Source organism: Paenibacillus taihuensis, from assembly GCF_003386535.1.
In the GTDB taxonomy this organism is placed as follows: domain Bacteria; phylum Bacillota; class Bacilli; order Paenibacillales; family Paenibacillaceae; genus Paenibacillus_Z; species Paenibacillus_Z taihuensis.
Window position 1 is genome coordinate 115344 of sequence record NZ_QTTN01000002.1, and the last position, 57671, is coordinate 173014.

The window sequence follows — 57671 nt, forward strand, 5'->3', positions numbered from 1 at the left end:
TTCGTCAGCCTTACCCGTTCGGCGCTTGGATAGCGGTCCTGATTGGGATAGAAGGTGTTGACGGAACGCGGTACAGCAATCTCGGCAGCATACTCTTCGTTATACGCATTCATGTCTGGATGGTACAAAGGATTCGTTGAAGTGTCATCATGCGGACTGTGCAAATTATGCCCTTCCGTTTCACGCTCCACCTGCAATCACTCCTTCGCTTTAAACGTATGACAGCATGTCGAAGCACTCGACTTAGCTGTATCTTGATGCTCGCCGCCAAACCCTTCCTCGGCAAACTCAGCACCAAAATGAGCATTGGCATGGCTATCGATGTCGACTTCGATTTTGTCAGCGCCACAGTTGTTTCCTTCTTTCCAGAAAGAACAGTTCGCAACGCTGCAGCTTACGCCCTTCGGCATAAAAATCACCCCCGGTAACAAGTTGCCCGCACCGAGGGTGTAGTATGCTTTCCTTATTTTTGACCCTGCATACGACGCTGGGTCATATAGTCGCTTTCGTAGTAAGAAAGATCATCGCGAAGCTCTTCGAAAATTTTGGATACCGTCAACACGATATCACGCGCTGCACGAATCGGTTTTTTACGGAAACGGATGGCATCTTGTCCGGTATAAGCATAACGGCCATCCTCGGAGTAGCATTCGTTCTTCGGATAAAAGAATGCATTAACGCATTGATGATACACGTCATATAGTCCACGTTCTGCAAAATCAGTATCGAAATTAGGACGACGCAGCGCTACACCCAGCTTCTCGTATGCAACTTCAGAAAACACAAGCATATGGCGTAGATCAGCCAACAAACCTTTATAGAAAAGCTCGGAATCGCTTCCTTGATCTTCTGAAGTTAGCTGTGGAAGCGCGTACTGGTTAAGAAACGTCTCCAAATGGCCGACCGCAAGTTTTAATTTTTCTCTCGTTGATTCGCTAATCGCTTTTACGTTAGTCGAAGGCATTATGGTAGATCCCCTTTCATCATCGCAACAAATCTGAATATCTGAAATCATGAACATCGTACCACAAAATGAGAACAGATGGTACTGCCTTATGTCGCACGACAGTCGTATATTTTCCCCCAAGCTTCGTTACTCTAAGACAAACAGAGTGCTGCAAGCTCTTCGAGGAGGAATTACGATGACACGACGGAAGTGGATCGGCTGGTTCGCCGTATTGGCGGCTCTTGCCCTGCTCATTCCGCTAACCCCTTGGTTCAGCGGACCGAGAGCGCCGAATAATGGGACGACGTCCGAGCTGCGAACGATGTCCGTGCATAAAGAAAAACAGATGAAGCTCCAAACCGTCCAGCGGGACATGGAAGCGACCGCGCTGCTGTGCAGATCGGAATGTGCCAAAAATTTTCAAAAGCTGATTCAGCATGAGGCGTCCCATCCGACGAACCAAGCGCATTTGAAGCATATGATGAGCATGCATAAACAGATGATTTATGTCTGGTGGCACCATAAAGGGAAGTCCATTACGGAAGGCACGAAGCCGAAGCAAGCGGCAGAGCTCGATACTCCACTGGCACAAGCTCGCGAGCATGTGCTTCGCGGACAAGCTTATGCTTCCGCACCGATTCAAACGGGCGGTCACCGCTACATGGTCATTGGCGAACCGGACGCACGCGATAAAGGCGATGGAATCGTCGGTATTTTGCTGCAAGATATTGTGACTCATATTGAAAGCCATCAACGGCGCAATATGCGTCTTGTTCCTTATCCTGCTGAGGGTAAATATAAGATTGAATCCGTGAAGCCGAATTCCACGCAGGATATAACGGTGAAGACGGGCGAAGATAACGGCAATGCCAGTCACTATCATCAGAACGAGGTTGTCGTACGTTTCCGTCAAGAGCCGTCGGCAGATGACATCGCTCGGATTAAACTGGACATCACCGCGCTCACGGTGAAGAAACTGGGATACACGTATGTGTTCCGTTCGAGCGTGATGGAAGCAGAAGACATGATTCGGTATTTCAACAATACATGGCATGTTATGTATGCGGAACCTCACTATTTATATATGACGAATGATGTAAAGACCTCGGCTAGTTCCGGTTCCGGCATCATCCCGAACGATGCGCTCTACTCGGAATATCAATGGAATTTGCCAGTCATCGAGACGGAAAAAGGCTGGAATGTATCCAAAGGCAGCAACAACGTGCTCATCGGCGTGCTCGATACAGGCGTGCAGCTGGATCATCCAGACCTGAAGGGTAAGATCGCGGATGGCACCAATCTGGTTGCCTCGGATTCTCCGCCGGACGACGATGTCGGTCACGGCACGCATGTCTCCGGCATTATCGCGGCTGCCGTCAACAACGGCGAAGGCGTCGCAGGATTGACATGGTATAACAAGGTACTGCCCGTTAAAGTACTCGACAGCAGCGGTGCCGGCTCGACCTATACGGTTGCGGAAGGCGTCATCTGGGCGACCGATCACGGTGCCAAAGTCATCAACATGAGCCTCGGCAACTATGCGGAAGCGGCATTCCTGCACGATGCCATTAAATACGCGTACGATCACGATGTCGTGCTCATCGCAGCAAGCGGCAATGACAATACGGAGCGGCCCGGCTATCCCGCAGCCTATCCGGAAGTGTTCGCCGTCGCGTCGACGAACTCCGACGGCACAAGATCGCCGTTCTCGAATTACGGCGACTATATCGACGTCGCAGCGCCCGGCATGAGCATTGCGAGCACCTATCCTGGCAGCCAATATGCGGCGCTCTCTGGCACGTCTATGGCCAGCCCGCATGTCGCTGCGCTCGCGGGGCTGATCCGCTCGATTAACCCGGACCTCACCAACGTCGAGGTCATGGACATTATGCGCAAAACGGCCAAGGACCTTGGCAACAAAGGCAAAGACAATTATTTTGGCTACGGACAGATTGATATTGTCCGTGCGCTGCAAGCCGCGCAGCAATCCAAGCTGTCGCTGCAGCAGTTCCCCGCTCTCGTCGAGCGCAGACTGGCCCAGATCGCAAGCGAGTACGAATAGGCAGCGAATCAAGCGCAGCCGTTCTAATCGAAATAACCCGCAAGGCATAATGCCTTGCGGGTTATTTGAGCTTGTGGAAAGCTTGCCGTAAGCCGGGTTCTGTACTTCGCGTGGTCAAACGGGGGCTACCCTCCCACTTATGAAGCGACAATCATCTATCTAGGCCGATCATTGCTAACCGGCTCAAGCGACACACCCGAACGCACCCCGGGCAAGGGCAACTGCGTTCTCTCGGTCTTGCTCCAGATGGGGTTTACCAGCACCATTGTCACCAATGGTCCTCGTGGTCTCTTACACCACGGTTCCACCCTTGCCTGTGCTAGCTAAAGCAGCTAGCCATCGGCGGTCCATTTCTGTGGCACTATCCTTCGGCTCGCGCCGACTGGACGTTATCCAGCATCTTCGCCCTACGGAGCCCGGACTTTCCTCTCGCGGCAACAAGGCCGCCAGCGATTGTCTGTCAAACTTTCCGTGTACAACACAGTATACTAAGATCTACGCAAAAGCTCAAGCTTAGAAACATTTCCTCTACAGGAATTGAAAAGGTTCGGTATCGAGCATCGACGGAATTGCTTCTGTCGAATACTTGCGCTGCTTCAGTTCGCCCTGCAGCCATTCTGCGAGACGCGGCTTCATCAGCTTCTCAATGTTGTGCCCTGGATCGATAATAGCCAGACCAGCCTGAGTTGCATCATGTGCCGTGTGGTAGTCGATATCGCCGGTCACGAGCACATCCGCGCCTGCAAATAACGCATGGCGTACGTATCTGCTGCCCGAACCGCCCAGCACCGCAACCTTGCGCACATCGCGGTTCAAATCGCCCACGACGCGAAGCGCAGGCACCTCGAACGCTTCCTTCGCCCGCGCTGCGAGCTCACTGAGCTTCACAGGCGCTGGAAGCTTGCCGACGCGGCCAAGACCGAATACACGGCCCTTCAACTCCACCGGATACAGGTCAAAAGCAACCTCTTCATACGGGTGTGCCTTCAGCATCGCCTGCACGACTCTCCGCTGTACGCTCTGCGGTACAACTGTTTCGATTCGCACTTCCTCCACCCGCTCCAGCTTGCCCTGCTCGCCGATGAACGGCTGCGCGCTGTCTCCAGGCTTGAACGTACCGATACCATCGATATTGAAGCTGCACTGGCTGTAGCCGCCGATTTGGCCCGCTCCTGAGTTCCAGATCGCTTGCAGTACCTGCTCGTGGTGGCTCTTCGGCACGAAGACGACAAGCTTATACAGCTTGTCGGTATGCACATCCTCAAGCGATGCGCGACCTTCTGACGGAATGCCCAGCATATCCGCCATCCAGTCGTTGATACCGCCGTCTGCAACGTCCAGGTTCGTATGCGCGATATAGACGGCTATGTCGTTCTTGATTAGCTTCTCATACAGCTTGCCGGCAGGTGTCGACGTGTCGAGCTTCGCCAGCGGACGATAGATGATGGCGTGATGCGCGATAATGAGTTCAGCTCCAAGCGCAATGGCTTCATCGACAACCTCATCCGTTACATCCAGTGCAACGAGCAGCCTGCTAACTTCCTTCTGCAAAGTGCCGAGCTGCAAGCCGATCTTGTCATTCTCCATTGCGATATGCTTCGGAGCTAGCTGCTCTAGGAGCTGGACAACGGTTTGGCCGTTCGCAAACATGACAGCACCTCCTGAATCGTATCCATCTCGGCTTTCAGCTGCGCCTGCTTGTCGCGGGATTCCGATAGGTCGGATTTCTCCATCTGCTTGGAAATCCGCGCAAGTTTCCCATGTTCATGCTGCCACTTGTTATGAAGCAGCTCCTCGCCGCGCCGCAGCAAGTACGGGCCCATGCGGTACAGCCACTCGTGCTTCGTCTCATTGTCCAGGTTAGCCGCTAAGAAGCCAGCGTCATAAACCTGCTCAATTGACTTCCCATCTTGATTCGCAGAGCCGTGCAGCGCATGGAGCACTTCGTAGATACGGCCGTCTTCTTCGAGTATCGACTCGTTCTGCAGCACGTAGCCGTGTGCAGTCAGCCACTTTCGTACAATCTCTTCCCCAACGTTCGGCTGCAATACGAGCTCTTTAACTCCTTCGAGCTTGCCTGCCTTGCGGCCAGTCTCAAGAATTTCAGCCATTAATGCGCCGCCCATACCGGCAATCGTCACCGTATCGGCTTCGCCTGGTGCCAGCACGGCGAGACCGTCGCCTTGACGGACATCGATCGCTTGACTAAGCCCTGCTACCGCCGTCTGGCGCTTAGCCGCTTGAAACGGCCCTGTATTCAGCTCGCCTGCGATGGCAGATGGGCATTTTCCACTTTGGAGCAAATAGACCGGAAGCAAAGCATGATCCGAGCCGATGTCGGCTGCACGCGAACCTGCTGTTACATAATCCGCAATTTGCTGCAATCGTTTTGACAATTTAATCATATTACGCAACCCACGCAATCCATTGTTTTCGAAGCGAGAACAGTGTAGCTCCACCCGCTATAATTTTGACCATTAGTTGAAGTTGTAACCCGACCTGCTCCTTCATGAATACGGCCGAATAGAGCTCCGGCATGGACCATGCGATCGCAGCAGCGACGAATAGAATCGATGCGACAGGCCGTGACCATCTGTGGAAGAACCAGCTGCACCATCCGAATACGAAGGAAGCCGGCAGCCAGTACAATTGAATTTCGAACCAGCGAGGCGAATCAGCATTATTCTTCAGCAGCCACGAGTAGACGAGGAAAGACGCCATCCAGCCGCACAAATGCAGCAGCGGTATACGCGCGGCTATGCCGAATGCGACCCAGGAGATCGAGCATAAACCAAGCAGTCCCGCTTTCCATCCCCATGCAGCAAGCTCATGCAGTTCCAGCATATACAGGCCCGCACCTACCATGAGAAGCATCCCTGCACCGATTAATCCGAGGCCGACAGACTCATTGCGCTCGCGGTATTTCTGACCGATCGAGAGCAGTACGAGTACGCCAGTAATCGACAGTGCAATTTGCAATAGCGGATGAAATTCGTTAAAATAAAGAACAACAAAACAAATTAAGGAAAAAATTCCAAATGTAATCAGCCATTGTTTTACAGTTGCCGCTTTCACGACAACAGCCGCTCTGCCCGCGAATGTAGCCGGTGTTCGGGCCTGTCCTTCTTCCATATACAAGTTGAGCAGAAAGTCACAATATTGATCCGGAAGCAGTTTGTTACGCTGCCAATGCTCAATCTCTTTTACGATTGTTTTGCGGCGGTCTTGATCCATATCGTCCTGTTAATCCTCTCTCATGATGGATTGTGAAGAAGGTGGGAAACCGATCAAGCAAATTTGCCCTGATGGAAAAAAGACCTTGCTGCCTTAGCAGAAAGGTCCCTTCATTTATTCAAGAAAATCTTTCAAACGTTTGCTTCTGGACGGGTGACGAAGCTTACGAAGCGCCTTCGCTTCGATTTGACGAATCCGTTCACGGGTTACGCCAAACACCTTGCCGACTTCCTCCAGCGTGCGAGTACGACCATCATCAAGTCCGAAGCGAAGCCGCAGCACGTTCTCTTCACGCTCAGTGAGCGTATCCAGTACGTCCTCCAACTGCTCCTTCAAGAGCTCATATGCAGCAGCGTCTGCTGGTGCAAGCGCCTCTTGATCCTCAATGAAATCACCCAAATGCGAATCGTCTTCCTCACCGATTGGTGTTTCCAGCGATACCGGCTCTTGTGCGATCTTCATAATCTCGCGTACTTTCTCGGTACTCAAATCCATTTCAGCCGCAATTTCTTCCGGGCTTGGCTCGCGACCCAGCTCTTGCAGCAATTGACGGGAAACACGGACGAGCTTATTAATCGTCTCCACCATATGAACAGGGATCCGGATTGTACGAGCTTGGTCAGCAATTGCGCGCGTAATCGCTTGTCTGATCCACCAAGTGGCATACGTACTGAACTTGTAGCCCTTGGTATGATCGAACTTCTCAACTGCTTTAATAAGACCCATGTTGCCTTCTTGGATAAGATCGAGAAACAGCATTCCTCGTCCAACATAACGTTTCGCGATACTAACAACGAGCCGTAGGTTTGCTTCAGCGAGTCTGCGCTTCGCTTCTTCATCCCCATTCTCGATCCGCTTGGCAAGCTCCACCTCATCATCAGCCGACAACAGCGGCACACGTCCGATTTCTTTCAAGTACATGCGAACCGGATCGTTAATTTTGATACCAGGCGGTAGTGCCAAGTCATCATCGAAATTGAAGTCGTCTTGTTCGCGCTCCTGTTCATCCCGATTACCCATCGGATGATCATCGTCGTTCTCATTTACCACTTCAATGCCGATATCATCGAGCTGCTCGAAGAACTCATCGATTTGTTCCGGATCCTGATCGAACGGGGAAAGCTTCTCCATGATCTCTTTATAAGTTAAGGAGGATCTTTTCTTCCCATGTTCAATCAGCTGTTCTTTGACGAGTTCCAGCTTCTGTTCAGTATCCAGTTCAGTATGTTGATCATTCGCCATATTCCGACTCCCTCCTCCCTAGAAACGATCATCCTGCCGACCTTTAAGCTGTCTCTCTAGGGCGATAATCTCACTTGCAATTTGTGCCGCTTTCAACATGTCACCGGAACGTTCCGCTCGTACCATAGATTCCTTCAACTGTTCAATATTCCGGAACTTTGGCACCTTCAAAATTTCATTCACATAATCGGCGAGCAAATGCTCATCGAATGGAATGTCGTCATCCATCATCATGATGGAAGCGGCTGTCCGTTCAAGGCGGTCATCCTGGAGCGATGCGATAAACCGGCTTACATCCGGATCATGTCCTTGCGCGTAGTAAGCATATAAGTAAGCAGCAAGCGCTGCGTGATCCTCTACATTAAAAGCTTCTCCAAGCTTCTGATGTACCGTATTTGCGATATCCGAATCCTGCAGCATCTGTGCGAGCAGCTTGCGCTCAGCGACTTGATACGCAGGCAAAACGGGCGGCGCCGAGGACGTACGACGGTTCTCACGGTTTTCATTCCTACCATTATTCCACGAATTATCGTTATTATCCCTTGGGGGTTTCATTTTTTGCAGCTGCTGCCGCCTTTCGAAGGCATCCTGCTTCAATGAATCCAAAGACATATCGAACTCTCGGGACAGCTCCTTTAAATAAAACTCCCGCTCGGTAGGAGAATCGAGAGCAGCAATGATGCCAACAGCCTCGAGCAAGTAGTCTTTCTGTCCTTCTTCTTCTAGGAGTATATGGTTTTTCTTTGCATATAGTAGTCTAAATTTTGTAGCAGATACGGGATGTTCAATCGTTTCACGCATGAACGCCTGCGGCCCATTCTGCTCGATAAATTCATCCGGGTCCATGCCTTTTGGCAGCATCGCCACTTGAACACGCATTCCGGCTCGCTCCAAGATCGGAATCGTCTTCAGCGCTGCTGCTTGTCCGGCATTGTCACCGTCATAACAAAGCACGGCTTCTTCAACATTGCGCCCCAAAATCGCAGCATGCTCATCCGTCAGCGCCGTACCCATGGAAGCAACACCGTTCTCGACCCCGGCACTCCATGCTTTGATGACATCCATGTAGCCTTCGAACAATACGACACGCCTGCTTTTGCGCATCGACACTCTGGCATGATGGAAGTTATACAGGTTACGGCTCTTGTTGAACAGCATCGTCTCTGGAGAGTTCAAATATTTGGGCTGGCCTTCGCCGAGCATCCTGCCGGCCATCGCGATAACTTTGCCGTCCCGATTCCAGATCGGAAACATAACCCGGTCTCGAAAACGGTCAATGTAGCCGCTTCTGTCCTGCTTCGCAATCAGCAAGCCGCCCTTCTCCATGAGCGCGAGATTATACTCCCGCTTCTCCAGAAACCGAGCCAGCGTGTCCCATTCAGGCGGAGCATAACCGATCATATAATGATCAATTTGCTTGTCCGTTACACCGCGTGAGCGTAAATATTGCAGCGCAGGCTGTCCGTGCGTCGTGTTCATAAGCAAATAATGATATAACTTCGCCGCCAGCTCATGCGCTCCAATCAGCGTGTCGCGTTCAATGTCGCCTTCCGTATTCGTACGTTCAGCAGCGCCTGTCCACGTGATCGGAATTCCCGCTTCTTCCGCCAAAACGCGAACCGCCTCAGGAAATGAATATTCTTCGATTTCCTCGATAAACTTGATCGCGTTGCCGCCTTTACCGCAACCATAGCAGTAGAAGATGCCTTTCTCCGGAGTTACAGTAAATGACGGGGATTTCTCTGAATGAAACGGGCAAAGCCCTTTCATGTATTTCCCGTGCTTCGATAGGTGAACGTACTTTCCGACCGTTTCTACAATATCGTGGTGCTTAAGCACCGCCTCAATGACAGAATCCGGTATTTTCCCGTAAGCCATACACCTTCACCTTCATCCTAATTGACAAGTAATACTATTCGCTACGGCTTGTCATTTTCCTTCCGGCTTTGCAAAACTTTTGTCAGCTTTTGCTGAAAACGGGCGCGGTCTTCTCCGCTCATCGCTTTCGGACCTTTCGTTCGCATACCGCCGCGGCGCGCTTTGGCTAATTCATGCCTGCGCTCCATCAAGTAATCAATGTTGCTGTCATCATACTGTTGGCCGCGCGGCGACAATGCAATCGCACCCTTAGCTAGTACAATCGTTGCAAGCCCAAAATCCTGCGTGACAACGATATCGCCTCGCGAGATATGGTTAGCAATATACAGGTCAACCGATTGATCGCTTCGATCAACCTGCATGATCGCAACGCCATCTTCCTGCTGAAGCCGATGATCATAGGATGCAACCATCAATACCGGGACGGCGAAGTTTCGAGCCGTTTTGACAATTTCACGTTTTACTGGACATGCATCCGCATCGACTACAATTGTAGGTAAGGCTTTCATTTTCGCTGCATCACCGCATCTTATTGGAACTACCGTACTATTATATACGATAAATAAATAAAAAATCCTGCTTGTCAAGCACACATCAGTTCGATTCAATGTACTCCAAAATAAGACTCGCCGTCTCTTCGACCGCCCGGTGCGAAACGTCTATGACTAGACAGCCGATGCGATCCGTAATTTGCTTGGCGTACTCGATTTCGCGTTCGATTCGCGACGCTGTTGCGTAGGCCGCGCTGTCCGGCAGCCCAAGCGCCTTCAGACGTTCCTTCCGGATGCCGTTCAAATAACCCACATCGATCGTCAAGCCGACGACCTTTTCTTTGGGAATTTGGAACAGCTCGTCAGGCGGCTGAAGCTCGGGCATGAGCGGTACGTTCGCAACTTTGAACTGCTTGTGCGCGAGGTACATGGACAGCGGGGTCTTCGACGTCCGCGAGACGCCGACAAGCACGATGTCTGCTTTCAGGATACCTGTCGTATCCCGCATATCATCGTATTTGACGGCAAACTCAACCGCTTCAACTTTGCGAAAATAATTCTCGTCCAGCACATGGTTGAGCCCCGGCTCCTGCCGTGCTTTGCGATCTGTCTTCTCTTCCAAGCTCGTAATGAGCGAGCCGAGCAGGTCGATCGCGGATACTTGATGCTGTGCGGCTAACTCGACCATCCGATCCCGCAAGCCGGGAAGCACGAGCGTATACAGCATAATCGCATCGTGCTCCTTCGCAAGCAGGACGAACTTCTCAAGCGATACTTCGTCATGGACGAACGGCGCTCTTCGGATATCCGCATTAATGGGGTGAAATTGGGCAACCGCTGCCTTGACAACTAACTCACCCGTATCGCCAGCAGAGTCGGAAACGACGTAAATAATGACATCAGGCTGTGTTTCGGCTGCCATCTCAAGCCACCATCCTTCATTTTGCCTCTTTTCCTGACGGAAAAAGGCTTTTGCCTCTTTTCTTGGGAAGGAATCCACTTCCCAAGAAAAAGGCTACCATACAAGCTTAGTCAAATCCGCCACTTTCAACACACTGCCCGCAATTGCCGCCAACGTCGCCAGACGGTTCGCCCGAACGGCTGCGTCCTCAGCCATAACCATAACTTTGTCAAAATAGTTATTGATCGGCGTTTTGAGGCTTGCCAGCTTCTCAATCGCTTCTGCAGCGCGGCCTTCAGCTACGAATGCCGCAATGTCAGCATGCACCGCTTGCCATGCGCTGTACAATGCGCCTTCAACGTCTTCCGCGAACAGGTTCGTGTTCACTTCTGTACGAGTCGCTTTGGACGCCAGGTTGCATACGCGGTTCAGCGCATCGACAACACCTTTGAACTCGTCGCGGCGGTCGCCCGCTGCACGTGCTGTTACTGCTGCCGCACGATCAACGGTTTGGCTCAGATCGTTGTAGCCGACAGCCATAACCGCATCAACAACGTCGTAACGTACGTTTTGCTCGCCGAGAACGTTCTTCACACGAAGCGCGAAGAACTCGTACAAGTCTTTACGCACCTCGGCGCGATCACGTTTCATCGTACCTTCCGCATGAACGTCCAGCGCCAAATCAAACAACGTTTCAAGCGGTAGCTTGAGACCGTGCGCCAATACGATTTGAACGATACCCGCTGCTTGGCGACGCAGAGCATAAGGGTCCTGCGAGCCAGTCGGGATGATGCCGATCGAGAAGCAGCCCACGATTGTATCTATCTTGTCCGCGAGGCTGACTACTGCGCCAACAACCGAAGCCGGAGCGCGGTCGCCTGCGAAACGCGGCTGATAGTGCTCGTTAATTGCGCGAGCTACTGTCTCTCTCTCGCCTGCTTTACGCGCATAATCTTCACCCATAATGCCTTGCAGCTCAGGGAATTCATAGACCATTTGCGTAACAAGGTCGAATTTGCAAATTGCTGCCGTGCGAGCGACATCGTCCGATGTTTGTACATCTAACTGCAGCGCACTTGCGAGCTTGCCTGCCGTGTTCACGATGCGGCGAACTTTGTCCGCTACCGTACCGAGCTCTTCATGGTAAACGATGGTCTCGAGCTTCTTCAGCGCATCGTTGATCGCGAGCTTCTGATCTTCCGCGTAGAAGAACTTCGCGTCGGACAGACGTGCACGAAGCACTTTCTCGTTACCTTTCGCCACCGATTCGATCGAAGTGCGATCGCCGTTGCGAACCGTTACGAAGAACGGCAGCAGCTTGCCTTCTTGATCAAGCACCGGGAAGTAGCGCTGGTGTTCGCGCATCGACGTGATCAGCACTTCCTGCGGAATGTTCAAGAACGCCGGATCGAACGTGCCGAACAATACATTCGGATATTCAACGAGGAATACAACTTCCTCGAGCAAATCTTCTTTAATGTCGATATGCCAGCCCTTCTCGGCTGCGAGCGACTTGATCTGTTCCACGATCAGCGCCTCACGCTCAGCCGCATCGACGATAACTTGCTGTTCTCTCAAACGTTCCACGTACGCAGATGGCTCAGAAACAACCGTCTCGCTGCCAAGGAAACGATGGCCGCGCGTTGTCTTGCCGCTCTGTACCGCTGTGATGTCGAGAGGAACTACGTCTTCGCCGAACAACGCAACGAGCCAGCGGATTGGACGGACGAAACGCAGATCGTAGGCGCCCCAACGCATGTTCTTCGGGAAGGACATCGCTGTAATCAGCGCAGTCAAACCTTCCGGCAGCACATCGCTGGTTACTGTACCGATGCTGCTCTTGTTAGCATACACATACTCAACGCCGCCAAGCTCTTTGAAGAAGAAGTCCGCAGGGTCAACGCCTTGGCTGCGCGCGAAGCCGAGTGCCGCTTTGCTCCACTCACCTTGCCCGCCCTGCGCGATTTTGCGTGAAGGACCTTTCACTTCTTCGTTCACGTCCGCTTGCTTCTCTTCCACATCACGTACCAATACCGCGATACGACGAGGTGTTGCATAAGCTTCAACCGCTCCGTGACCGATTCGCGCGGAGTCCAGCCACTTGACGGTCTTTTCTTTCAATTGGTTCATTGCACCGCGCACGAAACGTGCCGGCACCTCTTCAAGTCCGATTTCCAGCAGCAAATCTTTAGCCATTGACGTTCACTCCTTTCTTCAGCAGCGGGAAGCCAAGACGCTCGCGCTCTTCCAAATACGTCGCCGCGCAAGCACGTGCCAGGTTACGAACGCGCATGATGTATCCTGTACGCTCCGTTACGCTGATTGCGCCGCGCGCATCCAGCAGGTTGAAGGTGTGGGAGCATTTCAGGACGTAATCGTACGCCGGGAACACAAGCTTGTGCTCCATCGTTTTCTTCGCTTCTTCTTCGTACATGTTGAACAGCGAGAACAGCATCGCAGTGTCCGACGTTTCAAACGTATATTTCGAGTGTTCAAACTCAGGCTGCAGGAACACGTCGCCATACGTTACGCCGTCTACCCACTCCAGGTCGAACACATTTTCCTTCTCTTGAATGTACGAAGCGAGACGCTCCATACCGTACGTAATCTCAACCGCTACCGGGTTGGCGTCAATGCCGCCGACTTGTTGGAAGTACGTGAACTGCGTAATTTCCATACCGTTCAGCCACACTTCCCAGCCAAGGCCCCATGCGCCGAGTGTCGGCGACTCCCAGTTATCTTCGACGAAACGGATGTCGTGGTGAAGCGGATCGACGCCAAGACGCTTCAAGCTCTCCAAGTACAGCTCTTGGATGTTGTCCGGGGACGGCTTCAGAATGACTTGGAATTGGTGATGCTGGTACAGACGGTTCGGGTTCTCCCCGTAACGGCCGTCAGCCGGACGTCTGGACGGTTCAACATAAGCTACGTTCCATGGCTCAGGACCGATCGAGCGCAGGAAAGTCATCGGGTTCATCGTACCCGCGCCTTTCTCCGTATCATACGGCTGAACGAGGATACAATTTTGCTCTGCCCAGAACTGCTGCAGCGTCAAAATCATGTTTTGAAAATTCATTTCCGTCATCTCCTTTAAAATTGTTGTACCGGCCATTCCACGTGCGTTGGCATATAAAAAAGCCCCCGCCCACTATGTCCGGAAAATCAGACATAGGGACGAGAGCTGTTATCTCCCGCGGTTCCACCCTACTTGGTTCTCGAAAGTAAAAAGCCCCATTTCGACAACCCGCTTTTGAAAAGTGAAGCTAGAACTCCAGAGCGCCCTTCACTGTATACGTCCGTCCGGGCTTCCACTATCCCCGGCTCGCTTAAACTGACGACTGTAACAGTTACTTTCTCCTTCAACGTTCCTGTTTCATAATAACATATCATAACATTGCCAATTTGGTGTGTCAATTATTCGGTAGATCCGCGCAGATCTCATTACGAGCACGAACTACAAAGGAACGACTTTGCCGCCGTCACGCTGCGTGCTGCCCCGCTCTTCGCTGAAAGCTGCCACGAAAATCAGCTTCTTCCGATGTTTCCGCCAGCGCATGAGACAGGGCGCTCCACGTAAGTACTCATCGGTAATCATGCCGATGTATATGCCGTAAAGTCCCATATGCAACGGAATCGCAAGGACGTACGATAGACCGACTGCAATAATCCACATGCTCGGCAATGAATATGTCATTACCGTTCGGCTGTCCCCAATCGCAGAGAGCGATTGTCCGAGCGCCATATTGAGCATTTTGCCCGGTTGGAGCGCCAGATTGAGCCATAGCAGCGATATCGCCATATCAATAATCCACGTGTTGCTTGTGAAGGCTGATATGATCTGTGCTCGGAATATAAGCAGCAATGCCGTGTTAGCCAGCACGACGGTGACTCCAAATCCAAGTGCACGGTACGCGGCGTAGTATGCGTCCTTCAGCTTCCTCGCGCCGAACAGATGCGCGATTTGAATTTGAGCTGCTAGCGCAAGTGACCAGCCAAATGTGAAAGCGAATGACTCCATCGAGTTCATATACGTCCTTGTCGCAAGCGGCTGTTCGCCCATAGAGGCGATCATGCTGAAGATGACGAGCTGCGAGAATGTCCACGAAGCTCCATTCACGCTGATTGGCCAGCCGATCTTGGCGACTTCCTTCAACAATCGCATGTGAATGTTCTTGAACTCGCGAAGCGCCACGGGTACGCCGAACGCATGACGGAACAATCTAAGCTGGAAGAAAAATGCGATGGAACGACTGACCACGGTCGAAATCGCGACTCCGAGCAAGCCCCACTTCGGAAAGCCGAATGCACCGAAAATAAACGCATAGTTCAGCGCAATGTGCAGCACATTCATGCCGAGCGAGATATACATGGGCGAACGCGTATTGCCCGTATTCCGAACTGCAGTGCTCATCGATAGATTGAGCGCCGTAATGGCCATGCCCCCGCCGACAATGGACATATACGTATGAGATAGCCCTTTCAAATTATCGGGCACCTGCATCAAAGAAGCGAATAGATCAGTCCCATAGATCAGCGAAATACTGACAATGATACCCATCATGACTGTTAGCGAGACGGACATGATCCCGATTTTGCGGGCGTCTGCATGCTTGCCAGCTCCGAGCTTCTGGGCAATCAAGATGCCAGAGCCGCCAGTCACAAGCGTGAACAAGACGATTACGGCATTGAAGAATACATTCGAGATGCCGACTACGGCAACTGCATCGTCAGAGATCCGGCTAACCATCAGCGAGTCAGCCGTACCAAGCAGAAATTGCAGCATCATCTCGATCGTGATCGGCCAGGTCAACGACCAGATGGAAGGTGTTTTGTGCGCTGTCATGTCAAATGCCTTTTCCCTTCTGAGCTAAGCTAGTGAGCTAGTGAGCTAGTGAGCTTATTGTAAATCATAACGATCCATCTGATCGAGGAAGGACCGAGATTTCAAATGCAGCCCCAGATGCGTATCCATAAGCGCACGCATGATGAGCTTCAGCTGTTTCTTCGTCTCATCCCGCACTTGAATGTTGCCGAGGCGGCGAAGATCGAGCTGACGGTAGAACCTGAGCAATTTGAGCGCGCCATCGCTTAACTCGATTGCGCCGGGATCCTTGTACCGGCATCGGCTGCACAGAATTCCTCCGGCTCTAGCACTGAGTGCCATGCGGCCCTCGTGGTTACCGCAAGACATGCAAGCGGTGAAGTCCGGCGCATAGCCGGCCGCTTCAAGAATTTTCATCTCGAACAGCTGGATTGTAATTGCGACGTCCTTGCCTCCTGCAAACGCAGTTAGACAAGCTTTCAACTGCTCGTAGATGTAGTTGCTCACATCCTCTTCCTGCAGCGCCTTGTCTACTAATTCAGCCGCATAAGAAGAGTAGGCGGTTAACTCCAATTGTTCACGCAAAATATGGTGAGATTCAATAATCTCACCATGGGTTAACGTACCTAAACCGCTATTTCGAAAAAATAAATACTCGCCATACGTGAACAGCTGGGCAAGCGATCCATGACGGCTCTTCACTTTCTTAGCGCCACGCACGACAATACCAATCTTGCCGTGCGTACTTGTGAGGAGCGTTATGATCTTATTGCCTTCCCCGTAATCCGTACTGCGGATGACAATGCCTTCGACGCGGTATTGCATCGTCTCTCCCCCAACCTGCGCCTGCAGCGACTTCGGTTTATAACGCGCTGTCAGTCTCGACTGCAGCCTCGCCATCTTCCTCGCTGCCGGCAGCGTCAGCTAGCGACGCCTGCTCCTGCATTTCCTTGTAAAGCATAAAAGCTTCCACATCCCCGGTCAGCGTAAAATACTTCCACGAAAAATCTCGCATTCGTATTCCATCCTTTCCGCGTGAGAATGTTGCTCACGAATTAGGATGCGATGAAGGGCGAAAGCCTATGCTTAACAATTTTTACAAGGCTTAGCGTCGAATTGATCTTAGTCGTTGCGGAAACCGAGATCCTTCAGCACGCGATCTTGATTGCGCCAATCCTTCTTCACTTTGACCCACAGCTCCAGGAACACGCGCGAGCCAAGCAGCGTCTCGATATCGCGGCGCGCCTCTTTACCAACCTGCTTCAGCAAAGCGCCTTGCTTGCCGATGACAATGCCTTTCTGCGAATCGCGCTCTACATAGATGACGGCGCCGATGTAGACGACTCCGTTCTCCTGCACGCGCATATCCTCAATCGCAACGGCGATGGAGTGCGGCACCTCTTCACGGGTCAGGTGCAGAATCTTCTCGCGGACAAGCTCCGCGCAGACGAACTGCTCCGGATGGTCCGTCACTTGGTCCGCCGGATAATATTGCGGCCCTTCCGGCAAGTAGCTGCTCAGCACGCTCAGCAGCGTGTTGATATTGTTGCCTTTCAGCGCGGAGATCGGAATGACTTCCGCGAAGTCATACAGGTTCTTATATTGGACGATGAGCGGCAGCAGCGCTTCCGGCTCGATCTTGTCGATCTTGTTCATGATCAGGAATACCGGCGTTTTTACTTTCTTGAGCGCTTCAATGATGAAGCGGTCGCCTCCCCCGAGCCCTTCGGATACGTCAATGAGAAACAGCGCGGCATCCACTTCGCCAAGAGTGCTGACCGCCGACTTCACCATGATGTCGCCGAGCTTGGACGTCGGCTTGTGAATGCCCGGCGTATCCAGAAACACAATTTGCGAATTATCGGTTGTGTAGACACCGTGTATTTTGTTACGCGTTGTTTGCGGCTTGTCCGACATAATCGCAATCTTCTGGCCAATGACCTCATTGATTAGTGTCGATTTGCCTACGTTCGGTCTTCCGACAATAGCGACAAAGCCGGAGTGAAACTTCTGTTTGGATCCCTTAGATCCAGATCCTGTTGTTGATGAGCTCATAAGTTGTCCGTTAATCCCCTTCCAAGTGCGGCGGTTATACTTCCTTCGTTAGCGAATCTGACGAGAACGCGCCCGGCAGCAGCTCCGCAACGGTGGAAACCCGCCAGTCACCGTTTACATTCCCCATAATGACCGGCATGTCGGGCGGACATAGCTCTACAAGCACCTGCCTGCATACACCGCAAGGTGTGATAGGCGCTTCAGTGTCGCCGACAACCGCGATCGCTTCGAACGAACGCGCTTGATGACCATCCGCAATAGCACGGTGCAATGCAGTACGCTCAGCGCAGTTCGTCGGGCTGTAAGCTGCATTTTCGACGTTGCAGCCTAAGTGTACGCCGCCTTCGGAATCAAGCAGCGCTGCGCCAACTTGAAAATTCGAATAAGGCACGTACGCACGTTTGCGTGCCTCGAAGGCTTGCTCTAGCAATTGCTTCCACTCTGCAGATAACTCGTTTATCTGATTCGTCATAGCGTATCGATTTACTCCTTCTCCCTAAGGCCATAGATGCGGTACAAATACGAATAAACCAATAATTACAGCTGCAATCGCCAAAATCAACACTGCGCCGGCCGCCGTATCCTTCGCCGCCTTCGCAAGCGGATGCTTCTCGGGACTGGCCAGATCGACGACATGCTCAATTGCAGTGTTCACAAGCTCGGCTGACATCACCGCAGCTTGCATGATTATAATGACGATCCACTCGATTCTCGTCAAATGTACGAGGAGCCCCGCTAAATTCACGAGGACGGCTGCAGCAACATGAATTTGCATATTCGCCTGGGTGCGAATGCCTGCTCCAATTCCTGTGAAGGCATAAGAAAAACTGCGGAGCAGCCTGCGCATTAGCGAGTCAAGCCAACCTGGCGCAATGCCGCTTCTTGCTTCTCTGTCATGACAGCTTCGCTCGCCTCATCCTGATGGTCGTAGCCAATTAGATGCAGGAAACCGTGCACGAACAGGAAGCCTAGCTCACGCTCCAATGAATGTCCGTATTCTTCACTTTGTAGTTTAGCCCGTTCAGCCGAAATAATAATGTCGCCGAGCATCCCTTCGAACGGGATATTCTCGTTCTCGTCTTCCACTTCATAAATAATTTCCAGCTCTTCGTCTGTCTCTTCCTGCATCGCGAACGACAATACATCTGTCGGACGATCGATGTTCCGGTACTCGCGGTTCAGTTGGTGAATTTCCTCATCATCGACGAAAGTCAGCGTAACCTCGCCGTCAGTCAGCCCTTCCGCTTCTGCAGCAATCTGAAGCACCTTCTCCAGTACGCCGATAAAGTCTTCGGAAATTTCGATTTTGTCCTGATCGTTCGTCCATCCTAATTGCAAGCTCATGCTAGCCGCTCCTTTTGTTTAACGTCTTCCGGATATTCAATGCGCGAATGGAAAATGCCAATGACGGTTTCTTTCAGCGTCTGCGCGATCTTCTCGAGTTCCTTCAGCGTAAGGTCGCATTCGTTAAACTGATCGTCATCGAGGCGGCTCTTGATGATTTTGTGAATCATCGACTCCACCTGCTCCACTGTTGGGCTGCGCAAGCTTCGTACTGCCGCTTCGACACAGTCGGCAATGCCGACAATCGCCGCTTCCTTCGACTGTGCCTTCGGTCCTGGATATCGGAAATCATCTTCGGTGAAATCCGGCGCGGTGCCCGCTTCCTCCGCCAACTTATACGCTTTGTGATAAAAATACTTCAAGAATGTCGTCCCGTGATGCTGCTCCGCAATATCGCGAATCGGCTTCGGCAGCTTATGCGCGCGAAGCATCTCGACTCCGTCTCTAGCATGCGCAATAATGATCGATTTGCTCAGCTTCGGCTCAATCGAATCATGCGGGTTCTCGATATTCGTCTGATTTTCGATAAAATAGCTCGGCCGTTTCGTCTTCCCGATATCGTGGTAGAACGAGCCGACGCGGCATAACAAGCCGTTCGCTCCGATTGCCTCTGCCGCAGCCTCGGACAAATTGCCGACCATCACGCTGTGGTGATAGGTTCCCGGCGTCTCCGTCAGCAGCTTGCGCAGCAGGGGGTGGTTCGGACTCGACAGCTCGACTAGCTTCAGCGCGGACAATATGCCAAAAGTCACTTCGAAGAATGGCATCAATCCGACAACAAGAATCGCCGTAAGCAGGCCGCTCGCGAAAGCAAACGCTACCGTCATGATGATCTCGTTCTTGTCCGGCAGCTCTCCTAGCAGCAGTATCGCCAACACAGAGGCCGAACCAAACAAGCTGACCATAATGCCTGCCTTGAGGATCGTCGAGCGCTGGCTCGCACGGTGTATCGCAAAAATCGCCGCAAATGAAATAACCGCAGTCGTAAATCCAAAGTTAAAATCGAATAAACGGCCGGATTCCATATTAAAAATAACGCTGCCCATGATGGCAAACAAGAAAGAGCTTACGACAGCGAGCTGAATATCGAGCAGCAGCACGATTAGCATTGCCCCCATCGCGGTAGGCGCCAAATAGCCGACATACGGCATCGTCTGCGTCTGGGTTAAGTCGATAATTTGCATCGCAACGATGTTGAGGACATAAATCAACAGCAGCATCACGAGCTGCGTATTGCTATACTTCGTCCGCGTTCCGCCGCTCAAGCCTGCCGCCTTCTCCAGATAGCTGTAGATGACGATTGTGAACAGGATCGATAACAGCAGCAAACCAAGCTGCGGCCAGTACGTTTTCTTCGTCTGGAGCAGCCCGATCGAGGATAGGCGGTCGTACATTTCCTTGGATACGATTTCGCCTTTATGAACAATAATATCGCCTTGTTTGATGACAACAGGCGTCGTATTTTCCTTCGCAGCGACTCTTGCATCATTCGTCGCTTGAGTATCCAAGAACTTGTTCGGCATAATCGCGTACCGGGCAAGCTCCTGTACAATCTCTCTCGTCTTGCGCTCGCTAAGAGAGCTGGCATTGACGAGCTCTGCGACTTTCGTGCGAGCCGTCTCCGCCTCGCGCAGCGAATCGCCCATCAGCTTATGCACGATCGATACCGCAACCTGCTGCATATCGCCTAATTGAATAGCCGATAGCGACGGCAGCTTATAGTATGTCTCTTCCGGAATCCGGTAGGCTTGCGCTTTGACGGCGACTGCCATTTCATCCAGCAGCGTGTCGTTATACGTGCCGTTGCCTCGGTTGTTGCGAACAAATTGATCCACATAATCGCTGTACAGCTGCGGAATTTCGGTGCGATAAATCGACACCTTGTTCTCCAGCGTCACTTGATCGTCCTGGTTCAATTGCTCCATCCGGGCAAAAATTTGCTCCAGCAGCACCTCGCTCCGAAGCGCAACGATGGAATAGATCGGCTCCACCTGCTCAGCAGCTTTCTCCTGCGCCTGCAGCGTCGCCTTCTCGTCCTTGATCTCCATCGGCGCTTCGATATCACGGTCGCTTGGCTTGCCAAGCTCAATGTTATATGTCTCCGGGAGCACATGAGGTGCCAAAGAAAAATAAAACAACAAAACAAACAGAAGCAAGAGCACCCACCTTACGGCGATGCTGTGCTTCCATCCATTCCATCCTGATGACTTGGACTCATCCAGGCTGGTTCCTTGATTCACCATCGTAGTTATCCTCCCAAACCAAGAGCAAATCCCCCAACCTTCTCGAAGGACACTTACGCATCCCCCTAAATCCCCCTTATCTCTAAGGGGGACCCCAGGGACTACCGTCCCTGGACCCGGAAATACCGATCCTTCGACTGGGCCGTCTTCGACCATACTTCGACGCAGAATCGTTTACGTCCGCTGGCGCGGACACACTTTCATGCGGCGTTCTTTCGCCACTTGATGCCTAGAAGAAAGGAGGAGGACTGCCGCTTTTTGTCGATAATAGTAACATTCGCGGGAGGGAACGCTTTTGTGACCTTCGGCCACAAGGCTAACGTTTACACAAGCGACCTGCGGTCGTTTATTAAGCCTGATGCTTCTCAGCGTCCACATTGTACGCCGTGATGATCTTCTGGACTAACGAGTGTCGGACGACATCCTGTTCGCTGAACACGATGAAGCCGATCTCAGGAATATTAACGAGAATACGCTGCGCTTCAATCAGACCCGACTTCTTGCCGCGCGGCAGGTCGATCTGGGTGACGTCGCCTGTGATAACCATCTTCGAGCCGAAGCCGAGACGCGTCAGGAACATTTTCATCTGCTCCGGTGTCGTGTTCTGAGCTTCGTCCAAAATAATAAATGAATCTTCGAGCGTCCGACCCCGCATATACGCGAGCGGCGCTACTTCGATAAGTCCGCGTTCAAATGCTTTGGTCGTCTGATCCGGGCCGAGCACGTCATGCAGCGCATCGTACAGCGGGCGCAAATACGGATCGACCTTCTCTTGCAAATCGCCTGGCAGGAAGCCCAGGTTCTCTCCAGCTTCAACTGCAGGGCGCGTCAGTACAATGCGCTTCACGGAGCCTTCCTTCAAGGCAGCCACGGCAAGTACAACTGCGAGGTACGTCTTACCTGTTCCGGCAGGACCGATACCGAACACGATATCCATCCGCTTGATCGTCTTGACATAATGCCGCTGACCTATCGTTTTTACCCGAATCGGTTTTCCACGAAACGTTGTCGTAATTTCGGCTTTGAACAAATCTAGCAGCTGGTCTGCCTGCAGCGACCGCGACAGATCAAGCGCATACATAATATCGCGCTCCGACGGGGTATATCCGCCTCGCACGAGCTGCTGCAGCACCGTGTACAGCTGTTCAATAGAGTCGACCTCGGCGCTAGCACCCGAAATCGAAATTTCCGCTTCGCGGGAAGAAATGTCTGCTGAGGTTTGCTGCTGGACTAAACGTAGATACTTATCCTGTGGGCCGAACAGCGCCAAGCCCTCCGCCGCGTTAGCAAGTGGAATCTTGACTACTTTGAATTCATTTTGCAAAAATACTCAATCCCCTTGCATCTGAACTAGCGGTCTCTCTTTCACGATCGATTGATCCACCTCGAAAAGCACTTTCATATAAACTTTACCATTGTCCGTCTTTTCATGCAAAATGTTTTCGCCAAGCACCTGCGCATCAGGTCCGACTTTGGCCAGCACATCCGCCTTCGCCTGCTCAAGACCCTCTGCTTTCGCCTCTTCGACACTAACCGTTTGCGACTGAATCTTGACCTCATAGATCGTCTCTTTTATTCGTCCGAAAGGAAGCTTCATCGTCCGCCACGCCGCCTGCTCCTCTTGCTTCACACTCTCGTACATCCCAAACGGACTGCCTCCGAACCCGCTGACCTTCATCGCTCTGCCCGCTACAATCGCATACCATACCGTTTTCTTCTCGCCCGTATATACTTTCGACTGCCGTGTCAGCGGCGCAACAATATCATACTCATGCCATACAATCCCTTTCACAACGCCCTTCGCAACGACCGCCTTGGCGTTGTTCTCATCGCCGAGCATGCCTGAGATAAGCACATCGCCCTGCTTCACGCGCATATTGCGTTTGACGACCGGTCTGCCGGTCTCGGCAAGCACCTTCGTCACGACTGCATCGCTCGAGGCAACGAGATGGCGCGGATTCATTGGCGTCTTCTTATCCGGAATCGCGGACTCTACGACCTGGATCGTTATTCGCGTACCATGCTTCTCAACGCCGACCCACGCAGCACCCGGAAGCTTCTGCGCCATTTTCTTCGATAGCACTGTCACATCGTCAAGACGGAACGACCATTGGAAGGGGTACAGCCCCTCCTGCTTGGCCACCTGCAAAATCTGCTCTTCCGACAGCTGGGCGTTGCCCTTCACATCGATCGACCATACGAGCGAAGAGAGCAAGTACATCCCGATGAAGAACAGAATAAGCCCTGCCGCGAAGAAGACACGCTTCTGAGCTCTGCGTACCCAAAACGGCAGCCCTTGGCGCGACGTCACATGGATGCGGCAGCCTGTCTCTTTCAAGATCGGGCGAAGCCGGAAGAAATCCGTCACAAGCAAGTAGCAGTCCAGCTCCCCCTTGCTTGTCCGGCGAATGGACCATAACGACAGCCCTCTCGCTAGTGCGGTATTAACTAAACTCTCAATGGCCTCACCGCGTACCCGGACAGTAATAAATCCGCGCAGCCATTGCATCCACGTCGCGTTCATCGTTTACGCCTCCTTACAGTTGTTCTCGCGCAGCTGCTCGTCCAGCCGCAAGCCTCGGAAGCATGGCTCCACTCCATCTGAAGCGCTGCTCCCGGCTATGTCTATTTACTCGCGCACTTCAATATTTTTAATTAAGCCCTCGATGACGACTTCTTCCGTCCATATCGTACGAATGACGAGATCGCTGCCCGTCACCTCGATTTCGCCTTTGCTTAGCGCGAGGCGCAGCTTATCGCTCGAGAAATGCAGCACGCCGCGATGATTCTCGATGTAAAGTTGGCGGTCGCCGATCATTGTGAGCCGGGGCAAATCCATGACGACATCCTGCGGCAAATCGAGCAGATCGGCAGCCATTTTACGAAGTTTGCGATTTAAACGGCTCATGCCGGCAGAGGCCCCCTTCCCGTACTGTACCAAAATATGCGCGAGGCACTGGAAATATGAAACATGGGCAGCACTAGCGGCTGTACGATTTTGTGTTTTAGATACATTTTGTATATAATGAAACAAAACGTATCATTTAGAGGTGAGAAAAATGCTGCGCGTAACCTTACTCTCATTCATTCTGATAGCAAGTTTAGTCGATGCTTTCTTAACGGATATCGGGATTCGCAGCGGAATGATCATAGAAGCCAACCCCTTCATGAGCTGGCTGTATCATCAAAGCATCCTAGCCTTTTTCCTCTTCAAAGTAACTTTGCCACTCTTACTGCTGTTTCTGATCAGGCCGAAAATTTCAAAGCTTTTGAAAGGCTTGATCTACATCACTTCTGGTCTCTATGTCTTCGCTCTAGCGATGCACTTCGTTTGGATTGTCACAGCTTATAAATACTTTTGAACGTCAAAAAAGCACCATGCTCATGAGCTCATGAGCATGGTGCTTTCTTCAGTATGCTATTTCTTACATACGCCTTAACGAGCGCTTCGAACGCGGCGGACCGAGCACCTCCGCCATGACGAAGGCGCGGCGCAGTTCTTCACCTTGCGGAGTACGGAACGCGGCGCTGGCCTGCTGCGCCCGCTGTGGCGACTGTGCCTCAGTCTGACGTGCGGCGCCAGCCCCGATGGCTGATCTGCTGCTTCGCGGAGCAGAGGAACGCTCAGCTTCAAACGTCCGCTGCAACTCATCCGTCTCATCTACTAGCGACTGCGATGGGATCATTTCTCCACGCGGCTTCATCTGCGTCGTATACATCGGCGCAGGAACGGGCGCTGGTGCCGGTGCAGGCGTCGTCATACGCTGCTCTGGGCGGCGCACTGGCTGCTCCATACGTGTCTCCGCTGGTTGGTGCGCTGGCTGCCGCTTGGTCGGCTCACCGCCGAAGGACGGCATCCGGTTCGTCGGATTTTGCTTCCCTCTCGCCTTGTTAATCATCGTGAACAGAAACCCGATGACGATGATAACGACATAAATGTTCGAGAATAGTAATTGAATGAAGTCTTTCACTCGCACACCTCCGCACCACAACGCCGTAGAAGGCTATTCATTCTTCTCCGGACTCGTGCCGCCACCGATTGAATTGCGCATCGTCGTGTCCGCTTCAATGTTCTTGAAATTCATATAATCGAGCACGCCGATCTTGCCGGACTTCAGCGCCTCCGCCATTGCGAGCGGCACTTGCGACTCCGATTCAACGACTCGCGCACGCATCTCGACAACGCGCGCTTTCATCTCTTGCTCCTGAGCGACCGCCATTGCGCGGCGCTCCTCCGCCTTCGCTTGCGCGATGCGCTTATCCGCTTCCGCCTGCTCTGTCTGCAGATGCGCGCCGATGTTCTTGCCTACGTCAACGTCGGCAATATCGATCGACAGAATCTCGAACGCCGTACCTGCATCGAGTCCTTTGCCGAGCACCGTACGAGAGATCAGGTCCGGATTCTCAAGTACGTCCTTATGCGATTCCGAAGAACCGACCGTCGTTACGATGCCTTCGCCGACGCGGGCAATAATCGTCTCTTCACCCGCACCGCCGACGAGGCGGTCGATGTTCGCGCGAACCGTGACGCGCGCTTTAACCTTCACTTCAATTCCGTTCTTCGCTACAGCAGCTACGATCGGCGTCTCGATGACGCGCGGGTTAACGCTCATCTGTACCGCCTGCAATACATCACGGCCTGCGAGGTCAATCGCTGCCGCTCTTTCAAATTCCAAATCAATGTTCGCGCGCTGAGCCGCGATCAATGAATTGACGACGCGGTCAACGTTACCGCCCGCGAGAAAATGGCTCTCCAGCTGGTTGATCGTCAGCCCAAGACCAGCCTTCGTTGCCTTGATCAGCGGATTGACGATCCGGCTAGGTACAACGCGACGCAATCGCATCGCAACGAGCGTAATAATGCCGACGCGAACGCCGGATGCAAGTGCCGAAATCCATAGCATAATCGGGAAGAAGCTTAAGAACACTGATACTGCGATTACGGCTAGCACCGCAATAATAATAATCGTTACTGTTGGATCCATTTCCATAACTTTTTAACCCCTCCACCTGAATTATTGAGCAGCAGTATTATCCAGTTCAACGACGACGCGAGTGCCTTCAACCTTAATGACAACGACACCGACGCCAGTCGGGATAAACTCGCCTGATGTGACGACATCGACGCGCGTATCGCCGATCCGGACAGTCCCGGCCGGACGCAGTGGCGTTATTGTCGTCCCTTTCATGCCGAGATACGATGACTTATTGGCCGTAGATACATAGCCTTCCGCAGTCGTCAGCGCGTCCTTAAGAATGAACTTGTTCCACACGCCTCGGTGCGCGAACCGCTTGGCGACCACAAATACGATAATTGCCGCCACGACGAGTGCGATGAGCAGCGACAACCCGGCTGACTTCGGATTCGGTGCTGCCATGAGCACACCAGCCACCAGCGAAGCCGCTCCGAGAATACCGAGAATGCCGAAGCTCGGAACGAACAACTCCGAGACGAGCAGCAATATCCCGATGATGAACAGAACGACATCTTCAAAGCCTGCGAAACCAGCAACGTAATGGCCGAAGAAGTAGATCGCGAACGAGATGAGGCCAACAATGCCGGGAAGGCCGAAACCTGGCACCATTAGCTCAATCGCTATGCCTGCAATGCCTAGAATAAGCAGCAGCGTCATGACTGCCGGCGTCGTCAGAAACTGTGCAATGCGTTCCATGACGCTCGATTCAAACTTCACGATGTTCGGCTGTGATAGCTTCAATCCGTCGATCGCATCCTGTTCGGTTGCTGCCGTATATTCAGCATAGCCAACCTTCACTGCATCCGAAGCAGACAACGTAAGCACATCGCCCTTCTCCTTCGTTCTTCCGAGATCCTTGAGCTCCAGCGTCAAACTCGTGTTGACCATTGCTGCTGCAATATTCGGATCGCGGCCATGCAGCAGCGCCGCCGATTTCATCTCCTCCGTCCAGAAGGAGACGGTCTTCGGATTCGTAATGAGCGTGCCGCTCTCATCCACAACAGCGGCTGCCCCTATCGTACTGCCTGGCTGCATGACGATCTGCTCCGCATTCAGCGCGATATAGGTGCCTGCCGATACCGCCTTGCCCTGAACGTAAGCGGTCGTCGGCACTTTGCTCGTGCGAATGAGCTCGCCAATGTTGATCGCACTGTCCAGACGCCCTCCGAGCGTGTTCAGAACGAGCAGCACACGCGATGCTTTGGCATCCTCCGCTTCCTTGTACGCCCGCTCCAGGAAGTGCTCCAGGCTCGGCTCAACCGTATCCTCAGCCTCCACCACATAAACCGTGGAGCCAACCGTTCCGCTTGCCTCCTCAGCCGAGACAGCCGCAGGAGCGGCCGCAAACAGCGAACTGAGCAGTGCCGCAGCCATCGAGAGCAGGACGAACATACGCATTCGATTCAATATTCGCATGAATAGCCCCCTTATTGATTAACAAACGACTAACGTCTATGTTACATCTACGTCCCAGGGTGGTGAAGCGTTTCGTTTTATTAGTGAGCAGCTTCCTTGAGCCGTACCGCAGTCCAATCCGTCCGGTAGAACCGGACCATGACGGCCGTTCCGAATATGGTCAGGAACGTATACAACGCGAGCCATGCCCCCATGCTGCCCCAGTCAAATACGAAAATAAACAAATAAGCGAGCGGAACAAAGACGAACCAGCTGCATAAAAACGAGACACGAAGCAGGAAGGTCGTATCCCCAATACCGCGTAAGCCTCCAGCGAAGAAATTGAGTAAGCCATCAAACAGCTGCAGGTAGGCAGATACTTTGATTAAGTAAGCCGCGAGCTCATACACTTCTTTGTCATTCGTGTAGAGATGAGTAATTTCAGATGCGAAGATAAGTTCAACCGTACCAAGCAGAATTAGAAAAATAGAGCCGAGAATCGCTGTGTCCGTACCGGCGCGACGGCCAAGCAGCGGCGTTCCTTTACCCACGAACTGGCCGACCAGAATCGTTGCGGTCGAGCCGAACGCGAATGCCGGCATGAAGCCGAACGACATAATGCTGAGCCCTACTTCATTCGCCGCAAGCGCCTTGTCGCTAAGCCGAGCAACGAAAGCAGTGAAGATATACATCGATAAGCTGAGGGAGAACTCTTGAACGCCAAGCTTGCCGCTTTCAATCGAGATCAGCTTCATTTCAAGCCACTTCAGCGAGAACGCAATCCGGCTGCGCGTCTGATACTTCTTGTGCAGCACGAAGAAGAAAATGAATGCACAGATCAATGTCTGCAGTCCTTCACCGAAGATCACCGCTATACCTGCGCCGGTCAATCCAAGCTCAGGGAAGCCCCATTCGCCGAACGTAAGCGTGTACGTGAGCAATATGATGGGCACATTCGTAATGAGTGAGACGATCATCGACATCTTCGTTGCGCCGATGCCCCGCAGGAAGCCGTGGAAGGCGAAGTTGATAATGCCGAACGCCATCGCGTAGAACCGCAGCTCCAGATAGAAGCTTCCGGTATCGACAAGCTCCTTCGAGCCTCCGGTCCATCTTAAAATATCGCCAGCGCCGAACCAGCCGACAACTGCAATCAAGACGGCAAACACGACGCACATGTACAAGGAAATGTACGTACGCTGTATGCCTTTGCGCATATCGCCTGCACCGTGATTTTGCGCGACAAGGTAATTAACCGTATGCCCGATGCCAGAGAAGAGAGCGAATGCGTTGTACATGATGATGTTGGAAACGCCTACAATTGCAATAATAAGTGCACCAAGCTGACCGAGAACAATGAGATTGATCGTACCTGTCACCGTCTGGCTGGCAAAGGAAACGAGCGACGGGATGGCAAGTACTAAGATTTCTTTCCAGTTACGTAGCATTTGTGCATAAAGCCTCGTTTCATTAGGTTAGCATTAATTGTGGGCTAATATGCGCACCTCGTCAATACGACAAAACGAAAAAACACCCCCCGCAAGCAGGGAGTGTTTGGCTGTCAGCCTATGTTATTGCAGAAATTGCTGCACAAATGTGTTTACTAGTTTACCGTCAGCCCGCCCTTTTGTTTTAGGCAAAAGTGCACTCATGACTTTCCCCATGTCGGCTTTGGAAGAAGCACCGGTTTCCTGGATGGTCTGCTGAACAATCAACTTGATCTCTTCTTCGGTCAGCTGCTGAGGCAGGTATACACTAATAATTTCAATTTCTGCTGCGACGTCTTTCGCAAGATCATCGCGGCCGGCTTTCTGAAATTCTTGGAGGGAATCTTTACGTTGTTTGATCTCCCGACTTAAGATATCAAGCACTTCAGCGTCTTCAAGCGGTCGTTTCAGATCAATCTCCTGATTCTTGATGGATGAACGAATCATCCGGATTGTCTGGAGCTTGAACTTCTCTTGGCTCTTCATCGCTTGCTTCATATCGTCGTTCAATCGTTCGCTAAGGTTCATTGTGGAAGGATCCTCCTAAAACTTTCTCTTACGCGCAGCCTCGGACTTCAACTTACGCTTCACGCTAGGCTTTTCATAATGCTTGCGTTTCTTCACCTCGGCCAATACGCCATCCTTTGCGATGGTACGTTTGAAGCGGCGGAGTGCAGCATCGATCGTCTCGTTTTTGCGAACTTTTGTTTCAGACACCAGTTTTCCCTCCCTCCGAATCAGACCGTCCAGTAAAAGTTAACACGGTTCATCAAATTTAATTATATGTTATTAAGAAAGGCAGTGTCAACTTATTAGGACATGCTATTTTTATACATGCGCCAAATCAGCTTGACCAAAGGTTCCCAGCAAGGGTTCAGAGCCATCAAAACCTTAGCCGAGTCCTTTTAATTTCTCCCCGCCGAGCAGGTGAATATGCAAGTGGTAAACAACTTGTCCACCGTCTGAGTTGCAGTTGTTCACGAGGCGATAGCCGGATTCCGCAACGCCAAGCTCATTGGCTACGTGGCGCGCTGCACGAAGCAGCTCAGCCATCAGCGCATCGTCCTCATCCGTCACGTCATTCATCGTTGCGATATGTTTCTTCGGAATGAGAAGAATATGTACTGGCGCTGCAGGTTGAATGTCGTGGAAAGCAAGCACGTGCTCATTCTCAAACACTTTTTTGGATGGAATGCTGCCTTCGATGATTTTGCAAAAAATACAATCCATTACCTTCTCCTCCTTTCGCCTTACTGAAACGAAAAACATCTACTCCTCATCATATCGAAAAAAAGCGGACAAGTCCAACCGAGCATTCGAGCAAAATATGCTACACCTGTTCACTTTTCAGCGGCACGAGCACCTTACCGCTGAGGAACATCGCTTCCATATCGGTCGCGGACAGCGGTTTGCTGTAATAATAGCCTTGAATTTCGCTGCAATGGTTGTCCACCAAGATATCGAGCTGTTCCTTCGTCTCAATCCCTTCGGCGATGACATCCATGTTCAAATGCTTCGCCATGGAAATAATCGTCGCCACGATCGCCTTGTCATTCACGTTCTCCGTAATGTCGCGAATAAAGGAGCGGTCGATCTTCAGCTTATGAATCGGCAGCAGCTTGAGATAGCTGAGCGAGCTGTAGCCTGTGCCGAAGTCATCCAAGCTGATCCGAATGCCCGATTCCGACAATTCATTCAAGATGCCGCTGGACACATTAGGATCCATCATCATGCTTTCTGTAATCTCGAGCTCCAGATATCGGGATTCCAGCCCTGTTTCCTCCAGAATATCCTTGATATACTTCGTCAGATTCGCTTGATGGAATTGCTGCGAGGACAAATTGACCGACACCGTAATGAGCGGTCCGCCTCCGTCATGCCATTCCTTCATCTGCCGGCAGGCTTCACGCAGCACCCAAGTGCCTAGCTCGTAAATCATTCCTGTCTCTTCCGCAATCGGGATGAATACACCTGGCGACAGTACGCCTTTCTTCGGATGCAGCCAGCGGACAAGCGCCTCGACACCGATAATCTGATTGGTCTCCGCATCCGCTTGCGGCTGATAATCGAGGAACAGCTGGCCGTGCGCAAGCGCCTGCCTCAGATCGCCCTCCAGCTCGATCTTCTCCTGCAATTGGGCATGTAATTCTCGCGTATAGAACTGATAGCCGTTCTTGCCGTTCTTCTTCACCTCGTACATCGCGGTGTCAGCATTTTTCAACAATTGAACGGGATCTTCCCCGTCCTCCGGATAAGCCGAGATGCCGATGCTCACCGTTACGTAGAAGTCGTTCTCTTTCAGACGATACGGCACGGCGACGGTTTCAATAATCCGCTCCGTAACCCCTGTAATCTCTTCTTTCTCATAGCGGCCATCGCAGAGCAGCGTGAATTCATCACCGCCCATACGGGAGAGTGTCATCTCATAGCCGCTAAGGCAATCTTCAATCCGTCTGCTTACTTCCTGCAAGAACAAGTCTCCGTAAGTATGGCCAAGCGAGTCATTGATCAGCTTGAAGCGGTCCATGTCCATAACCATAACCGTAAACCTGCCGGATGCGCGCTCAATCATCTGCTCCAGCTCCCGATTGAACCACCGGCGATTAGGAAGGCCTGTCAATTCGTCATGAAACGCCAAATGTTGAATCTTTTCCTTCGCTGCCTTCTCTTCCGTTACATCCTTGGCAATTACATAGCTGCCGACGATTTGGCCATTCACGCTGACCGGCACATTGATGACGTTCAGATCAATACGATGACCAGATTGATTGATGATGGCTGACGAGTAGTTCTGCATCTCACCGTCCAGCGATTTGCGTACCATTCCTTGGGTTCCTTCCAAAGCGTCCTCTGCAATGAAAGGCAGCAAGCCGCTTATTGAATTGCCCCGAAACCAGCTTCCTGGCAAGCCTGTAAGGTTCGTAATCGCCGCGTTATGGTCGATGATTCGAAGATCTCTATCAACCGATATGATGCCGTCCTGGTTGTTCTCGAACAACGACTTGTACCAGCGTTCATTTTGCAGAAATTCGGAATCTTTCTTGGAGAAACGATTGGAAATATAAATGCCGAATATCGACAAACCGAGCGTGAACAATGTCGCAATGACGATCAGATAAGGCAGAAACGTCTGGTCCAGCATAATGCCTGTCATCATATCCGACTGTGCACGAAGCTGAAACTGAGCCGCATGCATGCCTGTATAATGCATCCCTACCACGGCGGCGCCCATAATGAGACTGCTAGCGAGCTTGACCAATATCTTATTAAGCTTGCCTTCGTTCAGATAGAATGCCAGCCACAACGCTGCATTCGAAGCTATGATCGCAATCACAATCGACAGCGCGAAGTAGAATGGCTTGTAAGTAATATCGATCTGCATCGCAGCCATCCCTGTGTAATGCATAACCGAAATCCCCGTTGCAAGCAGCATCCCGCCAGCGAGTAGACGCGGAAATGACAGCTTGCTCTGCCCCACGATGATGAGCGCAACAAATGCAGCTGCGATCACGACAAGCACAGAGAGGATAACCATGTTCAAATCATAAGCAACAGATGTGCTGAGGGAGAAAGCAAGCATGCCGACGAAGTGCATAGACCATACGCCAAGCCCCATTCCGACCGCGCCAAATGCAACCCAACCCCAGCGCTGCATCCCTCTTGATGTGCTGATTCTGCCAATCAGATCCAGAACCGTGTACGATGCAACCGTAGCGACCAAATAAGAAAATAAGACCAACACCATGTTATATGTACCATAAACGTGATGATGCAAAGGTTTCCCTCTTTCATAGATGTGATAAACCGCACTTTCATCTTAAACGATTTACTGACAATTTTCAGCAAAAATAATGCCAACCCATGCCAAAAGACCTGTTACATTCTCAAGCAAAAAAAAGCCGACGCGAGGTCGGCTTTCGGATTAATAGAAAGGCAGCAGCGATAAAGTGAGCAGCGTTGAGAGCGGGAACACTTGCCGCACGAAACGTCTGCGCGGGAAGAACGGGTATGGATAGATTGGGAAGAACGGCGGCTGCGGGAAGAACGCGCGCTGTTCAATATCGCCTCCGCATGGCACGGCCAGACATACGTATTCATCGTCGATATGTTCAACAATACCGTCGCAGCACCAGCCGTCATGTGTTTGCACAAGTACGTAGCGGTGCATATGCTCATGGCATTTTTTCTTCATATCGTGATGATGGTGATGGGCATGCTTCTCATGCTTCTCATGCTTCTCATGCGATTCCATAACCATCGGTTTGTTATCTTGTTTTGTTACGTGCTTTGTCTCGCCTTTCGATCCTTTGGACCCTTTGGATTTGGACATTATCGGCTGATTAGGCACCTTCCCTACCGGGGATGTGGTAACCTTCTTCTCCATGCTGTTCATGACCTCCTTCATTCTGTTACCATGATATTCGCCCGTAGGCAAATGGCGCCTACTCCGCTGTAAAATAGGCGTTTAACCATGCCCCTCCCCTCCGTGCTTGCTGCTCCCCAATCGATGCCGATTTGATCAGACTATCAGCCATTAATGAGATGGATTGACATTTTGGTCATGCGTATAATTGGGGTGGTAGACATGAGGAGGAGAGTTCGAAAATGAAAGTAGCCATTATCGGTGGCGGACTGGCGGGCTTGACCGCAGCTGCTTACCTGTCAGAGCAGCCCGGCATCCGGGGTGTTCTATTCGAACGGAGTCCGCAGCTTGGCGGACGAGCTTTTACGTATGAGAAGGCCGGCTTCACGCTCAATTACGGCGCGCATGCCATCTACGGCTTGGACAGACACACGCTATCAGATATGGAACGCGAGCTGAAGCTTACGTTCAGCAGCAAGCAAGTAGATAAACGCAAGGTCATGTACGAGAAAGGCGAGCAGCTGACGCCAGCGCCGCTGGATTTCGTTAACCTCGTCAAAACCGGTATTCTGACCATGATGCAGAAGGTTCGGTTTGTCGGCGAAATTACCGCAATCATTGCAAACATTCATCAAATCAAACATTACGATACACTAGGCGATTACTTGGCCGAATCCGGCGCTGCCGAGGACGTGAAAGAGCTGTGGGAGCATCTCGTATGCAGCAATTTCTTCATTACGCCTGAAGACGCACGGCGAGTGCCAGGCTCTGTCATTAGCGACTATTACCATAACCTGTTCCTCTCCCAGCGTCCGGTTAACTATGTGCTGGGCAGCTGGGCTGTCATTACGAATCAGCTAAAAGAAAAAATCGAGCAGTCCGGTCGCTGGTCCATCGCCCTGCAAGAAGGCATTGACGGCATCCGCTACGAGCAAGGCAAGTACTGGCTGAAGACGAAAGCACGCGAAGAAGAATTCGATCGCGTCGTGTTCGCAATGCCGGTTCAGCAAGTGATGAAGCTGCTCCGCGGCACGCCTTGGGAGCCGTTCCTTGCGCCATATGAGCACAATACGGCAACGGAAGTGATGGTTTACGATATCGGACTTAGCCATGTCGTTGCTCGGCCGTTCAGCTATATCAGCGATATGAACCATAAGCTGTTCATCTCCGACGTCTCAGCGACCGACCACACGCTTGTTCCTGAGGGCGGTCAACTGCTCCAAGGCATTGCCTACCTGAGCGATGAGAGCAGCGGCGGAGTCACCGACCGCAAAGCGTATTTGGATGAAAAAACGGAGCAAATGGAATCGCTGTTCGACCGCCATTATCCAGGATGGCGCGATGCAGTCGCGGTTAAGCGCGTATCGAAGAAAGCGATGGTGCAGAGCGTCAAGAACGTTGCTGGCAACCGTCTGCTGCCGAACCGGATCGAGAGCATGCCATTCTTCTTCTGCGGCGACGGCTGCGAAGGCAAAGGCGAGCTGGCAGAGCGCGCATTCTCGAGCGGCCGCAAAGCGGCTGCGCTGGTGCTCGCGGATTTGAAAAATACAGTTCATTAGTTTCAAGAGTAAGCCCTTCCTAGTGCCTGGGAAGGGCTTATTCATTTGGATGAATATAGCAAAGGTTGCGCATACTTGGCTTGATACATGGAATGCAAGGAGCTCTTGCGAATGGAAGAAGAAAAATACCCGGAGAATTATTTTGAACACTACATCGCTTGCTTTTCAAGTACACATCAAACCTTAAATCAAGCCGGCTTCGAGAATTTAGCAAAGCTGTACATCGAGATTGAAGGCTCTGATGAGTTCTCCGAATTAATTAATGAAATAGAGCTCATTAAAGAAAATGACGATTGGGCGTATTTCGAAGAGAGAGCCAGAGACTTTGAGATTCAAGGACTCACGGTAGTCAAGCTTAAAGAGATGGCAGAAGTCGCGATAAAGATTGGAATGGAATAAGCGCAATAAGTACAAGGCACAAAAAAAGAGGTTGTCCCCTCCGTCCGTCTTGCGACTTCGATGAGGGAACAGCCTCTTATTTGCTGATCGTAAGAACAGGTGAATCGCTCAGACTCTGCGCAAGCTTCTTGCCCATTGCAACCCACTCTTGATCAACCAGAATGGTTAATGCACTCGTAGCCGACCATGTGTCATGATCGAACGGCTGCATGGTTTCGCTGCATGCTCGGTACGTCTTCACGAGCGCTTGCAAGAAGTGCATCTCATTTGCCTCAAGCGGACCATCGTGATTGAACAGCGTTAAAAGCGAATTCTCGTTAAATTTAAAGAAATCCTCCGCGTTCGTCTTCACTCCCTCGAAAGGCTTGCCGTTAGAAGTTTCCGCTTCTTTGATGAACTGAATCACTTGCGGCTTTTCTTGGAAGGCAGCGAGCAGCTTGCTCTTGTCCTCCAGGCGCGACGCAATATCCTGTTTATCCAACATGTGCTGAGCCGTAGCAGCGACTTCCTGGAAAAACTTCTTCGTCTCGTTGCCAGATTGAATGATCGTATTGCCGCGTGCGACACGCTTGTCATGATCGTTCTGAATCTTCTGCGTATACAAAGCGACGTTGCCCATTAAGCTCATCGTGAGCAGAAGCAGGACAATCGGCGTAAATATGGGACGTTTCTTCTTTTCCTCTTGCACGTATAGTTCCTCCAAGCGTTTCACTGTGAAATTACGGTAATCTCCCTACTAACGTTAGCTTGTTCGACAACGGTTTGCAAGGCTGCCTGGAGGCAAAAGCACATTGTTAACAGAACCGTCACATCGTTTCCAGCTCGACTGTGCTGCCTCGTCCTGCAGGCTCTGATGGCGTTACGATGAGTCGTCTAGGCAATCTCGCACGCAGCTCCGGCACGTGGCTGATGACGCCAACCGCAAGCGTCTCGTTATGGAGACGCTCAAGTGCCGTAATCACGGTATCGAGCAGCTCCGGATCAAGCGTACCGAAGCCTTCATCGAGGAAGAAGAACTGCAGCGGATATTTGCCGCGCAGTTGAATCTGACCAGAGAGCGCAAGCGCTAGCGCGAGCGAAGCGAGGAAGGTCTCGCCGCCGGACAGCGTCGATACCGGCCTGCGGATGCCGCCGCCTGCATCGTCGCGGATAACGAATCCGCCGCCGGAGTCGACCTCCAGCGCATAACGGCGCTTCGTCAAGAAGCCAAGCCGCTCGGATGCGGCTCTGCATACTTGCACAAGCTGCTCCTCGGCTACGTATTCTACGAACGCATTGCCGCGGAATACCGTTTGCAGCGACTTCAACCTGCGGGTGAGCTGCTCCATATCGGTCCGCTTCGCTTCGAGCGCGTTCCAGCGCTCCTGCTTCTGCTTCAGCTCTTCCTGGTCGCGTTCAGCCTTCGCCGATAGGGCTAGCTGCAGCTCGTTCTCTTCGCGACAGTTCGCAAGCTTCTGGACCGCCTCTTCCCACTCTTCATCGGTTTGGCTGCGTCCGGCAAGCTGGTCGCGCAGCAGCTCGATCTGTGCGGAAATTTGCTTGCTTCCTTCATGGAATTCAGCTGCTTCTTCCGCTAACTTCGTCTGCTCCGCAAGGCGTGGCTGCAGCGCAGCCACTTCTTCGCCGTTCTCGAAAGGCGATCTTGCCAGCTGCGATTCCCACTCCGCACGAGCTTCCTCATGCCGGCCGACAGCAGCACGCTCTGCTTCCTGCTCCCTGCTCTGGGTTAGCGCGGCATCTTGCAGCGCTGTCTGCGCAGCTTCATGGCGCTCGGTAAGCTGCTTCAATGAGCTTCGCAGCACGGCAAGCTCACGCTCAGCCTCAGCAATAAGCTGCGCCGCCGGCACGCCGTCCGTTACTTGGCGTACCTGTGCTTGCTTCTCCCCAAGCTGTTGCTGCTGGCCTGCAAGCGTCGCAGATAGCGTCGCAGCTTCAAGTTCAGCAGCTTGTGCTTGCTTCGTGCTGTCCTGCATCGCGAGCGTCGTCTCTTCGATATAGCTGACGCTCTTCTCCAATCTCGCCCGCAGTTCCTCCGACCGATTCTCGCGGCTCGCGAGCTGCTCAAGCAGTTCCTCTGCATCCTCAGGCAGCAGCTCATTGCCGAACTGCTGCTTCCACTTCACCTGCTCCTCAGCCAGCTGTACATCTGCATGCCGCTGCTGTTCCAGAGACCGGCTCGCCAGCGCAGCTTGCGTACGATGCTCGCTTGCAGCCTGTTCATGCTTGCGAGCAGCTTCAGCATGCCGATTGCGGCTGGCGTTGAAGCCCTGCTCCGCCGCCTGCAGCCAAGACTCAAGCTCGGCTATCCGCGTCGACAAAGCGGTGAGCGCTTGCCCAGCGGCTTGGAACGCTTCGGTTGACGAGTGGACTTCGGGAGCCGACTCAGCTGGAATAGAGGAATCGGGTTTAGTTGAAACACTAAGTTCAGGCTTAGTTGAGACACTGGATTCAGGCTTAATTGAGACACTGGATTCAGGAACCGAGTTCTCTTCTTCGCCGTTATCAAACGCGTCTGCGAAGAGGTCGACTTGTTCTACTTCGCCCGAATAGAAGTCGCTAGTCAACGGCTCACTATGAGGCTCAACAGATTGTGCCGGATCTATCACTTCTGCGATCGCTGCCGCCGCTTCACTTACCGGCTTGAACAATGTCCAGCCTGCGTTGGAGTCCGCAATCGTTTCTACGCCTAGCGCTTCTAGCAGTCTTACCCGCCCGGAGTCCGCCTTCGTTTGCAGCGGCGCCAAGCGAAGCTGAGCCAGCTGTACGTGCTTCAAAGCTTGTTCCCACGCAGAAACTTGGCTGCCTTCCGCAATTGCAATTTCTGCAAATAAGGCTCTATCATGAGCGCCATTGTGATCACAGGAACCGCAAACCGGGCATGGTTCGCCCGGAGCAAGACCTGCTGCCAGCTGAGCTGCTAATGCTTGACGCTCCTGTTCACGCTGCTCGGCGCGTGTACGTTCAATCCATTGCGGCAAGCCCCTGCCCATCGCGGACAGATGGCTGCCGATCTCCGACAGCTCGGCGCACACCGGTGCAAGCTGTTCCAGCTGCCCTTGCACGCCAGCTTCAGCTTGCTCCTTCTCCGAGCGCGTCGCTTCCAGCTGCAGCTTCGATCGCTCCAGCTGCATCGCAGCCGCCTCGCTCTCGCGCTGCGCTGCCGTCGCTGCCGCGAGCAAATGCTGGTGCTGCTGCAGCTGCTTGCCGAGCGCACCGCGCTTCTCGCGGTCGGTCGCTGTGAGCTCGACCGACTTCAACTCTTGCTTCAGCTGCGCCTGCTTCTCCGCGGCGCGGCTGAGCAGCTCTTGCGCTTTGGCCGCCTCCGCGCCAAAGCTCGCTTGCCGCTGTGCCGCATTGCGAGCGCGCAGCTCGCCTTCGGCCGCGCTCTTCGCAAGCGCAGCGGCTTCGCCCTCGAGCCGCTGCGCTTCCGCGAGCTGGCCGAGCCGCAGCGCCAAGCGTGGCTCGCCAGAGGCGGCCTCGGCGGCCGACGCCGTCCACGCGGCGGCTGCGGCCGTGGCCGCTTCCAGCCGGGCAGCGTGCGCCAGCCCGGCTGCTTCGCGGCGCGCCGCGGCAGCGCGCAGCGCCGCGGCGGCATTGCCTGCGGCGGCGAGCGCGGGCGCAATGCGCTCCGCCGCCGCAAGGCGCGCAAGCTCGCGCTCGAGCGCCGCAATGCGCGGCGCCTCGGCGAGCAGCTCCGCTTGCCTCGCCTCCTTGCTGCGCAGCGCGGTCAAGCGCTCGCGCACATGCAGCTGCTCCGCGTGCAGCCGCTCCGCATCCGCGAGCGCGGCGCGCGCCGCCGCCGCCGCAGCAGCCGCTTCGCGGTAACGCGCCTCCGCGGCTGCCACCGCTTCGGCCGAGGCGTCGCCGAGGCCATGCTGCTCGGCCGCCGCCTCATTCAGCGCGGCTTCCGCCGCTTTCATGCGCTGGTTCAGCTTCAGCGCCAAACCATCGCCGAACCGTTCCAGCCGGAATAACCGCTGGAGCATCGAACGGCGATCCTTGCCCGTCAGCGACAGAAACTCCGCGAACTTCCCTTGCGGAAGCACAACGGCGCGAGTGAAATCCTGCATACCCAGCCCAATATGCGCCTCGACGCAGCGCGTCACATCCGCAAGCTTGTCCGCGATGACGATGTCGCCTGCGTCCGTCATCTCCACGAACCGGCTGACCGTATTGCTGACGGTCACGTCGCCGCTCCGCTTGAACTGCCGTTCGACGCGGTAGCGCTTCTTCTCCCCCGCGCCTGCCAGCTCGAACGTAAAAGCAACGGCGAGCGTCTTCTCCGCCTGGTTCATAATCCCTTGCGTTCCGTTCGCGGCACGCTCGACCTTGCCGTAGAGCGCAAGCGTGACGGCATCGAGAATACTCGATTTGCCGCTGCCCGTCGGTCCGAAAATCCCGAAAACGCCAGCTTCGGTCAGCCGCTCGAAGTCAACCTCCTGCGACTCCCGATAACTCTGCAAGCCGCTTAATTTCAACAATATCGGCTTCATGCGCTCTCCCCTCCAGCCTGCTGCTCTAGCACTTCTTCCGAAGAAGGGGGCAGCGATTCTTCATCTTCCACGATAAGCTCCAGGAACAGCTGCACGGTCTCCGCATCCGGCTCCGCTCCGCCCGTTTGACGGGAGAAGAAGCGGCGGAACAGCTCTTCGGCCGGAAGCTGCTCGCGTGTACGGTGGTCCGCCTCCAGCGACTCCGCCTGCTCCGGGTAGACCGGACGAATATGAACGAGACCATCTTGAAGCTTGCGCAGCTGTTGTACATGCTGCAGAGTCATCGCCTCGGTCATCCTTACATCGAGGTCAATCCATGCGCGCGAATCACGTCCTTCCTCTATCCACGAGTACACCTCGCTAAGGCCGCCTTTTGCCGTCCACTTCACAAGCGGTCTGCCGGAGCTAAGCAGGATCTCCTGAGGCACGATAAGCTTGCCTGGCTCCGCATCGAACACCGTCACCGACTTCGCTTGTCCCGCTTCCGAGAAGCTGTACGCAAGCGGCGATCCGCTGTAACGCATCGTCTCGTCTCCGGCAACACGCTGCGGCCGGTGCAAATGCCCGAGTGCCACATACTGCGCGCCGATTCGGAGCGCGGACGGATCAACCGTATACGCGCCGCCGATTTGGATTGGCCGCTCGGAATCTGTCTCCAAGCCTCCAAGCACATAGATATGGCTCATCGCCAAGTTCACCGTATCCGGCCGGAACGCAGCGCCGAGCTGATCCATCAGCCGTCCTACCCGCTCCGAATACGCGGAACGAAGCACGCCTTCATCTGTCGCTTCGCTCAGCAACTCCCGTAGGCGCGACTCCGACGGGTACGGCAGCGCTGCGATGATCGCCCGCTCGCCTGTTCTCGCCACGTCGATCACCATCGGCTCAGCAGTCGGCATGCCGACGAGCTGAATCCCGCTGCGCGCCGCAAGCGGAGCCGAAGCCGACACCCGCTCCGGATGATCGTGATTGCCCGCAATGACCGCGATCGTTCTTCGTCCGCCATCAGCCAACCGGGCTACCGCCTCATAAAACAACTGCTCTGCCGCTGCAGGCGGATTGACAGAGTCATAGACATCCCCTGCGAGCATGACGAGATCGATCTGTTCATCTTGAACAATCTGAACAAGCTCATCGACAAAAGCCGCTTGCTCCTCCAACCGGCTGCGTCCCTCAAGAGAACGTCCAAAATGCCAGTCTGCCGTATGCAGTATGCGCATCGCCAGTTTCCCTCCCCCTCGTTAAAACAATTTTATCGCACGTCCCCCATCGAAGAAGAACACGTAACATTCGTTGATTTTTCGGCCAATGACCGACTCTATCGCTTCCGCGTAAAGCGTCAGCTGGAACCGGTGGCGCTCAGCCGCCTGCTCCCACTGCTTCATCTGAATCCGGTCTGTTTTATAGTCAAGCAGCACGAGCCCTTGCTCATCTTCGAATAAACAGTCGATGACCCCTTGGATAAGAATCGGCTCTTCCTCCAGCGATTTCTCCGAACCCGGGTAAACACGCGAAGCCGGGAAAGTCACGCTGAACGGCGTCTCGCGCCGCACCCACTTCGCTTCCATCAACCGTTTGCCAACCCCGCTCTCGAAAAATGCCGCCGAGCCCGCGATATCAACCGCATCGGCTTGCTGCTTAGACAGCATGGTCTGCTCTCGCAAACGCTGGACGGCTTGACGAACCGTTTCTTCAGACACCTCGCCTGTCAGCGGGATATGCTGCATGACCAAGTGGCTCACGGTTCCCCGCTCCGCCGCAGTGAGCGAAGCCTCTTCCATGAACTTCGGACGACGCAGACGGAACGTATACTCGCCACCGCCTCTAGGCGCAGTCGCTTCAAACTTTCTCTCGGCCGCGGCTGAAGGCTTCTCCTCATGAACAAGGCTTGCTGCCTCCTCATCGAAGAAGAGCTCTACCTGCCCTGCCTGCCCTACTTCTTCGTGCGGCGCCATTTCCAGCTCTAAACCCTCGTCCGGCTCTATCGCTCCTCCGGCATCCGCCAAGCTCGCCGCCTCAGCAATCTCAGGCAGCAACAGCGCAGCTTCATCCTCGCCGATCTCGGCATGCAGCCGTTTCATCTCGGTTACGGACGTTTTGGCCGCCGTCGTCGTCGCTGCCGCGTACGGATAACGCCAGCTAAGCCGCCGATCTATCTCGATAGCCGCTTCTTCTGAGGCAGGCAGCGGAACGAGTGATTGAACAGCCTGCATCCGCTCTGCAAAAGCAATCATCGCTTCGCTATCCTCCGCGGCAGCCGCAGCTGCTTCAAGCCCCAGCACAGACGCTGGAACGACTGCCGTTTTCCAATCCTTGAACGCACGAAGACGGCTAAGTTCATCCATAACTTCCGGCGGCTGCACCGTCTCTGCCGCTTCTTCCACCACATTCTCCGGTGCTTCAAGAGCTAATTCCTCATCGACTTGCTCCACCACAATCGGAATGCCTGCCTCCATAGCCAGCGGTCCGAGCCAATCAATAAACTTGGACGCGCCCGCAATGCGGAAGTCAGGCAGCTGACCGTCGCGGTCAACTGCAGACGCCCATCGCTGAAGCTGCTTCTCGGCATCGGCAACCGTGCCGACAAGGAACATTTTCTCCTTCGGTCTCGTGAGCGCCACGTACAGAATCCGCATCTCCTCCGCGAGCGTCTCCATGCCAAGCCGCTGGCGAATCGCCAAATGCGGCAGCGTCGGATAGCTTACGCGAAGCTCCGTATCGACATAGCGCGGCCCAAAGCCGAGCTGCTTGTGCATCAAGAATGGACTCGTCAGATCGCGTTTGTTAAACTGCTTGCCAAGCCCCGCCGCGAACACGACTGGGAACTCAAGCCCCTTACTCTTATGAATGGACATGATGCGAACGACATCTTCCTGCTCGCCCAGCGCTCTCGCTGTTCCGAGGTCGCCGCCGCTCTCCCGCATTCGATCGATAAAACGAAGGAAACGGAACAAGCCGCGCAGCGTCGTCGCCTCGTATTGGCGGGTACGGTCATGCAGCGCGCGCAAGTTCGCTTGCCGCTGCAGGCCGCCTGTCATGCCGCCGACGAGATCGTAATAGCCGGTTTCCCGGTAAATGCGCCATAGCAAATCGGCGAGCGAGCCTTGCCGCGCTTCTTCCCGCCACGCTTCAAGCGCAGTGAGGAAATGAATGAGCTTGCGTTGTGTCGCTTCCGGGAACGAAGGATCATCCGCTGCGAGACGAACTGCCTCGTAATAGGCGATTCGACCGCCTGCGATCCGGATGAGCGCAAGCTCTTCGCCTGTTAATCCGACGAGCGGTGAACGAAGCGTCCCCGCAAGCGGAATATCTTGATACGGGTTGTCGATGACGCGCAGCAGCGACAGCATCGTCTCTACTTCCGTCGCTTCGAAGTAACCGCTGCTCAGCTCCGCATAGGCTGGAATGCCATGCTGCTGAAGCTCCTCGATAATCGTTGGCGCCCACTGCTTGTCAGCCCGCAGGAGGATGACGATATCGCGCCATGCGAGCGGACGCTTCCGCCCTTTTTTGCCATCGTAAACTTGGAATGGCTCTTCGATTGCAGCGCCTTCGGCAGTCTGCAAGCCTTTCAATCGAAGAATCTGGCTAGCGATCCAGCGCGCCTCAAGCTGCACCGTCTGCAAATCTTCAGCCGGTTCCGCTCCGCCTTCAACTTCGCCTTCACTATCGCTGTTCTCTTCCGATTCATCGACCGCACTGCCTGCGCCTTTGCCTTTATCAAGAACCGCGAACTCTACCGCATAGCGCTCAGGTGCTCCGCCGTCGCTAGCAGACGGATATGACGCGCCGCATACAAGCTCGGCCCGTTCGTCATAATCCATCTCCGCTGCCTTCTCGCGCATAATGGCCCGGAACACATTGTTGACGCCGTCGACCACCTCTTGGCGGCTGCGGAAATTACGTGCCAGATCGATACGAACGCCATACTCTTGATCAGTGTCGGCACTTTTCTCGCTATCCTCGTTGACATCCGCTTTCCGCATGTCATCGGAAGTCAAATAAGTTTTATATTTACGCAGGAACAAGCCCGGCTCCGCCAAACGGAACCTATAGATGCTCTGCTTCACGTCGCCGACCATGAACCGATTGCCTTTGCCAGACCGCGAGATCAAGGAGACGATCGCTTCCTGCACCATGTTCGTATCCTGGTACTCATCTAGCAGCACCTCTTGGAATTGCTGCTGGTATTCGATCGCAGCTGCCGAAGGGACCATCTCCGTCGGAGTAGACGAGCTGTCTCGCAAAATCCGCAAGCAATAGTGCTCCATATCCCCGAAGTCGATGAGGCCTTTCTCGAGCTTGGCGGCTTCGAATCGGTTGCCGAATTCATCGGCAAGTCCCGCCAGCGTCTCCATCAGCGGCGCCATCTCGAGCAGTTCCGCAGCGAATTGCTCTGGCGTGCGGGTAAACAGCTCGTCGGTCATATCTGCGATCATCTTCTTCACCGAGTCGCGTAAATCTTTTGCCTGCTCCTGCAGCGCTTTGTCGCATGCACCCCCGCGCTGGCTCTTCAGCTTGCCGAAGCTTGCTGCCGTGAACGCTTCGTGCCACGTCTCCCACGGCTCGTGGTTCACTTTGCGCTGCAGGGCATGAATGACGTTCAAGTCATCCTGGAACGTCTCCGCATATGCGTCAGGACCTGCAGGCAGTCGAGTTATATCCATCGCCTGTTCAAGCAAGCTCTGCGCGCCTTGCAGCGATAAGTTCACTGAATCTGCTAAGCTCTGCACCCACTCCGTACGCCCGAGCTCCTCGGCATCACGCACGCGGAATGCTGCCGCTGTATCTTGCAGCCATGCTTTCGGCCAAGGATGGCTCTGCGAGAAGCCGTACAGCTTCATGACGAGCGCATAGAGAGGCTCATCGCCGCGTTCTCCGCCGAACCGCTCCACAAGCTCCAGGAAATCTAATCCCTCTTCGCTTTCCACCGCTGCATAACGCTCCTCAAACAACGCATCGAGCACATCCATCCGCAGCAGCTCTGCTTCAGTTTCGTTCGCAATGCGGAAGCCCGGATCGAGCCCAATCAGCGAGTAATAGCGCCGAATGACATCCAGACAGAAGGAGTGGAGCGTCGTAATAGACGCACGCCCCATGAGGGCGAGCTGCCTCCGCAGATGGTCGGAGCCCGGATTCTTGTCGAGCTCCTTCTCGAGCGCGATTCGGATCCGCTCTTTCATTTCGGAGGCAGCCGCTTTGGTAAAGGTCGCGACGAGCAGTCTGTCTACGTCGGTATCCGCAGATATTTTGCGAATGATCCGCTCGACGAGGACGGCTGTTTTGCCGGAGCCCGCAGCCGCGGCAACAAGAATGTTGCTCCCGCTCGTTACAATGGCGCGCCATTGATCATCCGTCCATGTGCTGCCGATCGGCTTTGGCGGTATATTCGTTATCGCTGTCGTCGTCATTGTTCATTCCCCTCCTGTTCCTTCTCATTCGGCTTCTCGCCTGGTTCGAACTCTTCATCTTCCGCCGAAGCGAGCAGGTCCCACACTTCGTCTTTGCCCGGTTTGTTCAGCTTCGTATAGCAGTTTCCATCGATCAGTGGATCAAAATGGCAAACCGGCTTATAGGCACAGAACTGGCACGGCGTCTTCCCGCCGAGCCGGTACGGCGTGATCGATACGTCGCCGCCAGCAATTCGCTCGCCGATCCGGCGCAGCGTGCCCCGCACAGACTTGCGCAGCGTCGCCCATTGATCGTCAGAGACGACAGAGGAGCTGCTGTAGAAGCCGCCATCCCGCTTCAGTGCGAGCGGAAGCAGCTCGGAATAGCCGGTATTTAGCGCATTATCCATCATGCGCACCGTATCTTCGTCAGCGAGCACAAGCCCCTTGAGCTTGAACCGCTTCAATATCTCTGTTTGTGCCTTCGCCGGCAGCATGCCGTTCGAGGAAGAGAGCATCGGATTGTGCACGTGGAAATAGAGCGCACCGGCCGCTTTCGCCGGCTGGCCGAGCCATTCCGGCGCATGCGTCAGCAGGACGTCCAGATACGTCAGCATTTGGAGCGCCATCCCATACGCCACTTCCTCGAGCCGCAGCTGCTTGGCGCTCGATTTATAGTCAATGACGCGCAGCAGCAGACCGTCTGTCGTCTGCGCCGCGTCAACACGGTCAATTCGGCCGACCATCTCCAGCGTTCTTCCGCCAGACAGCGGAATCGATACCGGAGGCAGCGGTCCTTCCGGGCCAAAGCCGATTTCCAGGCCCACTGGCTGGAACTGCGCGCGCCTTGCATGCTCGCCGAGAATAATCGCTGCCTGGCTAATAATGTCGCGCAGCTTGCGCGCCACATATTGATGACGGCTGCTGCTGAAAAGTATCTGCGATTGCAGCCGCTGCGCTAGCTCGCCGACGACTTCTGCGGACAGCTGTCGCAGCTGTTCAGGCGTATACGCACCGAACCTGTCGCCCAGCGTTTCCGTCAAGCGGTTCAACGCAGCATGGAACAGCTGGCCGATGTCCGGCGCTGCCAGCTTGTACAGGTCTCGCTCACGAAGCCGCAGACCATGAATAGCAAAATGCTGGAACGGACACGATACGAAGCGTTCCATTCGCGACACGCTGCCGCGCAGCAGCTTGCCATAGAGCAAATCCGCCGTCTCATGCGAGAGCGATACTTCTTCGTTCGTATATTGCAGCGATCCGACGAGCCGCTGCAGCTTGTCCTGCCACTGAGGGCGGACAGCGAACCAGTTGTACGCCTCCCACCACATCGGCGCTAGTTCGCCGCCATGCTTCCAGCTGCGAAGCTGCGTGATGAGATAAGACAGCGTTCGCTCGGGATGCGCCATGAACGACTGCTGCTCCTCTTCCGGCATGCTTGGAATCGGCTCGCCTGCGACGCCCTCTTCCTGCAAGCCTGGGAACAGATTTTTCAAGTGCCGGATCACTTCGGACGGATGCAGGCTTTTCCCTTCCTCGTCCGCCAGCGGCCAGCTAATCCATAGATGCTTGCTCGGTGTCGTCAGTGCACCGTAGATCATGAAGCGCTCATCAAGCAGCTTGCGGCGAACGCCTGGCGCCATGACAAGACCGCCATATTCGAGCGTCTCGCGCTCTGCTTCCGTCAGGACGCCGTCTTCCTGCATCCGCTGCGGCATGACGCCGTCGTTTGCGCCAAGCAAGTAACAGACCGACACTTGGCCGGAACGTGTCCGGTCCATGCTGCCGATCAGCACTTGGTCGAGCGATGGCGGTACAGAAGCGAGCTTCAAGCTCTCAAGCCCGGTCTCGACCATGCCTGCGAACAGCTCGACTGGCATCGCTTCTGCTCCTGTCATCTCCGTCAGCTGATCAAGCAGCTCCATTACGCCGTCCCATAGCTGACGATGCTCTCGCGCTTTCAGCGAATTGCCGCTCGCAATCGCTTTGCGGCTCCAACGCTCCAGCCGATCCGGCGCTTCGATCGAGATGAACAATCGGTACATCGCCTCGCACATTTGACGCACCGTGCCCGCCTTCTTCAGCTCTCTCGTAAACTTGCGAATGACCGGAATGACCGCTTCGCGCGCAGCCATAATAACCTCGAATTCGCGCAGCTCCTTCTCACCCGCTCCGATAGGATCGCCTTCGAGCGTATCCCGCGTGAGCGGCTTCCATTGGCTGAGCGTCGTCCAGCGATTGCCGTTCATTCCTGTGGCTAGCGCGTAATTCTCCAGCAAGTCGAAGCTTTCGCGCGTTAAGCTGCCGTCCTCGGGGATCAGCAGCTCCGTCTTAATGCAGCGGAACACTGCCTCGAACCGCCAGCCATGCACAGCAATCTCCAATGCCGATCGAATGAACTCGACAAAAGGATGATGCAGCGCTGCGTTCTTCTGATCGAGAAAGTAGGGTATTTCATAATCGGCGAAAACCGCTTTAATATAGTCGTTGTAATCCGGCGCATTGCGCACCATTACCGCCAAGTCCCGGTATCTCGCGCCTTCATCCCGCACTCTGCGCACAATGTCCCGCGCTACCGCTTCTACTTCCGCACGGCGCCCTGCCGCTGCATGAAGCGATACTCCGCCATGAAGCAGCTGATCTTCGGTAAGCGTTAGAGGCTTGCGACCGCCGTAGAAACGCTCCACGTGCGCAAGCATTGGATTCTCATGGAAACGGTACGGCGTCCCATCCAGAAACACCGGCTCCTCCACCGTCACCCCATTTTCAATCGCGAGATCTCTCAGCTTCATATACGTCTCGGCTGTCGGACGGAACAAGTCCAGCTCATGCGGCTGCTCGCCCAGCTCGTAGAGTTTATCGAGGCAGAGCGTGACCGTCATCGACTTGCTGTGCCTCATAAGCGAAGCGAGCGCGTCAAATTCCTTCGGCGTGAAGCCGTGGAAACCGTCTACCCAAATCTGCGTATCCGCCATCGAAGGCGCTTGATGAAAGCCGCGAACAAGCCAGCTCAAATAATCCTCGGCGTCGACATAGAGCCCTTGCAGCTCCTGCTCGAGGTTTTCCGATATTTTCATCAGGTCATTCAGCTTGCGTCCGAGCAGCGAGTTGCTCTTCTTCGACAGCTGATGGATGGCAAATTCCGATAGCTGCGTAGCATCGATGCCATACCGCTTCCACTCCGTCATCAGCTCGCCAAGCCGCTCAATGAAGCCGTGCTGCGTATGTGAACCCTGGAACAGCTGCAGCTGCTCCTCGAGCCGGTGGACGATTTTGTAGAGGAGCATGTTTTTGCCGTTCTCGCTAATCGGAATGAGCGCCGTGCCGCCCGTCTCCTGCATGATCCGGAATGATAACCGCCGGAAGCTGAGCGCTTGCGCCCGTATGCTGCCTCTGAGCTGAGGATGGTTAAGCAGTTCGTATTCCGTCTGGAATGTCGCTTGCTCCGGTACCAAAATAACGATCGGCGGCCCTTCCGGCTGCGCCAGCACCTGCTCTCTGATCTCGCTTAAACAATGGTGCGTCTTGCCTGACCCAGAGCGGCCGATTACAAAACGGAGCGTCATGAAGCACTCACCTTTCTCCCGTATTCGATTCTATTATTCTACCATAGGCATTCCTCTCATTTCACCCTATTACGCAAACATTTGTTCTGATTTGGACGAGGTAAATTGTGCAATGGACTGATCAGCCATTCGTAACAAATGGTTATAGCTGTTCTTTCGCTTGTTCGCGCACCTCTTTGTATGCGTTAATATAGATGTCGGGGCCGACGAATCTTCACGAAAGGAGATGATCCAATTGATCAACCAACACGAGGTGGCTTTCGCGTAAGCGGAAGTTACTTTCAAGAGGGAGGCGTAAGCTGCCTCCCTTTCCTACCATAAAAAGGATGACGGATTGAACCGTTTTCATTTATACTGAATGCGTAAGCACGATTTCGTTGGTGTGATCGTGTTTTTTCCATATTAATTAATTTTAGGGGGTGTAAGACATGGTGAACTCGGCTTTCAAAGTCGTTGTTGCAGCTGGCGAAACGAACAAGGAGGTTTACCTTGAACTACAAAAATGGAAAAGATGTGCTGCCCCCTAATTTGCTGAAAGAGCTTCAGCACTATATTCAGGGAGAGCTGCTGTACATCCCGAAGCCGCACAGCGAACGCGCTGCATGGGGCGAGAAGAGCGGATCCCGCGTCATGATCAAGCGGAGAAATGAAGAGATTTTGCAGCATTATGTGAGTGGAAGCTCTGTGCAAGAGCTGGAGCGGAAATATCATTTGTCGAGCGAAAGCATTCGCAAGATCATTATGAAGACACGCAGTGCAAATACAGCCGTTCATGCGCCGTAGCGGCGCCTGTATAAATAAAGAAGAGCCTCCTGATCGATGCCGAATGGCTGGAACGGGAAGGCTCTTTTTACGTTTTCTTGTTAAACTGTGCTCGATCTCCGATTAACGGCTGCGCACTTCGAAGATTCCGAATTTCAAATAGTGGCCTTCGTTCACGCCGACGATTTGCGGATGATCCTTGCCTGCTGCGCGCCATTCGATCAGACGGAGCGTCTTGCCCGCGTCATTAGCCGCCGCTTGAATCGTCTCGAGGAAGAGATCCGGACGCATGTGGTAAGAGCAGCTCGCTGTGACCAGATAGCCGCCTTCGTTGACGAGCTTCAGTCCGTGAAGATTAATATCCTTGTACCCTCTGACCGCGCCTTCAATCGCGCTGCGCGATTTGGTGAACGCCGGCGGGTCCAGGATAACGACGTCCCACTTCCGGCCAGCGTCGCTGAGCGGCTTCGACGTATCGCCTTTGCCTGCGGCACGATCTTGCCGATCCTCAATACCTTTCACCTGTCTGCGAAGATACTCGAATGCATCCGCTACTACAAACTCGACACGGTCTTCGAATCCATTGCGGATGACGTTGCGACGTGCAGTCTCGATGGCATGCTCGGACACGTCCAGACAAGTTACCTTCTTCGCACCGTATTTGCATGCATGAAGCGTAAAGCTGCCCGTATGCGCGAAGCATTCCAGCACTGTGGCGCCGTCCCAGTATGGGAAAGTGACGATTTTACCGTTGGCGTTGACTGGTACGAGCTTCTCTGCTTCTTCTACTGATGGCGCAAGCTTTATGCCGCTGCGTTCGCCCCAGCCGAGCATAAGCGGCGCGATCGAGGCGCGGTTCTCGCGTTGGTCGAAGAAGTAGCCTGTCTTCTGCCCTTCCACGATATCTACTTCCATCTTGAGCCCGTTCTCGAGAATCTCGACGATCCGCGGGCAATCGCCGTAGAGCACGCCTGTCCGCTGCTCCAAGCCTTCCAGCTCGCGAACCGATACATCGCTGCGCTCGTAGATGCCTTGCGGCGCGAACACTTCCACAAGTGCAGCTACGATGTCGTCTCTGCGTGCATCCATTCCCAGGGTCAGCAATTGCACGACGAGCACTCCGCCGAACCGATCAACGATCAGTCCTGGCAAGAAATCTGCTTCGCCGTAGACCATGCGGCAATCCGAACCTTGTACGAAACGGCTGCGGTGCTGCGCGCATTGTTTGAACCGCTCCACGAAGAACGCTCGGTCCATCGACGAGTCTTGCTTGTATGAGGTGACACGTACTGTAATTTGCGAGCGCGGATTCCAGTATCCTGTCGCCAAGTACCTGCCTTGATGCGTCACCAGGTCAACCAAATCGCCCGGCGACGCCTCGCCTTCCACCCGATTGATCTCGCTTGCGAACACCCACGGATGTCCGGCTTCTATTCTTTTTTTGCGATCACGTTGTAAGACCGCTTTTGCCCGTTCCATTCCATCTCCACCTTTCTTCATGCATCGCGTTCGTGAGGCTTGTCATGCTCGTCCTGCAACTCGCATACGTATTTATATTGGGCACCATCCGGATCGTCTGAAAGGAGCTGTAAGTTGCGATGCTTAGCTCAATCCTCATTCCGATGACACTCGGCTTCATTCTCTTCCTGCTCGGCATGCGAGCGATGGAGCTTGCGCTTCAGCGCGCCGTGGGCAACCGACTGCAGGTTGTGCTGCTCAAGTTTACCCGGACGCCGCTGCGGGGGATGCTCGTCGGAACAGCAGCAACGGCTGTCCTGCAGAGCAGCACAGCCGTTACCGTTATTGCCATTGGGCTTGTTAACGCAGGCGTGCTTACTTTCCCGCGTACGCTTGGCCTAATCCTTGGTACCAATATTGGCACTTGTTTAACGACCGAGCTCATCGGACTGAATCTGAATCGGCTCGGCTGGCCGTTACTGCTGTCAGCGCTTGGTCTGTGGCTCGCAACTGTCGTATTCGGCGAGCTCGGGCTCGGCGGCAGCCGAAGCGGCGGGGAACGTAGCCGGCTTCGCCGGTTCATGCTGCCGCTTCGCAGCTTGAGCGTCGTCCTCGGCGGGTTCGCGCTGCTGCTTATCGGCATCAGCCTCATGCAGTCCGTTGCGCCTGCCGTGCAATCTACGCGATTCTTCCACGAGTTCCTCGCGCGGGCTGAGGTCAGCGTGTTATGGGGCATGGCGGCGGGCATCGTCTTGACCGCCATGGTACACAGCAGTGCCGCCGTCATCGGCATCGTCATGGGCCTCGCCCAGTCCGGCGCAATGCCGCTTCCGATCGGCATCGCGATTGTGCTCGGCGCCAACGTCGGCACCTGCGTCACCGCCGTCATCGCGGCGCTCGGCGGCACGCGCGCCGGTCGGTTCGTCGCGCTATCGCATGTGCTCCTCAACGTCGGCGGTGCCGCGCTGTTCGCGCCTTTCGCTGCCGAACTCGGCGCAGCGGCAGCCTGGTTCACACCGTCGCCTGCGGGGCAGATCGCCCACGCGCAGACATTGTTCAACGTGCTCAGCTCGCTGCTGGCACTGCCGCTCTGTTATCTTCCAAGTCTGCGGAAGCTTACGCCGGCTTGACTAGCTGAAAAAAATATCTGCAAGGATATTCTTTCACTTTTTGCTGTGGTTTTCTGCGAATGTGTATCCCCTAGGGATACTCTTACTCTCTTTTCGAGCGTATCCTGCGTATGCGTCCCCCCCAGGGATACTCCTTCTCGCTTTTTAGGCGTTTTCTGCATATGTGTATCCCATAAGGATACTCTTACTCTCTTTTCGAGTGTATCCTGCATATGTGTATCCCCTAGGGATACTCTTTCTCGCTTCTCGAGCGTTTTTCGCCAATGTGTATCCCCTAGGGATACTCTCACTCGTTTTCGACCGACGGCCTACTTCTACACACTAATCCCCAGCAGTTTCAGCGCACCCGCTAAAATCCGATCGTTATTGTTATAACCGGATTGCTTCTGCCTTCTCCACGCTTCGGATGGCTCGAACCATTCCACGCCGCGAATTTCCTCGACCTGCGCCTGAAGCTTGCCGCCTACCGCCTCCACGAGATAGTAGTGCACCTCTTTATCGACAAGTCCTTTCGCCTCGTGGTTGTATTTATATTTGATCTGGTCAATCGGCGCGACAATGACGCCTTCCATGCCCGTCTCTTCCACAATTTCACGCAGTGCAGTCTGCTCAACCGTTTCGCCGGGCTCCATCTTGCCTTTTGGCAGCGAAATCTTGCCATAGCGATCTTGAATCAATTGAATTTGCAGCGCACCTTCATGCTTGCGGAACACAACTCCACCTGCTGAAATTTCTTTCATCCCGTTCGTTCCCCCTTACGCACTTCATGAAATTGCTTGTTATGTAGAGCAAGGATTCTCTCACCGCCCTAAAGCGGCAGCTCAAGAATCCCTGCAAGTTTACTGTTGCTCTTCGACGTAACTAAGCTTCCATCGCTTGCGGCTGTGGCTGCTCAATTATTACGGCATCAGCAGCCGAACGCGCATTTTCAGGACGATCAGCAGCAGCTGTCTTCCCGTCAAGAACACGTAAGAGTTGTCCTCTGCACTCGTTCACGCCAGCTTCCGTAATCTTCACTCTGCACAGCTCGCCGATCAGCTCTTCCGAGCCTTCGAACACGACCTGAATGTAGTTGTCGGAGTAGCCCATGATGAGACCTGATCCTTCAGAGCCTTTGTGCGCGCGCTCCGGAATGATGTCCAGAACTTCGCCGACATACTTCTTCGCATATTCAAGCTGCATCCGCTCGGAGAGATCGATCAGCTTATGAACGCGCTCGTTCTTCACTTCTTCATCGATCTGATCTTCCATCCGCGCTGCGGGCGTGCCCGTACGTTTGGAGTACGGGAACACGTGCATCTCGGCAAAGTTCATCTCTTTCATAAACTTGAAGCCGTTCTCGAACATTTCATCCGTTTCGCCAGGGAAACCGACGATAACGTCCGTCGTGATCGCTACGCCAGGCATCGCCTCGTGCAGCAGCTTAATTTTCTCCGCGAACTCTTCCGTCGTGTACTTTCTGCGCATGCGCTTCAGTACGCCGGTATCGCCCGCTTGGAGCGGAATATGAAGATGACGGCACATTTTGCTCGAACGGTTCAGCACATCAATCATATCCTGATCGATCTGGCTTGCTTCGATGGAGCTGATACGGATACGCTCAAGACCTTCGATTCCGTCGAGATCCCAAATCAGGTCCGATAATTTGTAGTTCTCCATATCATCACCATAACCGCCCGTATGAATGCCAGTCAGGACAATTTCCTTATAACCTGCATCAACGAGCTGGCGAGCTTGGTTCAGTACGCTTTGCGGATCACGGCTGCGGGACAGACCGCGCGACCACGGGATAATGCAGAAGGTGCAGAAGTTGTTGCAGCCTTCTTGAATCTTCAGGAAAGCACGAGTACGTTCAGCAAAATCAGGCACGTCCAGCTCTTCGAACTCGCGTGTCTTCATAATGTTACGAACGGCATTCACCGGTCTGCGCTCTTTCTGCAGGTCCGTGATGTAGTTCATTAGCTTGTCCCTGTCCTGTGTTCCGATGACGAGGTCAACGCCTTCGATCGCAAGAATCTCAGCAGGCGACGTCTGCGCGTAGCAGCCCGTTACCGCGATAATTGCGTCCGGATTGCGGCGAATCGCACGGCGGATAATCTGTCTGCTCTTCTTATCCCCCGTATTCGTTACCGTACAAGTGTTGATCAAATAAACATCAGCTGTCGTCGTTTCGAAGTCAACCTGCTCGTAGCCTTCATTCTTAAACAGCTGCCAGATCGCTTCTGTATCATAAAAGTTAACTTTGCATCCAAGTGTATAAAAAGCAACCGATGGCATAGTTGTTAAACGCCTCCCATTTCTCCGGATTCATACATAAGGCAGGCGAGCCCAACCATCGCAGCCGTTTCCGTGCGCAAGATTCGCTTGCCAAGACCGACGATCACTGCGCCGGCTTCCTCTACCTCTTCGGCTTCACGCTCCGTGAAACCGCCCTCAGGTCCAACGATGAGCAGAATATTACGCTCCTCGCTGCCCCAGTTATGACGTGCTCGCTGCGAGGATAGCGCATCCCTCAAGCCTAAGCCTCCGCCTTCCTTCTCATAACAAAAGAGCGCCAAATCGAACGTGGGGACCAGCGCGAGCAGCTCTTTCCACGTCGCTACCTCTTCAATCGCCGGGATGCGGCTGCGATGCGCTTGCTCCGCCGCTTCCTTCGCGATTTTGCCCCAACGCTCGAGACGTTTGGCTTCCTTCTTCGCATCATATTGAACAATCATTCGCTGAGACTGGAAAGGCACGAAGCTGACTGCGCCGATTTCCGTCCCTTTCTGAATGACAATTTCCATTTTATCGCCCTTCGGCAAGCTTTGCGCGACGGTTACGGACCAGAGCGGCTCGCTGGTAACCGGCAGCCATTCTGATATATCAGCCTCAACATTGCCCGGCGAGAGCGTGCGAATGACCGCTTCTGCGACACGCGACTTGCCGTCGCTCACAATGATGCTGTCTCCAGCTTCCATCCGCATCACGCGTATAACATGATGGGCATCGTCACCGGTCAGCACAACGCGATCGTCCTTCAGCTGCTCCGGCGTTACAAAATATCGTTGCATGGGTCAAACCTCTCTATCCAATGTGCAATCCGAGGGAAACCCCTCGCGAAAAACTCCAAACTACATCATACACGTTTTGACGACCCTTTGCTAGGTAGGTCAAACATTTTCCAAGGCCCGCTCCCTACTTGAAGAAATCGGCGTCGAACTGATTCCAGTCCACTTCCTTGAAGAACATGTTGAAGAAGTCGATAATCCCTTGAATGATATTATTCGAATATGAAAATAACGGATCAAGCGTCGCTTCCCGAAGCGGTGGAATGAACACGATAAGCAGGAAAATAAACATGCCCCATTGTACGTTCTGATCCATTCGAATGCGTACCGAAGTCGGCACCACATCTTGGATGATGCGATAGCCGTCAAGCGGCGGAACTGGAATAAGGTTAAAAATAAAGAGCACGATATTCAGCGTAATGAGATAGTGCAGAAAATGAACGATTGCTTGATGGACGCCAACCGATCCCGCATCCAGCAGGCCAGTCTGATTGAGCACGAAAACAGCCAAAATCCCGATCGCCGTCATCAGCAGGTTGCTTAGCGGTCCTACTGCCGAAACAACGATACCCATCAACCGGGGATGCTTGAAGCGTCCCCGGTTAACCGGCACGGGTCTTGCCCAGCCGAAGCCTGCGATCAGAATGAGGATAATCCCCAGCATATCGAGATGGACCCGCGGATTGAGCGTTACGCGCCCGGCATCATACGCGGTCCGGTCTCCGAAAATATAGGCAAAATACGCATGAGCGAACTCATGCACCGTAAAGGCGATCATAATAACAAGAAAAACAAACGGTAAATCGCTTAATGGATACCACAACAGATCCGACACCGATTAGCTTCCTCCTATGAATATAAGCTGCTCGCTTAGCCGCATCGACCAAGCCTAGTCCCATCAGCTTATTCTGGTTTCTTCGCTACGAACGCGATCCAATCTTGGTCGCGCTGACGGTCGACAATCGTAAATCCTGCTGCCTGCAAGCCTTCTTCAACCGCTTCCTCTTTGTTTTTCCAAATACCCGATGCGATGTAAGTGCCGCCTGGCTTCAGCGCAGCATACACGTCATCGATGAAGAGCAGAATGATCTCTGCCAAAATATTGGCCACAACAACATCGACCGGAACCGTTACGTTCAGCTTCTGATCGCTGTTCAGAACGCCAAGCAGATCGCTCAAGTACACTTGGATATCGTCCTGCAGGTTATTAAGACGCGTATTCTCCGTTGCAGAGGTGACCGAGATCGGATCAAGATCCAGCGCGAGAACGCGGCGTGCGCCAAGCAGCATCGCCCCAATGGCGAGAATCCCCGAGCCTGTACCTACGTCGATGACTTCCTCATCGCCCTTGATCACTGTTTCCAGCGTACGCAAGCAAAGCGCTGTCGTCGGATGCGTGCCTGTACCGAACGCCATGCCCGGGTCAAGCTCAATGATCCGCTCTTCTGGCGAAGGCGTGTATTCTTCCCATGTCGGTTTAATGGTCAGACGTTCCGATACGCGGATTGGCTTGAAGTAGGTCTTCCACGCATTTGCCCAATCCTCTTCGTCGACCATCGCTCTAGCGATCGAGTACTCGCCTGGCTCTATATCGAATTCACGCAGCTCATCAATGCGAGTGGTCAGCTGTGTCATTAGAGCGTCGACATCCGTATCCAGCTCCGAGAAATAACCTTTAATGACCGCATGTCCTTCCGGAATATCGTTAAGCGGATGCTCATACCATTGGCCGAGCGAAGTATCCCTTTGCTTATTGAGCGTGCCTGATTCTTCAATGGATACGCCGTCTGCATCCATTTCATGCAAGAAGTTCGATATCATCTCGATCGCTTCTTCGGTTGTCGAGATCGTAATTTCATGCCATTTCACTTGAATATGTCCCCCTAAAGCTTCAATCTGGTTTGGTCTATATTGGTTCTATTTTACACGGTTGCACGCTTCCAAGCAAAAATAGCCTTTTCCACGCAAAAACAAGCCCCCGCATCATTCGATGTACAGAGACTTGTTCGTCGTTATGAATATGCAAAATCAGTTCGTAATGATGTAGCTCTCCGGATACTTGACCGTACCTCTCTCCGAAGAATCCGCGAAAGCGATGAGTGCCGCCAGCGTATACAAATTATCTCGGCCTGACAGCATCGGCTCTCCGCCATCGTGAATTCGTGCCGCTAAATCAGCCAGCACGCTGTGGATGCCTTGCTTCGAATCTGGCAGCGGGCCGTCCTCGTAGGAGATAAACCGCTTGTTCTGCTGCTGGTCCACGATGTAGACGCCGTAGCCTTGTCCGAGATCGCCTAGATGAACGGAGCCATCTTGGCACTGAACACGCCACTCGCCTTCCCATGGCGATGAAAGCCCTTTGGACACGAGGCTGCCCAGATAGAACACCGGCATGCCATTGTCGAGCTCCATGCTCGCTTGAACG

Annotated in this window: 50 protein-coding genes and 1 other RNA gene (2 of these 51 cut by a window edge); 6 read left to right on the top strand and 45 right to left on the bottom strand. The window is 53.7% G+C overall.

What is annotated here, in order from left to right; all coding sequences use genetic code 11:
* The 3 genes in view from A8990_RS02700 to A8990_RS02710 are tightly spaced (at most 53 nt apart) and all read right to left on the bottom strand, a layout consistent with a single transcriptional unit that may run on beyond the window.
* A protein-coding gene (locus A8990_RS02700) for a DUF4190 domain-containing protein (protein ID WP_116187481.1) crosses the window boundary here: on the bottom strand, window positions 1-191 show its 5' end (the start). It extends 235 nt beyond the left edge of the window; 191 of the gene's 426 nt are visible here — the first part of the coding sequence; it begins with the start codon at window positions 189-191; its stop codon lies beyond the left edge, outside the window.
* Between the two features lie 6 nt (window positions 192-197).
* Window positions 198-410: a DUF1540 domain-containing protein gene (locus tag A8990_RS02705; RefSeq protein ID WP_116187482.1), complete on the bottom strand. Its 213-nt coding sequence runs from the start codon at window positions 408-410 to the stop codon at window positions 198-200.
* Between the two features lie 53 nt (window positions 411-463).
* Entirely contained in the window at window positions 464-964 is a 501-nt protein-coding gene (locus A8990_RS02710) for a YpuI family protein (RefSeq protein WP_116187483.1), read from the bottom strand.
* A gap of 178 nt (window positions 965-1142) precedes the next feature.
* On the opposite strand from A8990_RS02710, the gene A8990_RS02715 reads away from it, so the two are divergent.
* Window positions 1143-3008, top strand: coding sequence for a S8 family peptidase (locus A8990_RS02715; protein WP_116187484.1), 1866 nt, complete (start codon window positions 1143-1145; stop codon window positions 3006-3008).
* A gap of 73 nt (window positions 3009-3081) precedes the next feature.
* Here the strand turns inward: A8990_RS02715 and rnpB are convergent.
* The 21 genes from rnpB to yqfC form a co-directional block, all read right to left on the bottom strand.
* Window positions 3082-3477: RNase P RNA component class A (rnpB, locus tag A8990_RS02720), an RNA gene on the bottom strand.
* Window positions 3478-3536: 59 nt separating this feature from the next.
* On the bottom strand, window positions 3537-4658 hold the full coding sequence (locus A8990_RS02725) for a Nif3-like dinuclear metal center hexameric protein (protein WP_116187485.1): 1122 nt from the start codon (window positions 4656-4658) through the stop codon (window positions 3537-3539).
* Window positions 4622-5413 (bottom strand): tRNA (adenine(22)-N(1))-methyltransferase, encoded by a 792-nt coding sequence (locus tag A8990_RS02730; RefSeq protein ID WP_116187486.1) that lies wholly within the window; start codon window positions 5411-5413, stop codon window positions 4622-4624. The genes A8990_RS02725 and A8990_RS02730 overlap by 37 nt, the downstream gene beginning before the upstream one ends.
* Before the next feature lies 1 nt (window position 5414).
* Entirely contained in the window at window positions 5415-6242 is an 828-nt protein-coding gene (locus A8990_RS02735; protein ID WP_116187487.1) for a hypothetical protein, read from the bottom strand.
* Window positions 6243-6356: 114 nt separating this feature from the next.
* A complete protein-coding gene (gene rpoD, locus A8990_RS02740) occupies window positions 6357-7484 on the bottom strand; it encodes an RNA polymerase sigma factor RpoD (protein WP_116187488.1) in 1128 nt (375 codons plus the stop codon).
* A gap of 18 nt (window positions 7485-7502) precedes the next feature.
* Window positions 7503-9362: a DNA primase gene (dnaG, locus tag A8990_RS02745; protein WP_116187489.1), complete on the bottom strand. Its 1860-nt coding sequence runs from the start codon at window positions 9360-9362 to the stop codon at window positions 7503-7505.
* Between the two features lie 41 nt (window positions 9363-9403).
* Entirely contained in the window at window positions 9404-9871 is a 468-nt protein-coding gene (locus A8990_RS02750) for a YaiI/YqxD family protein (protein WP_116187490.1), read from the bottom strand.
* An 85-nt stretch (window positions 9872-9956) separates the two neighbouring features.
* The gene (locus A8990_RS02755) at window positions 9957-10775 is read right to left on the bottom strand and encodes a pyruvate, water dikinase regulatory protein (RefSeq protein WP_116187491.1); all 819 of its coding nucleotides are present in this window, start codon (window positions 10773-10775) and stop codon (window positions 9957-9959) included.
* A gap of 93 nt (window positions 10776-10868) precedes the next feature.
* The gene (gene glyS, locus A8990_RS02760; RefSeq protein WP_116187492.1) at window positions 10869-12950 is read right to left on the bottom strand and encodes a glycine--tRNA ligase subunit beta; all 2082 of its coding nucleotides are present in this window, start codon (window positions 12948-12950) and stop codon (window positions 10869-10871) included.
* Entirely contained in the window at window positions 12943-13830 is an 888-nt protein-coding gene (glyQ, locus tag A8990_RS02765; protein ID WP_116187493.1) for a glycine--tRNA ligase subunit alpha, read from the bottom strand. Before glyQ ends, glyS begins: the two co-directional genes overlap by 8 nt.
* 378 nt (window positions 13831-14208) lie before the next feature.
* Window positions 14209-15597, bottom strand: coding sequence for an MATE family efflux transporter (locus tag A8990_RS02770; protein ID WP_116187494.1), 1389 nt, complete (start codon window positions 15595-15597; stop codon window positions 14209-14211).
* Between the two features lie 54 nt (window positions 15598-15651).
* Window positions 15652-16401: a DNA repair protein RecO gene (gene recO, locus A8990_RS02775; protein WP_116187495.1), complete on the bottom strand. Its 750-nt coding sequence runs from the start codon at window positions 16399-16401 to the stop codon at window positions 15652-15654.
* A gap of 37 nt (window positions 16402-16438) precedes the next feature.
* Entirely contained in the window at window positions 16439-16591 is a 153-nt protein-coding gene (locus A8990_RS02780) for a YqzL family protein (protein WP_116187496.1), read from the bottom strand.
* A gap of 107 nt (window positions 16592-16698) precedes the next feature.
* Window positions 16699-17631 (bottom strand): GTPase Era, encoded by a 933-nt coding sequence (era, locus tag A8990_RS02785; protein WP_116187497.1) that lies wholly within the window; start codon window positions 17629-17631, stop codon window positions 16699-16701.
* A gap of 34 nt (window positions 17632-17665) precedes the next feature.
* Window positions 17666-18103: a cytidine deaminase gene (gene cdd, locus A8990_RS02790; protein ID WP_116187498.1), complete on the bottom strand. Its 438-nt coding sequence runs from the start codon at window positions 18101-18103 to the stop codon at window positions 17666-17668.
* Between the two features lie 24 nt (window positions 18104-18127).
* Window positions 18128-18478: a diacylglycerol kinase family protein gene (locus tag A8990_RS02795; RefSeq protein ID WP_116187499.1), complete on the bottom strand. Its 351-nt coding sequence runs from the start codon at window positions 18476-18478 to the stop codon at window positions 18128-18130.
* Window positions 18478-18975 (bottom strand): rRNA maturation RNase YbeY, encoded by a 498-nt coding sequence (gene ybeY / locus A8990_RS02800; RefSeq protein WP_116187500.1) that lies wholly within the window; start codon window positions 18973-18975, stop codon window positions 18478-18480. Before ybeY ends, A8990_RS02795 begins: the two co-directional genes overlap by 1 nt.
* Entirely contained in the window at window positions 18972-21218 is a 2247-nt protein-coding gene (locus tag A8990_RS02805; RefSeq protein WP_116187501.1) for an HD family phosphohydrolase, read from the bottom strand. Before A8990_RS02805 ends, ybeY begins: the two co-directional genes overlap by 4 nt.
* A gap of 349 nt (window positions 21219-21567) precedes the next feature.
* On the bottom strand, window positions 21568-22542 hold the full coding sequence (locus tag A8990_RS02810) for a PhoH family protein (protein ID WP_116187502.1): 975 nt from the start codon (window positions 22540-22542) through the stop codon (window positions 21568-21570).
* A gap of 6 nt (window positions 22543-22548) precedes the next feature.
* A complete protein-coding gene (yqfD, locus tag A8990_RS02815) occupies window positions 22549-23742 on the bottom strand; it encodes a sporulation protein YqfD (RefSeq protein ID WP_116187503.1) in 1194 nt (397 codons plus the stop codon).
* 105 nt (window positions 23743-23847) lie between these two features.
* Complete coding sequence (gene yqfC, locus A8990_RS02820; protein WP_116187504.1) at window positions 23848-24126, bottom strand: sporulation protein YqfC; 279 nt, start codon at window positions 24124-24126, stop codon at window positions 23848-23850.
* Window positions 24127-24277: 151 nt separating this feature from the next.
* Between yqfC and A8990_RS02825 the strand changes: the two genes are divergently transcribed.
* Window positions 24278-24580: a DUF5658 family protein gene (locus tag A8990_RS02825; protein WP_116187505.1), complete on the top strand. Its 303-nt coding sequence runs from the start codon at window positions 24278-24280 to the stop codon at window positions 24578-24580.
* A gap of 63 nt (window positions 24581-24643) precedes the next feature.
* Here the strand turns inward: A8990_RS02825 and A8990_RS02830 are convergent, their stop codons facing one another.
* The 9 genes from A8990_RS02830 to A8990_RS31935 all read right to left on the bottom strand — a co-directional run bounded on the left by A8990_RS02830 (window position 24644) and on the right by A8990_RS31935 (window position 33460).
* Window positions 24644-25189, bottom strand: a complete 546-nt coding sequence (locus tag A8990_RS02830) for a hypothetical protein (RefSeq protein ID WP_116187506.1) — start codon at window positions 25187-25189, stop codon at window positions 24644-24646.
* Between the two features lie 33 nt (window positions 25190-25222).
* Window positions 25223-26203 (bottom strand): flotillin-like protein FloA, encoded by a 981-nt coding sequence (floA, locus tag A8990_RS02835; RefSeq protein ID WP_116187622.1) that lies wholly within the window; start codon window positions 26201-26203, stop codon window positions 25223-25225.
* A gap of 30 nt (window positions 26204-26233) precedes the next feature.
* Window positions 26234-27610, bottom strand: coding sequence for an NfeD family protein (locus tag A8990_RS02840; RefSeq protein ID WP_116187507.1), 1377 nt, complete (start codon window positions 27608-27610; stop codon window positions 26234-26236).
* 80 nt (window positions 27611-27690) lie between these two features.
* Complete coding sequence (locus tag A8990_RS02845; RefSeq protein WP_116187508.1) at window positions 27691-29037, bottom strand: MATE family efflux transporter; 1347 nt, start codon at window positions 29035-29037, stop codon at window positions 27691-27693.
* 123 nt (window positions 29038-29160) lie between these two features.
* A complete protein-coding gene (locus tag A8990_RS02850) occupies window positions 29161-29604 on the bottom strand; it encodes a GatB/YqeY domain-containing protein (protein WP_116187509.1) in 444 nt (147 codons plus the stop codon).
* A 15-nt stretch (window positions 29605-29619) separates the two neighbouring features.
* Window positions 29620-29793, bottom strand: coding sequence for a 30S ribosomal protein S21 (gene rpsU, locus A8990_RS02855; RefSeq protein WP_090573672.1), 174 nt, complete (start codon window positions 29791-29793; stop codon window positions 29620-29622).
* A gap of 174 nt (window positions 29794-29967) precedes the next feature.
* Window positions 29968-30306 carry a histidine triad nucleotide-binding protein gene (locus tag A8990_RS02860; RefSeq protein WP_116187510.1) on the bottom strand — a complete coding sequence of 113 codons (339 nt, stop codon included), beginning with the start codon at window positions 30304-30306 and terminating at the stop codon, window positions 29968-29970.
* A 100-nt stretch (window positions 30307-30406) separates the two neighbouring features.
* Window positions 30407-32851 (bottom strand): EAL domain-containing protein, encoded by a 2445-nt coding sequence (locus A8990_RS02865; RefSeq protein WP_116187511.1) that lies wholly within the window; start codon window positions 32849-32851, stop codon window positions 30407-30409.
* A gap of 147 nt (window positions 32852-32998) precedes the next feature.
* Window positions 32999-33460 carry a hypothetical protein gene (locus A8990_RS31935; RefSeq protein WP_245995820.1) on the bottom strand — a complete coding sequence of 154 codons (462 nt, stop codon included), beginning with the start codon at window positions 33458-33460 and terminating at the stop codon, window positions 32999-33001.
* A 221-nt stretch (window positions 33461-33681) separates the two neighbouring features.
* Between A8990_RS31935 and A8990_RS02875 the strand changes: the two genes are divergently transcribed.
* Both A8990_RS02875 and A8990_RS02880 read left to right on the top strand, forming a co-directional pair.
* A complete protein-coding gene (locus A8990_RS02875; protein WP_116187512.1) occupies window positions 33682-34998 on the top strand; it encodes an FAD-dependent oxidoreductase in 1317 nt (438 codons plus the stop codon).
* Between the two features lie 111 nt (window positions 34999-35109).
* On the top strand, window positions 35110-35397 hold the full coding sequence (locus A8990_RS02880) for a hypothetical protein (RefSeq protein WP_116187513.1): 288 nt from the start codon (window positions 35110-35112) through the stop codon (window positions 35395-35397).
* Between the two features lie 76 nt (window positions 35398-35473).
* On the opposite strand, the gene A8990_RS02885 is transcribed toward A8990_RS02880, so the two are convergent.
* From A8990_RS02885 to addB, 5 genes are all read right to left on the bottom strand, one after another.
* Window positions 35474-36085, bottom strand: a complete 612-nt coding sequence (locus tag A8990_RS02885) for a hypothetical protein (protein ID WP_116187514.1) — start codon at window positions 36083-36085, stop codon at window positions 35474-35476.
* A 118-nt stretch (window positions 36086-36203) separates the two neighbouring features.
* On the bottom strand, window positions 36204-39890 hold the full coding sequence (locus A8990_RS02890) for an AAA family ATPase (protein ID WP_116187515.1): 3687 nt from the start codon (window positions 39888-39890) through the stop codon (window positions 36204-36206).
* Window positions 39887-41110, bottom strand: a complete 1224-nt coding sequence (locus A8990_RS02895) for an exonuclease SbcCD subunit D (RefSeq protein WP_116187516.1) — start codon at window positions 41108-41110, stop codon at window positions 39887-39889. The genes A8990_RS02890 and A8990_RS02895 overlap by 4 nt, the downstream gene beginning before the upstream one ends.
* 21 nt (window positions 41111-41131) lie before the next feature.
* Window positions 41132-45301 carry a helicase-exonuclease AddAB subunit AddA gene (gene addA, locus A8990_RS02900; RefSeq protein WP_116187517.1) on the bottom strand — a complete coding sequence of 1390 codons (4170 nt, stop codon included), beginning with the start codon at window positions 45299-45301 and terminating at the stop codon, window positions 41132-41134.
* Entirely contained in the window at window positions 45298-48846 is a 3549-nt protein-coding gene (gene addB, locus A8990_RS02905) for a helicase-exonuclease AddAB subunit AddB (RefSeq protein WP_116187518.1), read from the bottom strand. Before addB ends, addA begins: the two co-directional genes overlap by 4 nt.
* A gap of 489 nt (window positions 48847-49335) precedes the next feature.
* Between addB and A8990_RS02910 the strand changes: the two genes are divergently transcribed.
* Window positions 49336-49629 carry a CD3324 family protein gene (locus tag A8990_RS02910; RefSeq protein WP_116187519.1) on the top strand — a complete coding sequence of 98 codons (294 nt, stop codon included), beginning with the start codon at window positions 49336-49338 and terminating at the stop codon, window positions 49627-49629.
* 102 nt (window positions 49630-49731) lie between these two features.
* On the opposite strand, the gene A8990_RS02915 is transcribed toward A8990_RS02910, so the two are convergent.
* Window positions 49732-51087, bottom strand: a complete 1356-nt coding sequence (locus A8990_RS02915; RefSeq protein ID WP_116187520.1) for a class I SAM-dependent rRNA methyltransferase — start codon at window positions 51085-51087, stop codon at window positions 49732-49734.
* Between the two features lie 119 nt (window positions 51088-51206).
* Between A8990_RS02915 and A8990_RS02920 the strand changes: the two genes are divergently transcribed.
* Window positions 51207-52196 carry a Na/Pi cotransporter family protein gene (locus tag A8990_RS02920; protein ID WP_116187521.1) on the top strand — a complete coding sequence of 330 codons (990 nt, stop codon included), beginning with the start codon at window positions 51207-51209 and terminating at the stop codon, window positions 52194-52196.
* Window positions 52197-52510: 314 nt separating this feature from the next.
* Here A8990_RS02920 and A8990_RS02925 read toward each other — a convergent pair whose 3' ends face one another.
* The 6 genes from A8990_RS02925 to A8990_RS02950 form a co-directional block, all read right to left on the bottom strand.
* Entirely contained in the window at window positions 52511-52936 is a 426-nt protein-coding gene (locus tag A8990_RS02925; protein WP_116187522.1) for an NUDIX hydrolase, read from the bottom strand.
* 121 nt (window positions 52937-53057) lie between these two features.
* On the bottom strand, window positions 53058-54473 hold the full coding sequence (gene mtaB / locus A8990_RS02930; protein ID WP_116187523.1) for a tRNA (N(6)-L-threonylcarbamoyladenosine(37)-C(2))-methylthiotransferase MtaB: 1416 nt from the start codon (window positions 54471-54473) through the stop codon (window positions 53058-53060).
* A gap of 5 nt (window positions 54474-54478) precedes the next feature.
* Window positions 54479-55249, bottom strand: a complete 771-nt coding sequence (locus A8990_RS02935; RefSeq protein ID WP_116187524.1) for an RsmE family RNA methyltransferase — start codon at window positions 55247-55249, stop codon at window positions 54479-54481.
* Window positions 55250-55373: 124 nt separating this feature from the next.
* Window positions 55374-56081 carry a site-2 protease family protein gene (locus tag A8990_RS02940; RefSeq protein WP_245995821.1) on the bottom strand — a complete coding sequence of 236 codons (708 nt, stop codon included), beginning with the start codon at window positions 56079-56081 and terminating at the stop codon, window positions 55374-55376.
* Window positions 56082-56149: 68 nt separating this feature from the next.
* Window positions 56150-57115 (bottom strand): 50S ribosomal protein L11 methyltransferase, encoded by a 966-nt coding sequence (gene prmA, locus A8990_RS02945; RefSeq protein WP_116187525.1) that lies wholly within the window; start codon window positions 57113-57115, stop codon window positions 56150-56152.
* 159 nt (window positions 57116-57274) lie between these two features.
* A protein-coding gene (locus tag A8990_RS02950; protein WP_116187526.1) for a Gfo/Idh/MocA family protein crosses the window boundary here: on the bottom strand, window positions 57275-57671 show its 3' end. 629 nt of this gene lie beyond the right edge of the window; 397 of the gene's 1026 nt are visible here — the last part of the coding sequence; its start codon lies beyond the right edge, outside the window — the gene reads right to left on this strand; it ends in the stop codon at window positions 57275-57277.

Coding starts and splice junctions, on each gene's coding strand:
- A8990_RS02705 (WP_116187482.1), bottom strand. CDS start 410: ATGCCGAAGGGCGTAAGCTGCAGCGTTGCGAACTGTTCTTTCTGGAAA.
- A8990_RS02710 (WP_116187483.1), bottom strand. CDS start 964: ATGCCTTCGACTAACGTAAAAGCGATTAGCGAATCAACGAGAGAAAAA.
- A8990_RS02715 (WP_116187484.1), top strand. CDS start 1,143: ATGACACGACGGAAGTGGATCGGCTGGTTCGCCGTATTGGCGGCTCTT.
- A8990_RS02725 (WP_116187485.1), bottom strand. CDS start 4,658: ATGTTTGCGAACGGCCAAACCGTTGTCCAGCTCCTAGAGCAGCTAGCT.
- A8990_RS02730 (WP_116187486.1), bottom strand. CDS start 5,413: ATGATTAAATTGTCAAAACGATTGCAGCAAATTGCGGATTATGTAACA.
- A8990_RS02735 (WP_116187487.1), bottom strand. CDS start 6,242: ATGGATCAAGACCGCCGCAAAACAATCGTAAAAGAGATTGAGCATTGG.
- rpoD (WP_116187488.1), bottom strand. CDS start 7,484: ATGGCGAATGATCAACATACTGAACTGGATACTGAACAGAAGCTGGAA.
- dnaG (WP_116187489.1), bottom strand. CDS start 9,362: ATGGCTTACGGGAAAATACCGGATTCTGTCATTGAGGCGGTGCTTAAG.
- A8990_RS02750 (WP_116187490.1), bottom strand. CDS start 9,871: ATGAAAGCCTTACCTACAATTGTAGTCGATGCGGATGCATGTCCAGTA.
- A8990_RS02755 (WP_116187491.1), bottom strand. CDS start 10,775: ATGGCAGCCGAAACACAGCCTGATGTCATTATTTACGTCGTTTCCGAC.
- glyS (WP_116187492.1), bottom strand. CDS start 12,950: ATGGCTAAAGATTTGCTGCTGGAAATCGGACTTGAAGAGGTGCCGGCA.
- glyQ (WP_116187493.1), bottom strand. CDS start 13,830: ATGAATTTTCAAAACATGATTTTGACGCTGCAGCAGTTCTGGGCAGAG.
- A8990_RS02770 (WP_116187494.1), bottom strand. CDS start 15,597: ATGACAGCGCACAAAACACCTTCCATCTGGTCGTTGACCTGGCCGATC.
- recO (WP_116187495.1), bottom strand. CDS start 16,401: ATGCAATACCGCGTCGAAGGCATTGTCATCCGCAGTACGGATTACGGG.
- A8990_RS02780 (WP_116187496.1), bottom strand. CDS start 16,591: ATGCGAGATTTTTCGTGGAAGTATTTTACGCTGACCGGGGATGTGGAA.
- era (WP_116187497.1), bottom strand. CDS start 17,631: ATGAGCTCATCAACAACAGGATCTGGATCTAAGGGATCCAAACAGAAG.
- cdd (WP_116187498.1), bottom strand. CDS start 18,103: ATGACGAATCAGATAAACGAGTTATCTGCAGAGTGGAAGCAATTGCTA.
- A8990_RS02795 (WP_116187499.1), bottom strand. CDS start 18,478: ATGCGCAGGCTGCTCCGCAGTTTTTCTTATGCCTTCACAGGAATTGGA.
- ybeY (WP_116187500.1), bottom strand. CDS start 18,975: ATGAGCTTGCAATTAGGATGGACGAACGATCAGGACAAAATCGAAATT.
- A8990_RS02805 (WP_116187501.1), bottom strand. CDS start 21,218: ATGGTGAATCAAGGAACCAGCCTGGATGAGTCCAAGTCATCAGGATGG.
- yqfD (WP_116187503.1), bottom strand. CDS start 23,742: ATGAACGCGACGTGGATGCAATGGCTGCGCGGATTTATTACTGTCCGG.
- yqfC (WP_116187504.1), bottom strand. CDS start 24,126: ATGAGCCGTTTAAATCGCAAACTTCGTAAAATGGCTGCCGATCTGCTC.
- A8990_RS02825 (WP_116187505.1), top strand. CDS start 24,278: ATGCTGCGCGTAACCTTACTCTCATTCATTCTGATAGCAAGTTTAGTC.
- floA (WP_116187622.1), bottom strand. CDS start 26,203: ATGGATCCAACAGTAACGATTATTATTATTGCGGTGCTAGCCGTAATC.
- A8990_RS02840 (WP_116187507.1), bottom strand. CDS start 27,610: ATGCGAATATTGAATCGAATGCGTATGTTCGTCCTGCTCTCGATGGCT.
- A8990_RS02845 (WP_116187508.1), bottom strand. CDS start 29,037: ATGCTACGTAACTGGAAAGAAATCTTAGTACTTGCCATCCCGTCGCTC.
- A8990_RS02850 (WP_116187509.1), bottom strand. CDS start 29,604: ATGAACCTTAGCGAACGATTGAACGACGATATGAAGCAAGCGATGAAG.
- A8990_RS02860 (WP_116187510.1), bottom strand. CDS start 30,306: ATGGATTGTATTTTTTGCAAAATCATCGAAGGCAGCATTCCATCCAAA.
- A8990_RS31935 (WP_245995820.1), bottom strand. CDS start 33,460: ATGGAGAAGAAGGTTACCACATCCCCGGTAGGGAAGGTGCCTAATCAG.
- A8990_RS02875 (WP_116187512.1), top strand. CDS start 33,682: ATGAAAGTAGCCATTATCGGTGGCGGACTGGCGGGCTTGACCGCAGCT.
- A8990_RS02880 (WP_116187513.1), top strand. CDS start 35,110: ATGGAAGAAGAAAAATACCCGGAGAATTATTTTGAACACTACATCGCT.
- A8990_RS02890 (WP_116187515.1), bottom strand. CDS start 39,890: ATGAAGCCGATATTGTTGAAATTAAGCGGCTTGCAGAGTTATCGGGAG.
- A8990_RS02895 (WP_116187516.1), bottom strand. CDS start 41,110: ATGCGCATACTGCATACGGCAGACTGGCATTTTGGACGTTCTCTTGAG.
- addA (WP_116187517.1), bottom strand. CDS start 45,301: ATGACGACGACAGCGATAACGAATATACCGCCAAAGCCGATCGGCAGC.
- addB (WP_116187518.1), bottom strand. CDS start 48,846: ATGACGCTCCGTTTTGTAATCGGCCGCTCTGGGTCAGGCAAGACGCAC.
- A8990_RS02915 (WP_116187520.1), bottom strand. CDS start 51,087: ATGGAACGGGCAAAAGCGGTCTTACAACGTGATCGCAAAAAAAGAATA.
- A8990_RS02920 (WP_116187521.1), top strand. CDS start 51,207: ATGCTTAGCTCAATCCTCATTCCGATGACACTCGGCTTCATTCTCTTC.
- A8990_RS02925 (WP_116187522.1), bottom strand. CDS start 52,936: ATGAAAGAAATTTCAGCAGGTGGAGTTGTGTTCCGCAAGCATGAAGGT.
- mtaB (WP_116187523.1), bottom strand. CDS start 54,473: ATGCCATCGGTTGCTTTTTATACACTTGGATGCAAAGTTAACTTTTAT.
- A8990_RS02935 (WP_116187524.1), bottom strand. CDS start 55,249: ATGCAACGATATTTTGTAACGCCGGAGCAGCTGAAGGACGATCGCGTT.